The following is a 40,709-nucleotide window of genomic DNA, read 5'->3' as shown; positions in this document are numbered from 1 at the left end:
CAAGTACGTCCATGTAAGCTCGGTCGCCGCATCCATGCGGCTCACGCCCCTGCCACCGGCCCCACCCCGCCTTCGACATATCTCCGCTGCTGTTGGCAGGTGTCGACCTTGGTCGACACGTAGATCCACGCCACGCGTGGATGCTCTTCGATCCAATATCGAAATATTGATTTCCATCGAGATTCATCCACACGTGGCGTGGATCCATGACAGATCGCGGGAACCTGTCGAAGGCGGGGTGGGTCCGGTTGCGGGAGTGTCCGCGGCATGGATGCCGCGGCCAAGCCCCCATGGATGGGTTTACGGCGTCTCCCGCAACCGGGCCCACGCCGCCATCCCACGGAATGCCGCTCTTGCTCTTGCTGTTGCTGTTGCTCTCAAGGTTGCCGGCCAGCGGCCGGCACTACCGCGGGTGCAGGGCCCAGCCCTGCCGAACACCCTTCACCGCAGTTGGCTGTCCTTGCTGCCCCGGCGGTTGTAGCCACTCTGCGCCTGTTCCTCTTGGTCGTGCGCCTGCTGACAGTTCACGCACAGCCGTACGCCAGGCACTGCCTGACGCCGCGCCAAGGGAATCGGCGCGTCGCATTCCTCACAGTGTTCCAGACCCGGGCCCTGGCGCAGCTGGCGCCGCGCGCGGGCAATCGCATCGTCGACGGTGGCGTCGATCTGGTCCTGGACCGCGCCATCTCCGGCCCAACCGGTAGCCATGGTCATCCTCCGCAGGTGTGTCGCCTGATATGGGGACAATACACCCCGCCGCAATCGGTAGCGCCGGGCCATGCCCGGCGGACGCTGCGGCCGGTTCAGCGCCGCCTTACCAGACCAGGTCGTCGGGGACCTGGAACTGTGCGTAGTAGGCGTCGTCCTCGGCGTTGCCGGTGGAGATCTCGGCGCTGGAGCCGGGCGTGCCATGGTCGACGATGATGGCTTCCGGGGCGCGTTCACGCACCTTCTCCGCTGCCGCGCGTGGCAGCACCGCGTAGCCATCGCCATGGGCCACAATGACCAGCACGCCCACCGACAACGCCTTGCGCAGCTTGGTATCGATCAACAGGGTGCGGATCACTGCGCCATCGCTGAAGCGGTACTCGTCCTCGCCCTTGTGCGGCACGGCGTGGGCGCTGATGATCTGCTTGGCCTGCGCCTTGCGCTCAGCCTGCTTGGCCTGCGCGTTGCGCTCGGCAGCCAGCGCACGGTCACGCTCGATCTTCTCGGCGCGCGCGCGTTCAGCTTCACGCTGGACCTCCGCCGACGTCGACTCGGCCTTGCCCTGGCGGGCCTTGGCCTGTTCACGCGCGGCGGCACTGGCCTGCGACTTCTTGGCCAGGCCGGCCTTGAGCAATTGTTCCTGCAGCGCGTTGGGCTTTGCCATGGTCGATACGTACCGCGTGTAATCTGGATGCCCCATTCTACCGACGCGCCGACGCCCCTGCATGGCTGTCCTGAAGTACCTCACCGGCTACCCCGAACCCCTGGTCGCCCAGGTCAGCGATCTGCTGGCACAGGGCAAGCTCGGCCCCTGGCTGCAGCAGCGCTACCCCGACCCGCATGAGGTGCGCAGCGACCGCCAGTTGTACGACTACACCCAGGACATGAAGGACCGCTACCTGCGCAAGTCGGTGCCGCTCAACAAGGTCTGCTACGACAACACGCTGGAGGTCATCAAGCATGCCCTGGGCACCCACACCGCCATTTCCCGTGTACACGGCGGCCGGCTCAAGGCCAGCCGCGAGATCCGCATCGCCACCGTGTTCCGGCAGGCGCCAGCCGCCTTCCTGCGCATGATCGTGGTGCACGAGCTGGCCCATCTGAGGGAGGCCGACCACAACAAGGCCTTCTACCAGCTGTGCCAGCACATGGAGCCGGATTACCTGCAGCTGGAGTTCGATACCCGCCTGTACCTGACCGAGCTGGCCAACCGCGGCCAGCGCTGAGCCGGCGTAGCGGCTACACTGCGCGCCCCCTGCCCGACCTTTCGCCATGGAACCGACCCGACTCGACAAACGCCTGTCCGCCCTGCTCGGCATCCCGCGCGGTGAAGCGCGGCGCTACATCGAGGGCGGCTGGGTCAGCGTCGATGGCGAAGTGGTGGAACAGCCGCAGCGCCCGGTGGACGAGAGCGCCAGCATCGTGGTGGCCGAGCAGGCCAGCGACAGCAAGGCCGAGCGCGCCAGCATGCTGCTTCACAAACCGGCGGGCGTGCCAGCCGATACCCTGTGCGCGCTGATCCGCACCGAGACCCGCAGCGAACTGGATGCCAGTGACATCCGCCCGCTGCAGCGGCACTTCCACGGCCTGCAGCTGGCATCCTCGCTGCCGGCCGACGACAACGGGCTGGTGGTGGTCAGCCAGGATCCGGCGGTGCTCGCGCACCTGCAGCGCAACCTGGGCCGCACCGAACAGGAGTACCTGGTCGAAGTGGCTGAAGGCGGCCCGGAACGTGGCCCGTGGCTGATGGCCCGGCTGCAGCATGAAGCAGGCGGCCCGAAGGTCAGCTGGCAGAGCGAGCAGCGCCTGCGTTTTGCAGGCAAGGGACTGACCGCGAAGGGACTGAGGACGGCGGTGACGGCTGCCGGCCTGCAGGTCGTGGCCGTACGCCGCCTGCGCATCGGCCGGGTGGCGCTGGGCCCGCTGGCCGTGGGCCAGTGGCGCTATCTGGGCAGCGACGAGCGGTTCTGAGTCACGGCGCTTCATCCACGCATGGCGTGGATCTACCGGTGGCAGTTCTTCCACGCATGGCGTGGATCTACCTCCATGCGTAGCCAGGATCTACCATCGGCGTCATGAGTCTGCGCAAACCTTTATGGCGACGCCTGCTGCGCGTGGCCGCGATCATCATCGCCGCCCTGCTTCTGCTGGTGCTGTCCGGCCTGCTGCTGGCCGACCACCTGGCCCCGCAGGCGCGCGGCGAAGCGTCGCAGGTACTGCCGCTGCAACCTGCGCAGACGCCCATCGATCGGCAGATGATGCCCCTGCAGGCCGCCCATCCCGGGCAGTCGGGCGTGGCCTTCCTCAGCGATGGCATGGATGCGTTCGCTGCCCGCGCGATGATCACCGAGCACGCCGGCCGCAGCCTGGACCTGCAGTACTACATCTGGCACGACGACCTGATCGGCCACTTGATGGCCAAGGCGCTGTACGACGCTGCCGAACGTGGCGTGCGCGTGCGCATCCTGCTTGATGACATGAATGCCAAGGACAAGGATGCGCTGATGATGGCGCTCGATGCGCATCCCAACATCGAGCTTCGCCTGTACAACCCGTTCCGCAACCGCAGTGGCTTGGCCCGCACGCTGGAGCTGGTGCAACGCGCCTTCAGCGTGAACCACCGCATGCACAACAAGAGCTGGATCGCCGATGGCCGCATCGCGATCGTGGGTGGCCGCAACATCGGCGAGGAATATTTCAGCGCGCGCAGCGACGTGAATTTCCAGGACCTGGACCTGGTGGTAGCCGGCCCGGCCGTGCAGCAGGCCAACCAGATCTTCGACGACTACTGGAACAGCGACGCGGCGATTCCGATCTCGGCGCTGGCAACCTATACCGATGCACAGCTGCGCCAGCTGGTGCGCCAGTCCGATCTGGACGCGCTGCATGCGCAGGCCCAACCGTACCTGCAGCGCGTGGCCGAGTCGCGCCAGCGCCAGCGTGCCAGCCCGGAGCCGCTGCACTGGAGCAGGCAGGTACGGATCGTGTCCGATCCACCGATGAAGCACCACGACGATGCACACGACGACTGGCTGGTCACCGAGCTGGTCCAACAGCTGCAGTCGACGCGCTACAAGGCACTGTTGATCTCGCCGTACTTCGTCCCCGGCAGCGAAGGGCTGGACGGCCTTTCGGCGATGGCCGGCCGCGACGCCCAGGTCGGCGTGGTGACCAACTCACTGGCGGCCAACGATGTGGCTGCCGTGCACGGTGGCTACATGGGCTACCGGGTGCCGCTGCTGAAGGCCGGCGTGCAGCTGTACGAACTGAAGGCGAACGGCCAGGCCGGTGACGGCAGCCTGTTCGGCAGCAGCGGCGCCAGCCTGCACACCAAGGCATTGCTGGTCGACGACCGGCGCGGGTTCGTCGGATCGTTCAACCTCGATCCGCGTTCGGCCTATCTCAACACCGAGATGGGCGTGCTGTTCGACGACCCGGTGCTGGGCGCACAGCTGCGCGCGGAATACCTGCGCCTGGCCAGCCCGGAACACAGCTGGTGGCTTGCGCTCGGCGCTGATGATGAGCTGCGCTGGCTGCAGCGCGAGCCGCCGCCGCACTGGGTCGATGCCGAGCCCGGCAGCAGCCTCGGCAAACGCTGGACGGCACGGGTGATCAGCTGGCTGCCGCTGGAATCCCAGCTGTAACGATCAGGGGGCGTTCCCCTCACCATCGCCGTGCAGGCTTTCGTCCAGGGTTTCCACATTGCGCCCGTGCAGGCGCCGCCAGATCCAGCGCAGCGCATGTGGCGGCGCTGCCGGCAATTGTTCCAGCAAGGCCAGCATGCGGCCCTGGCTGGCATGCCCGTGCCGGCACAGCAGGCTGGCCGCCGCAGCGGCGCTGGCCAGGCGCAGGCTGTCGGCCAGCGGACCGTCTGCATCAGGCGCCAGGGCCTGATGCACCGGTTCGGGCAGTTCCCACGCTGCTGCCACCCGCTGCGCCAACGGCAGTGACCACTGCTGCAGCAACTGCAGGGCCAGCGCGGGCTCCACTTCTTCGCCACGCACCTGTGCTTCCTGCAGCAGTTGACGCATGACCAGCGCCGCGCCCAGGCCCTGCACCAGGCCCAGCCATTGCGCAGCGAAGGCATCGCCGAAGGTGACCGTGCGGGCGTGGTCGGCGGCCGCGCGCGACGCCAGCAGCGCGTGCTCCCATATGATCGAACTGAACTGCGGGAACACCTCGCACTGCACCTGCATCACCGGCTGCACCAGCACGGCGCTGATGATCTGCCGCACACCTTCGGTGCCGACCAGGGTCACCGCCCGCTGCAGGCTTTCCACGGGCCGCTCGTGCACCTTGTAGGCCGGGCTGTTGGCGATCCGCAGCAGGTTGCCGGTCAGCACCGGATCCTGGCCGATGATCGCCGCCATCACCCGCGCCGATGCAACGTCGTCATTGACCGTCTGGATCAGCTGCGGCAGCAGTTGCGGGCGCCGCGGCAGCTGCCGGGTAGCCCAGTCGCGGTCCTGCAGCGCGCGGTCCACCGCTTCGGCCAGACCCGATGCGCTGACCGCCGCCGGTTCGCCTGCCAAGCGCGGATACAGGGCCAGCGCGTGCAGTCCGCGCTGCAGGTGGGCGGCGACCTCGGCCGCCGGCAAGGCGTCGCCCTGCAGGCTGGCCGCCGCGGCCGCCACGGCCTGGCGGGGGGCTGCGGCCAGGCGTGCCGGGGCCTGCCCGGTCAGCTGCGACAGCCAACGGAGCACAGATCGCCACCACGCTGCGGTCATCGCCGCCCATCCTGTCGTTGTCCTGCTGCCACTGCCTGCCCCTGCGCCTTCATCACATCCGGCGACCTGCCGTCGTCGCAGCATCGGCCGCACTTTCATCTTCTTTAACCCGGGCGCGTCCGGCGTCGACGGCATATCCCGGGCGAATGGACTAGAATGGCGCCGCGCGACCCGTCCCCCTGTACCGACGACGTCGCTTTTTTTGTTTTCGGACCCTACCGTTCATTGGCAGTTCGCCGCAGTTCACCGCAGATCGCGCCATCGGAGACCCCATGCTATTCGAAACCCTCGCAACCACCGGCCACGAACAGGTGGTGTTCTGCCACAACCAGGATGCCGGCCTGCGGGCAATCATCGCCATCCACAACACCACCCTGGGCCCTGCCCTGGGCGGGGTGCGCATGCGCCCCTACGCCAGCACCGACGATGCGCTGGCCGATGTGCTGCGGCTGAGCCGCACGATGACCTACAAGAATGCGCTGGCCGGTCTCAATGTCGGTGGCGGCAAGGCGGTGATCATCGGCGACCCCAAGGTCGACAAGACCGAAGTGCTGTTCCGCGCGTTCGGCCGCTATGTCGATTCGCTGGGTGGTCGCTACATCACGGCCGAGGACGTCGGCACCGACGTCAACGACATGGAGAACATCTACCTGGAGAGCCAGTTCGTCACCGGCGTGCACCAGGTCCATGGCGGCTCGGGAGATCCGGCGCCGTTCACCGCCTATGGCGCGCTGCAGGCGTTGATGGCCTCGATGCGCTTCAAGTTCGGCCATGAGGAAGTGGGCAAGACCAGCATCGCGGTGCAGGGCCTGGGCCATATCGGCATGGAACTGGTGAAGCTGCTGCGCGACCGTGGCGCCAAGCTGTATGTCACCGACCTGGACAGCGCGCTGGTGGATCGTGCAGTCAACGATTTCGGCGCCGAGGCAGTCAAGCCGGACGAGATCCACGAAGTGAACGCCGATGTGTTCGCGCCGTGCGCGCTGGAAGGCGCGATCAACGCCGACACGCTGCCGCGGATCAAGGCGAAGATCATCTGTGGCACCGCCAACAACCAGCTGTCCAGCCTGGAGATCGGCGACGAGCTGCATGCGCGCGGCATCCTGTATGCCCCCGACTACGCGGTCAACGCTGGTGGCGTGATGAACGTGTCGCTGGAAATCGACGGTTACAACCGCGAGCGCGCGATGCGGCTGATCCGCAGCATCTACCACAACCTGACGCGCATCTTCGAACTGTCGCAGCGCGAGAACATTGCCCCGCAGCGCGCGGCTGACCGGATCGCAGAAGCGCGCATCCTGTCGATCGGCAAGCTGAAGATGCCGCTGGGCCGCAGCAGACCGCGCCTGGGCGACCTGCGCGGCGGCTGAGCGCCGCCCCCGGCAACCGGACGCGTGCCGACCGTGGGTCGGCACCGCCGGATGAACGCGCCGGGCAGCACGCCCGGCGCCATGATCAGAAACCGGTGCTGTAGCGCAGCGCCGCCTGACGTGCATCATCGCCACCCACGCGCTGGTCGATGCCCAGGCTCAGGCGGCCATTGCGGCCCCACCACGATTCCAGCGCCAGGCCGAACAAGGCACTGCCACGCGGTGCGTCAACACCGGCCAACGGCGCCCAGGCCTCAACGCCAACGAAACTTGCCTGCCAGGCCTGCTGACCGCCATCCAGCCGTTGCTGCCATTCGGCATGGCCGCGCAGGGTCCAACGACCCCACTGCCGCTCACCCCGCAGGCCCGCCAGCATCTGGCTGCGCTGTGCACGCGACGCCTCACCGCGCAGGCCGAAGCCGAAGCCGCCCTGCTCGCTGAAGCCATCGGTATCCAGGCGGGTGCTGCTGGCTCCCAGGTACGGTGTCAACGACGCACCGATGCGCCCGAAACGATAGCCGCCTTCAACGCTGGCACTGCTGAAACGTCCGCCGTAGCGCGCGGACACACCGTAGGCACCGGCACCCAGCAGCAACTGGCGATCCAGTTCCCGGGTGAACTGGCCGGTGCCGAACTGGGCCAGCGCATAGCCACGCCCCAGGTTCCAGCCGGCATACAACTGCGCCTGCGCCTGGCGGTCACGCCCACGGTCACCACTGAAGTTGCTGCCGCCGTTGCTGCGGGTTTCGCCAAAGGCCATGCCCAGCAGGCCGTTGCTGCCCAGTGCCACGTCCTGGCCGGCCATCCAGCCCTGGCTGTCGGCGGCGTTGCCGGCAAAGCTGCCCTGCCCGGCTTCACCCAGCGCGCTCTGCCAGGCGCCACGCAGCTTCGGCGCAGCCTGCACGCGGTCGAAGCGCTCGGCAACCGCGCGGCGCGACATGTCCACGCTGTCGAAGGTCGACGCTTCAGCGCGCGCATGTGCTTGTCCGGACAGGCTCTCCAGGCTCGCCGACAGGCCATCGGTTCCGCCAGACGTACGCTGCAGCGCGCCTGCGGCCATGCCGAACGCCGAGCCCTGCAGATCCGCATTGCGGTCCAGCGCGGTGAATGCCGACTGCACCCGCAGTGCCGATGCCTGTGCATTGGCGCCCAGGCCCGATGCGGCTGCCGAAACGTTGACCTGGGTCAGGTCCATCCACGCGTCGTTGCTGCCATAGCCGTACTGCGCCTGCAGCAGGGTCAGGCCGTTGGCGCCGGTGTTGGCCACCGGCGTGGTGAACGTGCCGTTGATACCGCCGTTGGCATGGACCAGACCCTGGCGGCTGCCGACCTGCGGCACGTAACCGGACACGATGCCATCGACCACCACGCCGCCGGCCAGGCGTGCGGTGCCGGTGACCTGCAGCGCGTTCACCCCCAGCGCGACGATCAGCTGCGCATCCGGCCGCTGACTGTAATTGCCTTCGATGGTCGCGGTGGTGTTGGCGTTGACCAGCACCACGCTGGCGCCGTTGTCGACGTTGCCGATCACCCGCGGCGTGCCGGGCATGAACTGCAGGCCGGCCATCGAGGCACCGCCGGCACCGGAAACGCTGATATTGGAACGGATCACGGCGCCACCGCGCAGGGCCAGGGTGCCGCGCTCGATGCGGGTCGCACCGCTGTAGCTGTTGTTACCGCTCAGCTCCAGCCGGCCATCGCCGCGCTTGATCAGGCCGCCAGCGCCGGTGATGTCGTTGCTCCAGATCGAGCCCGAAGAGGCCGCGTCGACATTGACCGTGACATCGCCCCAGTCGAAGCGGCCGGGACCGTTCACCGCCTTGCCGACGTTGAGCATGCCGTAGCCGTAGATGGGATCGACGCCCGGCGCACCGATGTCGGTGGCGGTGCCGAGCAGGGTCTGCCGTACCAGGTCGTTGTCGAAGTAGGGATAGCGCTGCCAGACCAGCGCCGCAGCACCGGAGATCAGCGGCGCGGCAAAGGACGTACCGTAGTTCCACAGGTACTTGCCGGTACCCGGCTCCGGAAACACCGCGCTGCCGGGAGCGGTCAGGCAATAGCGCGCGGCGTCGCCACAGGCATTGGCCCACGGCGCACGTTCACCGGGCTTGTTCGGATCAATCGCAGTAGCTACCAGCCAGCCTTTTTCCAGATCCGCTGCCGGCAGCGATCCGCCGAAGCCACGCTGGCTGGGCAGCGCGGCCACGCTGCTGGGCTGGTCGCGCCCTTCGTTGCCTGCGGCGAACACCACGAGGCCACCGTGATTGATGATGAAGGGGCGATATTCGCCCGCGACCTGCGCTGTGGTGCCGAGGTCAGTCCAGTACAGGCCGCCCCAGGAATTGTTCATCACCTTCACGCCGTAGTTGATCAGGTCCTGGTGGACGCCGGCCACGCCCAGCGTGCCGCTGAAGGAATTGCCCCGGCCACTGCCGTCATCCTTGGGCGTGGTGTCGGAAATGATGCGTGCCGAGACGATCTCCGCCCCCTGTGCGATGCCGCCGGGCCAGACCCCCACCGGTACACCGGCCGCCAGGCTGGCGACGGCCGTGCCATGGCCAAGCACGTCATCGACGTTGAGATTGTTGCGGCTCGGGTCGATGTAGTTGAGGTTGGCCACCACCCGTCCGTTCAGCGCCTCGGCACTGCGCAGCACGCCCGAATCGACGATGCCGATGCGCACGCCGCGACCGGTCGCGCCGGTGGCCTGTGCGGGACGCGCGTTGGTCTGTGCCAGATGCGCATCCACGGCCGGCTCCAGCGGTCTGGCAGCGGGAGGCGGGGTGACCGGGGGCGTGACCGGAGGCGTGGTCGGGGGCGGGTCGATGCGCACGTTGCTGCCGCCGCCTCCACCGCCACACGCCGTCAGCGCCACCGCCAGCGCCGATGCCAGGACCGACCTTCCCATCGTCTTACGTTCCATCGTTTCCTTCCCATGAACGTTGGCCTGCCGCCATCCGGGCAGGCATCCAGTACTGCCCAGCGGCAGTCTTCGCCGACCCTCTATACTGGGCCGACCCCCACGCAGTCTGCCGGGAAACGGCGCCGTATCCAACGCCCGTCGTCTCCTTTCCGAACATTGCTCACGCATCAACGAGATTGCCATGTCCAACATCGTCATCGCCGCCGCCAAGCGCACCGCCATCGGCTCCTTCCTCGGCCAGTTCAACGGCGTTCCGACCCCGACCCTCGGCGCTGCCGCCATCGCCGCCGCGCTGGAACAGTCGGGCGTGCCTGCCAGCGACGTCTCCGAAGTCCTGATGGGCTGCGTGCTGCCGGCCAATCTCGGCCAGGCCCCTGCCCGCCAGGCAGCGATCGCCGCCGGTATTCCGCTGTCGGTCGGCGCCACCACCCTCAACAAGGTCTGCGGTTCGGGCATGAAGGCCATCATGCTCGGGCATGACCTGATCAAGGCCGGTTCGGCCAAGGTCGTGGTCGCCGGCGGCATGGAGTCGATGTCCAACGCGCCGCACCTGCTGCCCAATTCGCGCACCGGCAACCGTTTCGGCAACTTCCAGGCGGTGGACCACATGGCCCACGACGGCCTGGTCAATGCCTATGACGGCAAGGCCATGGGCGAGTTCGCCGAATGCGCCGTGGACAAGTACCAGTTCACCCGCGAAGAGCAGGACGCCTACTCCATCGAATCGGTCAAGCGCGCACAGGCAGCCCAGGCCAACGGCGCCTTCGCCGACGAGATCGTTGCGGTGAAGGTCGCCACCCGCAAGGGTGAAGTCGAGGTCGCCAGCGACGAACAGCCTGGTCGTTCGGACATTGCCAAGATCCCGACCCTGCGCCCGGCCTTCAAGAAGGACGGCAGCGTGACCGCCGCCAGTTCCTCCAGCATCTCCGACGGCGCTGCCGCCGTGGTCCTGCTGACCGAAGAAGATGCTGCCGCACGCGGCCTGCAGCCGCTGGCGCGCATCGTCGGCCATGCCACCCATTCGCAGGAGCCGGAGTGGTTCACCACCGCCCCGATCGGTGCCATCCACACCCTGCTGGCGAAGACCGGCTGGTCGCTGGACCAGGTCGATCTGTTCGAAGTCAACGAGGCCTTCGCCGTGGTGGCGATGGCACCGATGCGCGAACTGGGCATCCCGCACGACAAGCTCAACGTGAATGGCGGTGCCTGCGCGCTGGGCCATCCGATCGGCGCCTCCGGCGCACGCCTGGTGGTCACCCTGGTCAACGCATTGCGCACGCGCGGCGGCAAGCGCGGCATTGCCACCCTGTGCATCGGCGGCGGCGAAGCGACGGCTATCGCCATCGAGTTGATCTGAAAGGGTTTAACGTCTATTTCGCAAAAATGAATGCGGGATCGCTTGACACCCAATCTTGGCTTGTCATCATGTTGTCGGCGCGCAGCATGCGCGTTGCCTAATTCTAACGACGAGGATTTACACAATGAGCATCAACAAGCTGCTGGTCGCGATGTCCCTGGCTCTGGCCCTGGCCGCCTGCTCGAAGCAGGAAGCTGCCCAGGACGCCGCTGCTTCGGCCAACCAGGCCGCCACCGAAGCCCAGGCTGCTGCCGACCAGGCCGCCGCTGCTGGCGCCCAGACCGCCGACGCTGCCCAGCAGGCCGCTGACACCGCCGCCACCGCTGCTGACGCTTCGGTCGACGCCGCTGCCCAGGCTGCTGGCGCTGCCACCGACGCCGCTGCTGGCGAAGCCAAGGACGCCGCCAAGGCTGCCGAAGCTACCGCTGAGCAGGCCAAGGACGCTGCTGAAGAAGCCAAGAAGTAATAACTTCTTTCTTCAAGCTGTTCTGAAGAAGCCGCTGGTTCGCCAGCGGCTTTTTCTTTGCGCGCAGTTCCGTGCGCAGGTCACCACCAGGTCTTCACAACGGTATGAATAGGCTGGCGTCCCCATCCATTGCAGTACCGGAGACCGCCATGAAGATCCGTCCGCTGACCACTACCCTGCTGGCCGCCTCCCTGCTGCTCGCACTGGCTGCCTGCAAGGGCCCGGAAGCCGAACAGGCCAAGCAGGATGCCGCGCAGGCCGCCGACAGCGCCGGTGTCGCCGCACGCGATGCCGTCGACAAGGCCGCTGCCGCCACCCGCGACGCTGCCGACAAGACCGCCGCCGCCTCTGAACAGGCTGCCGCCGATACCCAGCAGGCGCTGGACAGCGCCGCAGCCGCGACCGCCACCGCCGCCGACAAGGCCAAGGTCGCAGCCACCGATGCCGCCGCCCACGCCAGCGACGCCACGGCCGATGCCGCGCAGAAGGTTGCCGACAAGGCCCGCGATGTTGCTGACGACGCCAAGGCCACTGCCGCCAAGGAAGAAGCCAAGCACTAAGGCCTTCGCGTTCGTCGGGCATCGCCCGGCGCTACCGGAAAAGCCGCGGCATCGCCGCGGCTTTTCTGCTTTTCGCTTCTTCTGTTGATTCCGTGATGGGCGCGCACGGAAATCGTCCAAGGCCGCGCGGGTGGGCTGCGCAGGGGCGTAAGCGCCATGAATGGCGCGCCCGAGCCTAGATGGACGTATTTACGGCGCCCCCTGCGCAGCCCACCCGCGCGGCCCTACCCACGCTCCTGCACCGCCCACCATGAGGGGCTTCGCCGTTGGCCGTCACCTACGGCAGCGCACGCGCCAGCATCGCCGCCACATCCAACCCCGCCGGCAGCGTGCCGAATGCCAACCCATGCTCGCCGTGCAGCCGGCTGCGGATGAACGCTTCGGCCATCGGACTGCGGGCACGCAGCAACAGCGCCGCCTGCAGCAGCAAGGCAGTGCGTTCGCAGAACACCCGTGCCTGTGCCTCCTCCGGCGCCGCCGCATCGCGCCACTGCTGCAGTGCCGACGCATAACGCGCATCACGATCGGCCACCGCCTCCAGTTCACCGTGCAGCGCCGCCAGCACCTCCGGCTCGCGCGCCAGCGCGCGCAGCACATCCAGGCACTGGATGTTGCCGCTGCCTTCCCAGATCGAATTCAACGGTGCCTGCCGGTACAGCCGCGGCAACATCGATTCCTCCACGTAGCCGGCACCGCCCAGGCATTCCTGCGCTTCGTTGACGAACGCAGGTGCGCGCTTGCATATCCAGTACTTGCCCAAGGCCGTACCCAGCCGCGCGAGCGCGGCCTCGGCCGGATCGCTGCCAGCGCGATCGACCGCGCGTGCGATGCGCATCGCCAGCACCGTGGCCGCTTCCGATTCCAGCGCCAGATCGGCCAGCACGTTGCCCATCAGCGGATGGTCCAACAGTGGCTTGCCGAAGGTGCGCCGATGCCGCGCGTGATGCAGCGCCTGCGCCAGCGCCATGCGCATTTCCGCCGCAGCGCCCAGCATGCAGTCCAGCCGGGTCATCATCACCATGCCGATGATGGTGGCCACCCCGCGTCCCTCCTCGCCCACGCGCCAAGCCTGTGCGCCACAGAACTCCACTTCGCTGGATGCGTTGGCCCAGTCGCCCAGCTTGTCCTTCAAGCGCATCAGGCGGAATGCATTGCGATCGCCGTCGGCCAGGCGCCGTGGCATCAGCAGGCAGGTCAATCCGGCCGGCGCCTGCGCCAGTACCAGGAAGCCATCGCACATGGGTGCGGAGAAAAACCATTTGTGGCCGATCAGCCGATAGCGCTCGCCGTCGATGGGTTCGGCGCGGGTGGTGTTGGCGCGCACATCCGAACCGCCCTGCTTCTCGGTCATGCCCATGCCCAGGGTGATGCCGGCCTTGTCGGCCACTGGCACATCGCGCGGGTCGTATACCGGTGCGGCGGCCTTGCGCGACCACTCGGCCAGATGCGGCTGCCCGCGCAGCACGGCTACCGCGGCGTGGGTCATGGTCAACGGGCAGCTGGTGCCGGCCTCGGCCTGGTGGTGCAGGTAGCTCAGCGCAGCGCGCGCGACATGCGCGCCGGGCTGCGGCTCGTGCCAGGACAACCCTGCCACGCCATGTTCCTTCGCCGTCTGCATCAACTGGTGATACGCCGGATGGAATTCCACGGTATCGATGCGATGGCCCTGTGCATCATGGGTACGCAGGCGTGGGCGATCGCGGTTGGCGTCGAAGCCGATGCGGTACAGCGCGTCGCCGGCCAGCCCTCCGTACACCGCCAACCGCGGTGCGAACGCCGCCGCGCCCTCGCGCTGCACGGCCTCCATCAATGCGATGTCGTCGGTCCACAGCTGCCGGCCGGCGAACGGCGGCGGCTGGTTGAGCACCACATGGGTTTCGTAGGGGGCGCTGCTGTTGAAGCTCGGTCCACTCATCGGTTCCTTCCCCGCCGGCAAGAGGTATGCGGTCCGATTGTGCCGTATCGCCCGGCAACCCCGCGTTCAGGCCGATTCTCGCCACGTGCACGACCGGGCCGCCACAGTGACGGCATGGCAGGCAAAGACGATCTGGTAGTACTGCGGCCGGAAGGGCTGTACTGCGCGGCAGGCGATTTCCATATCGATCCCTGGCGGCCGGTACCGCGCGCGGTCATCACCCATGGCCATGGCGACCATGCGCGTCCGGGCATGGGCGAGTACCACTGCAGCACCGGCAGCGTGCCGATCCTGCGCTGGCGCCTGGGCGATGTGCCGCTGCACGCGCATGCCGAGGGCGTGCCGTTCGCGCTGGGCCGGGTGCAGGTATCGCTGCATCCCGCCGGCCACGTGCTCGGCTCGTCGCAGGTGCGCATCGATGATGGTGAGCAGGTCTGGGTGGCGTCGGGCGACTACAAGCGCCAGCCGGACCCCACCTGCACTGCATTCGAAGTGGTGCCCTGCGATACCTTCATCACCGAGGCGACCTTTGCGCTGCCGATCTACCGCTGGCCCGATACCCGTGCCGTGGCGGCCGAGATCGCCGCCTGGCGCCGCGAGTGCGCGCAGCGGGGCGAAGCGGCAGTGCTGCTCTGCTATGCGCTGGGCAAGGCGCAACGCGTGCTTGCCGAGCTGCGTGCGGTGGATGACCAGCCTGCCTGGCTGCATGGCGCCATCGCCAACGGCGTGGCCGTCTATCGCCAGGCCGGTGTGCCCATGCTCGACACGCTCACCGTTGCCGAACAGGGGCGTCAGCCCGATGCGGCCGGCCAGCTGATCCTGGCCCCGCCCTCGGCCGCCGGTACGCCGTGGCTGCGCCGGTTCGGCCGTCACCAGCTCGGTTTCGCCTCGGGCTGGATGCAGTTGCGCGGCAACCGCCGCCGGCGCAACGTCGACCGTGGCTTTGTGATCTCCGACCATGCCGATTGGCCAGCGCTGCTGCAGACCATCACCCAGACCGGCGCGCAGCGGGTCATTGCCACCCACGGCAACACCGATGCGTTGATTCCGTACCTGCGCGAACGCGGCGTTGCCGCCGAAGCGTTCCGCACCGATTTCGGAGGCGAGGAATGAAGGCCTTCGCCGCGCTGTACCAGCGGCTGGATCGCAGCACGGCGACGCTGGACAAGCGCGCGGCGTTGATCGATTACTTCCAGCACGCACGCCCGCATGACGCAGCGTGGGCGCTGTACCTGCTCAGCGGCGGCAAAGTGGGCGGCGCGCGGCGGAAAATTGCCGGCAGCGGCGAATTGCGGGCGTGGATCGCCGACGAATCCGGCCTGCCCCCCTGGCTGGTCGAAGACAGCTACGCGCAGGTCGGCGACCTTGCTGAAACGCTTACCCTGCTGCTGGATGATCCGGCCACCGAAGCCGAGGATCGGCCTCTGGCCGACTGGATCGAACACCACCTGCTTGCCGTTGCCAACCAGCCGGAGCCGGTGCGTCGTGCCGCCGTAGTCGACGGCTGGCGACAGCTGGCATCGGCCGAACGCCTGGTCTTCAACAAGCTGCTGACCGGCGCGCTGCGCGTTGGCGTGTCGCAGCGCGTGGTGCAGCAGGCATTGGCCGAGTGGTCCGGGCTGGATATCGCCCGCATCGCCCAGCGCATGCTCGGCGACTGGGCGCCCTCCCCCGGCCTGCTTACCACCTTGCTGTCTGCCGAAGAACTGCCGACCGATCGTCAGCAGCCCTACCCGTTCTTCCTCGCTTCGCCGCTGGAAGGGGAGCCCACCGAGCGGCTGGGCGACATCAGCCACTGGCTGCTGGAATGGAAGTGGGATGGCATCCGCCTGCAGCTGCTGCGGCGCCAGGGTGAGGTGGCGTTGTGGTCGCGCGGCGAAGAACGGCTGGACGGTCGCTTCCCGGAGATCGAGCAGGCGGCAGCGTCTCTGCCCGATGGCTGCGTGCTCGATGGCGAGCTGCTGGCATGGGACGACGCCGACAATCTGCCGCGTGCATTCACCGCCCTGCAGACCCGCATCCAGCGCCGCAAACCCGGCGCCGCCACCCTGCGCAACACGCCGGTACGCGTGCTGGCCTACGATCTGCTTGAGCGCGACGGTGAGGACCTGCGTGCGCTGCCGCTGCAGCAGCGACGCGTGCAGTTGGCCGAGGTGATCGGTGCGCTCGGCGATCCGCGAATTCAGCTCTCGCCCGAGGTAGACGCCGACGATTGGCAGCATGCCGCGCAGCTGCGCGAAGCATCGCGCGAGCGTGGCGTGGAAGGGCTGATGCTCAAGCGTCGTGATTCGGTCTACCAGTCCGGGCGTCGCCGTGGCGACTGGTGGAAGTGGAAGGTCGAACCGCTCACGATCGATGCAGTGTTGCTGTACGCGCAGGCAGGCCATGGTCGGCGCAGCACGCTGTATACCGACTACACCTTCGGCGTCTGGGACGGCGAGACACTGGTTCCAGTGGCCAAGGCCTATTCCGGTCTGGACGACAAGGAAATCCTCGCCCTCGATCGCTGGATCCGCGCGCACACCCGTGAGCGCTTCGGCCCGGTGCGCAGCGTAAGTGCCGAACAGGTGTTCGAACTTGGTTTCGAAGCAGTCAACCGCAGCGCGCGCCACAAGTCCGGCATCGCCGTACGCTTTCCACGCATCCTGCGCTGGCGCCACGACAAGCCGGCTGCCGAAGCCGACCACCTGGCCCAGTTGCAGGCGCTGGCGCGATGAAGCGCAGCGATGCGCTGCAACGCCTGCACGCATGGTTCGGCAGCCGCGGCTGGCGCCCCCTGCCCTTCCAGCGCGCCATGTGGCGTCATTACCTGGCGGGCGAATCGGGCCTGCTGCACACGCCCACCGGCAGCGGCAAGACCCTTGCCATGTTCGGCGGCCCCTTGTTGCAGGCGATGCTCGACCCGCCCCCCGCACCGCGTCGCGCCAGCGCGGTACGCCCGCTGCAGGTGCTGTGGGTAACGCCGCTGCGTGCACTGGCCAGCGATACCGCACGTGCGCTGCGGGCACCGATCGACGGCCTTGGCCTGGGCTGGCGCGTGGGGCTGCGCAGCGGCGATGCCAGCAACCGCGACCGGCGCCTGGCCCGCGAAGGTCGCATCGACGTGCTGGTCACCACGCCGGAGTCGCTGGCGCTGCTGCTCAGCTATTCCGACACCCTTGAGCGCATGCGCCAACTGCGCTGCGTGGTGGTGGACGAATGGCACGAAATGCTGGGCAACAAGCGCGGCGTGCTGCTGCAGTTGAATCTGGCGCTGCTGCGTGAGGCAGCCCCGACGATGCATCTGTGGGGGCTGTCGGCCACATTGGGCAACCTGCCACAGGCACGCGACGTACTGCTGCCACATCGTCCACAGGCAACGATCGTGGAAGGTGCACGGCAGCGGCCGGTGACGATCCGCAGCCTGCTGCCCGAACCCGGCGAACGCTTTCCATGGGCCGGGCATCTTGGCCTTTCCCAGCTTCCGCGCGTGCTCGACGCGCTGTTCCGTGCGCGCAGCAGCCTGCTCTTCACCAATACCCGTGCGCAGGCGGAACTGTGGCACCAGGCCCTCGCAGCCGTGTGGCCGGAAGATGCCGGCACGCTCGCCCTGCACCATGGATCATTGGATCCCACGCTGCGACAGCAGGTCGAGGACGGACTGCGTGCGGGCACGCTGCGCTGCGTGGTGGCCACCTCCAGCCTGGATCTGGGCGTGGACTTTCCGGAAGTGGACCAGGTGCTGCAGCTGGGCAGCCCGAAGGGCGTGGCGCGCCTGCGCCAGCGCGCCGGGCGTGCACGCCATCGGCCCGGTGCCAGCGGCCAGATACTGTGCATTCCCAGCCATGCGCTGGAACTGGCCGAGTACGCGGCCGCCCGGCACGCGTTGCATGACGGGGTGATCGAAGCGCGACGTCCTCCCACGTTGTCGCTGGACGTATTGGCCCAGCACGCCGTCAGCCGTGCGCTGGCGGGCGGCTTCAACGCCGATGCACTGCTGGAACAGGTCCGTGGCACGCATGCCTTCGCCGCGCTGGAGGACGCACAGTGGAATGCGGTGATCGATTTCATCGTGCAGGGCGGACGTGCATTGTCCCGGTACCCGGAGTTCCACAAGGTGGTACGCGATGCCGACGGCGTGTACCGCATGCCCGATCGCCGCCAGGCGCTGCGCCATCGGCTGTCGATCGGCACCATCAGCAGCGACGGCAGCGTGCGCGTACAGTTCCTGCGTGGCGGCAGCCTGGGCGCGGTGGAAGAGCAGTTCGCCAGCCGCCTGCGCCGCGGCGACCGTTTCCAGTTTGCGGGGCGGCTGCTGGAGCTGGTGCAGCTGCGCGACATGACCGCGTTCGTGCGCGTGGCGCGCGGTGGTGGTGATGGCGTGGTACCGCGCTGGCAGGGCGGTCAACTGCCACTGTCGATGCCCTTGGGCCGCGAACTGGAAAAGGTGCTGTCAGGCGCCGACCAGAGCGCGGAGTCGCGGTGGCTTGCGCCGCTGCTGGCATTGCAGTCGCAGCTGTCTGCGACGCCATCGCCCGACCACCTGCTGGTGGAAGACGTGCGCCGACGCGAAGGCCAGTTCCTGTTCGTCTATCCCTTTGCGGGCCGCCATGTGCACGAAGCGCTGGCCGCGCTGCTGGCCCTTCGCTGCACCCGTCGGCAACGCAACAGCATCGGCTATGCAGTGAATGACCATGGCCTGGTGCTCGCTCCGGCCACGCCGGTGGATCTGCAGGAACAGGACTGGCGGGCAATGCTGGATGCTGGCGATCTGCTGCAGGACCTGCGCGAAGCGGTGAACCTGGGCGAGCTGGCGCGCCGCCAGTTCCGCGGCATCGCGCGCGTGGCGGGCCTGCTGGTACCCAGCCTGCCGGGTGGCATGCCGCGCTCGCTGCGCCAGCTGCAGGCCTCCGCCGGACTGCTGCATGACGTGCTGCGCGAGCACGATCCGGAGCATCTGCTGCTGGCATTGGCCGAGCAGGAAGTACTGCACGACAGCCTCGACCTGCCCGGGTTGCAGCAGGTGCTGGCACGCATCGCCACACGTTCGTTGTCCCTGCAGCGGCCCTCATCACTGACCCCGCTGGCATTTCCCTTGTGGGCCGAACGCCTGCGTGGGCAGTTCAGCAATGAAGACTGGCGTACGCGCGTGCAGCGTGCCGCGCAGCAGCTGGAGCGCCGCCATGGCCGCTGATCTTCCGCTGCAGCTGGGAGGTGAGTCGATGCTGCTGCTCGGCGGCCGGGCGCTGCTGTGGCCGGCGCAGCGCGCGCTGTTGATCGCCGACCTGCACCTGGGCAAGGCGGACGTGTTCCGGCGTGCGGGAATCGCCCTGCCGTCGGGCGGCACCGGCAATGACCTGCAGCGCCTGCAGGACCTGGTGACCATGCACCAGTGCCAGCAACTATGGATCCTCGGCGACGTCCTGCACGGCCCGGCGCATCGCGCGGCCTGGTATCAGCAATGGCTTGGCTGGCGCGAACATCACGCCGCGCTGGAGATCCACGTGGTGCGCGGCAATCACGACCGTGATCTGCCGAAGGCGGCGCTGCAGGTGCAGATGCATGACGACGCGCGATGGGGGCCGTTCCTGCTGCGGCACGAGCCGCTGGCCGATGCCTCCGCGCACGTGCTGGCGGGCCATGTGCATCCGCAGGTTGCGTTGCCGGCACTGCGTCGGCGCTTCCCCGCGTTCTGGCTGCGCCACGGCGTGACCATCCTGCCGGCATTCTCGGCATTCACCGCCGGTGTGGTGCCTGTACTGGCACCGGGCGAACAGCTGCTCGCCTGTGTGGAAGACAGCGTAGTGCCGCTACCGGTTCGCTGACGCGTCGAGACCTGCGCGGGATTACGACGGGCGGGTGGCGATTCCGTGCATCAGGCTGAAATCCTGCGTCGCCTCGTCGGCGTGGCGCGGCAGTGCCTGTATCGCCATCAGCATTTCCTGCGCGCAGGCGCGGATATGGCCGTGGCTTTCCGGTGATGCGTGGCTGATCAGACTGCCGACATGAAACTCGAACACATCTTCCAGTACGTCGGGCTGGTCCTCGTGCAGCATCCGCAGCAGACCGCGCAGCTTGCAGATTTCCGATTCCAGCTTCTCGACCGCGAACAACATGGCATCCTCCTCGTGCATCGTGCGGCGCATCCGGGCCGCAGCAGGCAACGACGGCGGCGCCACCCGGGCCACGCGATGATCGATCACGAAAAGGAAAGCGGGCGACGCGGCTGCCGCGTGCTCATCTCTTGTCGCACATACGGGGTGAGGCAATCGTTAAATGCCGTAACGAAGGGCTTCACGCGGTGGCCGGCATTTCCACGCCCTGTAGCGGCAGGGGCGCAGCGGCAAGCGCCTGGATGAATGCCGGATCGAGCGGCAACGCGCCCAGCCATCCGTGCTGGGTGCCGCTGAGCACGCGCAGCATGTGCCCACGCCCGCCAGGCAGTCGTCCCATCGGCCCCAGCAGCACATCGCGCGCCTTTGCCCACGCATCGCGATCGGACTGGAACAGCGGCGTCAGCCAGCGGCTCCAGCGCTGATAGACCGCCACATGCGCACGTCGTTGCGCCTGGTAGGCCTGCAATGCCGGTTCGCCACCACCGTGGGTGCGTAACGCGTCGCGCAGTGCCAGTGCATCCAGCAGCGCCATGTTCACGCCCTGCCCCAGCTGCGGGCTCATCGCATGTGCTGCATCGCCTGCCAGCACCAGCCGCCCCTGATGCCAACGCTTCATCACGGCATCGCGGTACACCGCACGCGCCAGCTGACCGGCGTCGCGCAGATGGGCGAAGCGCGCGCCCGCCTGTGGCCACAGCGCATGCAGTTCTTCCAGCCACGGCGCCATGCCGTCGCCCTGCCAGCGGTCGAAATCCGCACGCGGCAGGCTCCAGAAGAAGCTCAGGCGAGGCGTGTCGTCACCGGGTCGGGTGCCCACCGGCAGCAGGCCGATCATCTTGCGCGCGGCGACGTAGCGTTGCCGCAGCTGCTGCATGTGCGGCCAGTCTTCAGCCGGCAACAGGCACCATAGCGCGCCCCACGGGTACACCCGGTCCAGCGCCGCACCACCGTCGACGGCGTTGCGCAGCGTGGAGGCGGCGCCGTCGGCGGCAACCACCAGATCGAACGGTCCGTGCGTGCGACCGTCGCTGTCGCGCAGCCGTCCCTGCTGGTGATCGACCTCGACGATGGTCGTGCCCACGTGCAGCTCGCCGGCGCCTTCACGCGCCTGGTCCAGCACCGAAAACAACGCCCCGCGCTGCATGCCCATGCCGTGCAGGCGCGCATCCAGGCCGTCATAGCCCATGTCCATCACCGCGCGCTCGCACGGCGTATCGCCATACAGCCTTCTCACCGGCATGGCGTAGCCACGCACGGCCTCAAGCAGGCCCATCTGCCACAGCACCTGCAGTCCGCTGGGCTGCAGCAGGAATCCCGCACCCACCGGCCCGGGGGTCGGCACGCGTTCGAAGATCTCCACCTCGTGGCCATCACGGGTGAGCAGGATGGCCAATGCCTGGCCAGCGGTGCCGTATCCAATCACGGCGATGCGCAGTCGTTCCGTCATGCCCGCATTGTGCCACCGGCGCAGGGGCGGTACATCAGCTACCCCTCTTCCGAGCAGATGTGCCGGGCTCCGCCACCACTGCCGGCTCTCCTGCGAATGTCCCCCGGCAGCCTCTGCGCGGCTGCCTCCTCCTTTACTTCGCAGGAGAGCCGGCAATGGTGGCAGCGCTCAGCTTTCATGGCCTCTGTTGGCGCGCCCGATTCCGCAACGGGAGCGGCTGTCCTTGCGTGCGAAGTAAAGGAGGAGGCGATGGCCGCAGGCCGGCGCCGGGGGACATTCGCACGCAAGGACAGGCGCTCCCGCCGCAAGAGCATCTTCACGGCCAGCAAAAAAAACCCCGCCGAAGCGGGGTTTTCAACGCACTATCGAGTGGATCACTCGGCCGGAACGATGTTCGAGGCCTGGGCGCCCTTCGGGCCCTGGGTCACGTCGTAGGTGACCTTCTGGCCTTCCTGCAGACTGCGGAAGCCCTTGGAGTTGATCGCGGAGAAGTGCGCGAAGACGTCGGCGCTGCCGTCCTCCGGCGAGATGAAGCCAAATCCCTTGGCGTCGTTGAACCACTTGACGGTACCGTTCGGCATGGTGATGCGTGACCTTATGCAATGAATGGGTGGTGTACGCTGAACCCGCGCACAAGCTGAGTATGCAAAGCTTGTTACGCGAAGACAATCACCCCCGCGCCAATTCGCCGACCAGTTCCGGAAGTCCGTTGCTGGCGGCCTGCACATTGGCGAGCACTTCGGCCATGGTGATCTCCTCACCATCACCGCACCCGGCGGCCCAGTTGGCAACGATCGCCAGGCAGGCGTAATCCAGCCCCAGCTCACGCGCCAGCGCCGCTTCGGGCATGCCGGTCATGCCGACCAGATCGCAGCCATCGCGGCGCATGCGCGCGATCTCGGCGATGGTTTCCAGCCGCGGGCCCTGGGTCGCGCCATAGCAGCCGCCATCGTGGACCTTCACACCGGTCACCTTCGCCGCCGCCAGGATCTTGCTGCGCAGCATCGGCGTATACGGATGGCCGAAGTCGACGTGCACCACATCGGTGCCCTCTTCTTCGCAGATCGTGCTGATGCGGCCCCAGGTGTAATCGATTACCTGATCCGGGCAGGCCAGCACGCGCGGCCCGAAATCGTCACCGATGCCACCGACCGTGTTCAGCGCCAGCACCCGCTGCGCGCCGATCTGCTGCAGCGCGGCCAGGTTGGCCCGGTAGTTGATCTTGTGCGGCGGCAACGAATGGCCTTCACCATGGCGTGCAAGGAAGGCCACGCGATGACCGAGCAATGTCCCGACCCGCACCGGGCCGGACGGCTTGCCGAAGCGGGTGTCGACTTCGTGGGTCTGCACGTCGTCAAGCTTGGCCAGGTTGTAGACACCGGTACCGCCAATCACGGCCAGGGCGATCTGTTGCATGGAAAGCACTCCAGAGAAAAAAGAACGCCGGCACCCGAGGATGCCGGCGGCAGGAAACGCAGGCCGCAGGCGGCCGCGTTGTTATTCCTTCATCGCGTAGATGGCCGGCACGCAGCGCAGGGTTTCGTTGACGTCCATGCCGAAACCGAACACGTAGCGATCCGGCAGCTCGATGCCGGCATAGTCGGCGGTGACATCCGGCAGCGCGCGATCGTGCTTCTTCACGGTCATCGCGGCAATACGCACGTCGGTCGCGCCCTGCTCCAGGCACCAGGTACGCACGCCCTGCAGGGTGTAACCCTCGTCGAGGATGTCATCGACCAGCAGCACGCGGCGGCCGAACAGCGCCGTGGCCGGCTTGTGCTTCCACACCAGGTCGCCGCCGGTGGTCTCACCGCGGTAACGGGTGGCGTGCAGGTAATCGAACTGCACGTCCTGGCCACGCGCGCCCAGCTCCAGTGCCAGCTGGCCGGCGAACGGCAGCGCACCGTGCATGATCGACAGGAACAGCGGCACCTCGCCCTGGTAGTCGCGCGCAATGGCGTCGGCGATGCCGGCAATGGCCTTGTCGATGGTGGGGCGGTCGACCAGCAGGTCGGCTTGGGCCAGGGCCTGGGAAATGGTGAGGTTCGGCATCAGACGGTTCTTCCAAGGGTTTGCAGCAGACGGGATTGGGTGTCGCCATGGCGGGCATCGGCCAGCAGGCCATCCCAGCCAAGCGCGCCGCGGCCGAGCAGGCCCAGCAGCGCAGCGGTATTGAGGGAGCGTCCCTGCACCGCGTGCAGGGCTTCATCGACCAGCTCCGGGTGGCAGACCAGCACCACATCGCAGCCGGCATCCAGGTGTGCGTGCACGCGTGCCGGCACGCCACCGGCGCTGTGCGAGGCGGCCATGCCGATGTCATCGGAGAACACCACGCCGCGGAAGCCGAGCTCGCCACGCAGGATCTGCTGGATCCAGCGCGGCGAGTAACCAGCGGGTTCCGGTGCGACCTGCGGGTAGATCACGTGCGCCATCATCACCGCATCGGCGCCGGCGGCGATACCGGCCGTGAACGGGACCAGATCCTGTGCGCGCAGTTCATCCAGCGCACGCGGATCGATCGCGGTATCCACGTGGGTGTCTTCCAGCACGGTGCCATGGCCGGGGAAATGCTTGAGGGTGGCGGCCATGCCGACCGCATGCATGCCGCGCACATAGGCAGCGGTGAACGCGGCCACCACCTGCGGGTCTTCACTGAAGGCACGATTGCCGATGGCGCGATTGCCACGGCCGAGGTCGACCACCGGGGCGAAGCTCAGGTCCACGCCGCTGGCACGGACCTCACTGGCCATCAGCCAGGCGTGCTGCTCGGCCAATGCCAGCGCAGCGTCGGGATCCCTGGCGTACTGGACACCGATGTCCTGCAGCGGCGGCAGTTCGCTGAAGCCCTCACGGAAGCGCTGCACGCGACCGCCTTCCTGGTCCACGCAGATCAACTGCGGGCGCGGTGCGGCAGCGCGGATCGCCGCGGACAGTTCGGTCACCTGCTGCCGCGAAGCGAAGTTGCGCTTGAACAGCACCACCCCGGCCACAGCATCGTGCTGCAGCCACTCACGTTCCTGGGCGGTCAGTTCAGTACCGGCAACGCCGATCAGCAGCATGGTCGATCTCCACAACGGGCGCCCGCATGGCGCAGTGCCGCATTGTCGCAGAACCGGCCAACAGGCGCAGTGGTCAAAAAGGGGGACGGAGGGGATCAAGGCGCAATCGACCCACTGGTGCCGGATGAGACTCAATCCCCTCCGTCCCCTTCTGCGGCTCGGTCAGACCTTGCAGCCGTCCGCGCCGCAGGCGTCGCCGCCGCCGTCCGGGGCACCCTCCGCGCCCTGCCCTGCCGCCTGCTCGGCGGCGATCTGGCGCAGCGCGTTGGCGAAGGCTTCCGGGGGCTGGGCTCCGGAAACCGCCCAGCGGCCATCGATGACGAAGGTGGGCACCGAGGAGATACCCAGTGCGTGGGCCTGCGCCAGGCTCGCTTCCACTTCGGCCAGGCCACGATCGCCGGCCAGCATCTGCTGGATCTCGTCTGCGGCAAGGCCACCGGCGGCGCCGGCCTCGACCAGCACCGCCGGGTCGGCCAGATTCTGTCCATGCTCGAAATGGGCGCGGAACAGCGCCTCACCGACGGCCTCCTGCACGCCGTGCTGGCCAGCCAGCCACAACAGGCGATGCGCCGGCAGCGTGGTTACCCGCACCTGGCCCTGGCTGAAGTCCATCGGCAAGCCCTCGGCCCGCGCAGCGGTCTGGGTCTGGCCCAGAATCTGCTCGGTGCGCTCGGCACCGCCGAACTTGCGCACATAGGCCTCGCGCAGTGGCACCGGGGTGGCGTCCGCATCGGGGTCAAGCTGGAACGGCTGCCAGTGGATCTCGAGTTCGGGCGCATCGGCGCCCAGCAACTGCACACCCTGCTGGAAGCGATGCTTGCCGATCCAGCACCAGGGGCAGACCACGTCGGAGTAGATGTCGATTCTCATCCCCCCGACATGGGGGCCGACACCCTCGAAAAAAGGGGACGGAGGGTTTCACCACTGTGAATAGGGGCGGCTGGCCAGAGCGACGTTGTAATAGCGGGCGTCGTCGGTCACTTCGGCGCCGATCCAGTCCGGCAGGTCGATGACCTGGTCGGCGCTGTCCAGCTCGACTTCGGCAACCACCAGGCCGGCGTTGTCGCCGAGGAACTCGTCCACTTCCCAGGTCAGGCCGGCGTACTCGACCAGATGCCGGCGCTTGTCGATCAGGCCGCCGACGCACAGCGCCAGCAGGTCGCGCGCATCCTGCACCGGAATCGGGTAGTCGAACTCCTGCCGGGTATGGCCCAGGGTGCGCGACTTCAGGTTCAGCGCGGCCTTGTCACCTTCAATGCGGACCCGCACCGAGGCGTTCTGGGTGCCGCGGTCGAGTGCGCCCAGATCATTGATGTAGCCCTGCGCCATCGGGATGACCCGGTGCGCGGCAGTGCGCCACCCATCATGGGTGACGAGGAATTTGCGTTCGATTTCGATGCCCATGGGCACAGTATGCGGCTCACGCCAGACGCTGCCTATCGGCGCGGCGACGGGCAGGACTACACTGCGCGGCCCCCCAACCATGGAATGGTCGCTCATGACGCTTTCCCATCGCCTTCGTCGCTGTCTTGCCCTGTCGGCGCTGCTGCCGTGCGCCGTTGCCAGCGCCGGATCGGCGACCGTACCTTCGCTGCAGCAGGCACAGGCTGCGATGGACCGGATGTTCGACCAGGCCGTTGCCGATCGCCCCGCCAGCGACAGCAGTCGCCTGGTTGCCGAGACGTTCCGGCCCCGTCTGCAGACCCTGGACAGCTGTGCCCCCGCCGAGGCCGGCGACGCCGTCGATTGCATCGCCACCGCCAGCGCAGGCATCAACTCGCGACCACAGCTGCTGCGGCTGGCGCTGGTGGATGGCGCGTGGACACTGCCTGACCAGCGCAATGTGCCCGTACCGGCACCGCCCCGCGAAAGAGTGCAGGTGCTGCTGCGGGAACGGATCGCCGGGCAGGCGCAGCAGCAGGCCGACCCAGCCCTGCGCGCACGCTTCGAACAGGCTGCCGGCACCCTGCAGGTGCAGGAAGTGAGGAACTGCGAGGTCGCCAGCGACAGGGCCGCCATCGAATGCACCGTGCGCGCAGGCGACGGCAGCGAGCACGGCGAGCAGTCCATGGCCTTCGTGCGCGTGGACGGCCAGTGGCAGAACGCACCGGCCGACTGACCGCATTGCCTGCCTGCAAGCCGCAAGGCAGGCGCCGGGCAGCCCCCGGCGCTGCAGGCATCAGCGCTTTTCGAACACCGCGATGCTTTCCACGTGCGCGGTATGCGGGAACATGTCCATCGCACCGGCGCTGACCAGGGTGAAGCCCTGTTCGTTGACCAGGTAGCCTGCATCGCGGGCCAGCGAGCCCGGATGGCAGCTGACATAGACGATGCGCTTGAACTGCTTCAACGGCAGCTGCTGCAGCACTTCGATGGCGCCCGAACGCGGCGGATCCAGCAGCAGCTTGTCAAAGCCCTGGCGCATCCACGCCGTGCTGCGCTGGTCCTGGGTGAGGTCGGCGCTGTAGAACTGCGCGTTGGCCAGCCCGTTGCGCTCGGCGTTCTCACGCGCACGCGCCACCAGCCCGGCATCGCCTTCCACGCCCACCACTTCGCGCACCTTGCGCGCCAGCGGCAGGGTGAAGTTGCCCAGGCCACAGAACAGGTCCAGCACCCGCTCATCGGCACCCGGTTCAAGCAGGTCCAGCGCGTGGGCGATCATCTTCTCGTTGAGCTTGGCATTGACCTGGATGAAATCCAGCGGACGGAACGCCAGTTCGACATCCCACGGCGCCAGCCGGAACGAAAGCGCCACGCCCTGCCCGTCCAGCGGCTGCACGGTATCCACGCCGCCCGACTGCAGGTAGATGACAAAGCCGTGCTGTTGGCCGAAGGCCGCCCAGGCGGCGCGATCGGCATCACTCAGCGGCTGCAGGTGGCGCACGGTCAGCACCACGGCCTGGTCACCGGCGATGAACTCGATCTGCGGGATGTCGCGCTTGCCATCCAGGGATTCGATGAAGGTCGACAGCACCTCCACCTTGGTGCCGATTTCCGGGATCACGGTCAGGCACTGCTGCAGGTCCGCGACGAAGCGCGGGTCCTGCTCGCGGAAGCCGACCAGGGTCTTGTCCTTCTTCTCGACCCGGCGCACCGAGAACCGGCCCTTGCGGCGGTAGCCCCAGCTGTCACCTACCAGCGGCGGCAGCACGGTGCCCGGCTTCACATGGCCGATGCGCTCCAGGTTGTCCATCAGCACGCGCTGCTTGGCGACGATCTGCTGGTCTTCGTCCAGGTGCTGCAGCACGCAGCCGGCGCAGGTGCCGAAATGCGGGCACTTGGGGGTCACCCGCTGCGGCGAGGCCTGCAGCACTTCCACCGTGCGCGCCTCATCGAAGTGGCGGCTGCGGGCGGTCTGTTCGGCCATCACCACTTCGCCCGGCAGGGCGCCGCTGATGAAGGTGACCTTGCCGCCCTCGCCTTCACGGCGGGCAACACCGCGACCATCATGGCTGAGGTCGAGGATCTCGGTCTGGAAGGGAGTACGGTCGATGCGGGAGCGGGATCGGGCCACGTGGCAACAGGCTGCGGGCAAAAGTGGGGGCGTATTGTCGCAGATCCTGACCGGCGGGGCCGCTGGCCGCTTGCGCCCGCCGCCGCCGTGCTTGATGATTGACCCCAGCTGACATGGAGGCAGCCCTGATGCAGATGACCCCGCGGGCCAGTCGACCCCGCTTCCTGCTTGTCGAGGACGACATCATCAGCCGCGGTTTTTTCAAAGCGGCGTTGGAAACGTTACCAGCGGATGTGGACACCGCCGACTCACTGGCCAGCGCCCTCGCGCGCGCCGAGCCCGGTGCCCACGATCTGTGGCTGATCGACGTCAACCTGCCTGATGGCAATGGTGCCCAGCTGTTGCACCAGCTGCGCCGCTCGCACCCGGACACCCCGGCGCTGGCGCATACCGCCGACGGCGACGCTGCCATTCACGCCCGCCTGCGCGAGGCCGGTTTCAGCGACACCCTGGTCAAACCGCTGGGCCGTGACCAACTGCTGAAGGCGGTCCGTCGTGCGCTGGTCAACAGCCCCGCCGGTTCCACGGTGCCGCCAGCGGCGGTCGAGCTGGCCCTGGAGGACTGGGACGAAACCGCCGCCCTGGCCGCGCTCAATGGCCAACGCAACCACCTGATCGCCCTGCGCGAGCTGTTCCTGGCCGAACTGCCGGGCGTGCGCGATGCGGTCGAACAGGCGGTGGACCAGCATGACGAGCGCCAGCTGCGCAGCCAGCTGCACCGGTTGCAGGCCAGCTGCGGGTTCGTGGGTGCAGCGCGACTGGCACGTGCGGTACGGCAGCTGCATCACACGCCCGAATCGGGGCAGGCACAGGCGGGGTTCCGCGCGGCGGTGGCTGCCCTGCTGCACTGAGGGTTGCTCGACAGGGCTGCGCCCTGCACCTGCAGAGGCTTTCAAGCCAGAGCAACACCAAAGGCCACACCCAGAGCGGCTCTGGCCTTCTGCTTGTTGGGCGGGGCGGTGTGGGTTGGCAGGACACGCCGTAAACCCATCCCTGGGGGCTCGATGGCGCCATCCATGGCGCCAACGGTCCTGCCAACCCACACCGCCCCACCTCCCGACAGATTCCGTATGACGGCTGGTAGATCCACGCCATGCGTGGATGAATCTCCATCGAAATCGAATATTTCGACACTTGAACGAAGAGCATCCACGCATGGCGTGGATCTACGTGTCGACCAAGGTCGACACCTACCAGAGCCGGAAGCCATTCCGACAGCTCGCGGACAATTGTCGAAGGCGGGGTGGGTCCGGTTGCGGGGGTGTCCGCGGCATGGATGCCGCAGCCAAGCCCCCATGGACGGGTTTACGGCGTCCCCCGCAATCGGACCCACCCCGCCTACCCACGGAATGCACGCTGTTGTTGTTGCTGTTGCTCTGGCTCGTGCCTTGGCCTCGGCAGGTGCAGGGCTGCAAGCCCTGCCGAACACCCCTCAACGCCGGGGTGTCAGCTGCTCCAGCATCTCCCACGACTTCAACCCGCGCGCGCCCAGGTGATGGGCCAGCACCCGCCGCATCGGCAGGCGCAGGCTGGCCAGATCGGCGGCTTCCGGTTCGTCGTCGGTTGCCAGGGCCAATAGTGCCGAGCCGGTAGCCGCTGCGCGACGCTCGCCGCCACGCTCGCTGAGCAGGCGCTGCGGTCCTTCCTGCGGGTCCAGTTCATAGCGCGCCGCCGGGTCAATCGGCTGGCCATCGCTGGCGGTCTCAAGATCGAAACCCACGCCCAGCGCCGCCAGCAGCTCGCGTTCGAAACGGCGCAGGGTCCAAGCCAGTCCGGCCCCCACGGCCAGGCGCGCACGCGCCTCACCAAAGGCCAGGTACAACTCCGGCAGCGGGTCCTGTCGCGGTGCCAGGCGCAGGGTCAACTCGCTGAGATAGAACCCGGCCAGCATGGCCTGGCCGAGCAGACGCGGCGCCACATCCAGCGCCTCAGCACCGCGCAGCTGGGCCAGTTCGCCACGCTGCAGCGCGCTGAAGCGGATCCACTGCAGTGGCTGCAGGGCCGCTCGCAGCACCTGGCCCTTGGCCGTGGAAACACCGCGCGCGAGCAGGCCGATCCGGCCGTGCTCGGCGCTCAGTACCTCGACCAGCAGGCTGGTCTCGCGATAGGCCCGCGCATGCAGCACGAAGCCGGTGTCGTCCTCGATCAGCATCGAAGCGACCGTCGCGGCTTATTCGTAGCCGAAGGCCTTCAGCGCGGCCTCGTCATCGGACCAGCCCTCACGCACGCGCACCCAGGTTTCCAGGAACACCTTGGCCCCGAACAAACGCTCCATCTGCAGGCGGGACTTGGCCCCGATCTCCTTCAGGCGGGTGCCGCCCTTGCCGATCACGATCGCCTTCTGGCCTTCGCGCTCGACCCAGATCACCGCACCGATGCGCAGCAGGTTGCCGTCCTCGGTGAAGCGCTCGATCTCCACCGTGGTGGCGTACGGCAGCTCTTCGCCCAACTGGCGCATCAGCTGTTCACGCACCAGTTCGCCGGCCAGGAAGCGCTGGCTGCGGTCGGTGATCTCGTCTTCGCCGAACATCGGCGGAGCTTCCGGCAACAGCGCCAGCACGTCACGGACCAGAGCTTCCAGGCCGTTGCGCTTCTGCGCCGAAATCGGATGCACCGACGAGAAATCACGGCCGGCGGTCACTTCCTGCAGGAACGGCAGCAGTGCGCCCTTGTCCTTCATACGGTCGATCTTGTTGACCACCAGCACCACCGGGATACCGGCGTCGCGCAGCACGTTGAAGGCCAGGCTGTCCTCTTCGTCCCAGCGACCGGCTTCGATCACCAGCAGGCCGGCGTCGACGCCTTCCAGCGAGCCGCGGGCAGCGCGGTTCATGACCCGGTTCATCGCCCGCTTCTGCACCTTGTGCAGGCCGGGCGTGTCGACCAACACCAGCTGCCCTTCCGGGTAGGTGGCGATGCCCAGCAGGCGGTGACGGGTGGTCTGCGGCCGGTTGGACACGATGCTGACCTTGGCCCCGACCAAGGCATTGGTCAGGGTCGATTTGCCCACGTTGGGGCGGCCGATGACGGCCACACTGCCGCAATGATGGGGAGTTTGTTCGCTCACTTGGAATCCAGTTGTTCAAGGACGGCCGCAGCCGCTTGTTGTTCGGCAATGCGCCGCGAGGAGCCTTCGCCCTCGGTGCTGGCGGCGGGGTCGGCTACGTTGCAGCGTACCCGGAAGTGTTTGGCGTGGTCGTCACCGGATTCTGACACCAGTTCGTACTGTGGCAACGCCTTCTGTCGGCCCTGCAGCCATTCCTGCAGGCGGGTCTTGGGGTCCTTCTCCGGTCGCCCGGTGGCCGGCAGCGCCTCCATCGAGGCGGCAAACCAGGGCAGGACCATCGCCCGGCAGGCTTCAAAACCCGCGTCCAGGTAGATCGCAGCAACCACGGCCTCGAATGCATCGGCCAGGGTCGAGTCGCGGCGATGGCCGCCGGACTTCATTTCGCCGGGGCCCATCGTCAGCCGGTCACCCAGCTGCAGGGTCCGCGCGATCACCGCCAGCGCACCCTCGCGCACCAGCTCGGCGCGGGCGCGGGTCATCGCGCCTTCGTCCGCCTTGGGCCAGCGCAGGTACAACGCCTCGGCAACCATCATGTTGACGATGCTGTCGCCAAGGAACTCCAGCCGCTCGTTATGCGGCGCGCCGGCACTGCGATGGGTCAGCGCCTGCTTGAGCAGGTCTGGGTCGCGGAAGGCATGACCGATCAGGTCTTCACGTTGGAAAGATTTATTCGGCACCGCTACGGGTCAGGTCCTGGGAAGAATCGAATTTGCCAACCACATCCAGGTTGCCGACCAGTTGGCGGCGCACTTCGTAGTTGACCTTGAGGGTCCAGCCATTGTCGCGACGGTCGAACTTGACGTTGGCCGGCTTCACGTTGTCCGAGTAGTTGATGTACAGCCGCTTGAAGAACAGTTCCTGGATGTTGGCCGGCGCCATGCTGCCGATGCCCGGTTCCTTGGCCAGGCTCTTCATCGCCGAGCGCACCGCGTAATACTCCTGGTACATCGGGAACAGCTTCATGCCGATGTAGAGGAAGAAGCCAACCACGATCAGGACCGTCAGGAACGAGGTCAGGGTCATGCCGCGCTGCGTGTTCATCGTCTTCATTGCGTTCTCCCCAGATACGCGAGTGGATGTGAAGTCAGTTGATGCTCGAGCCGATCCGCGACGGTTCGAAGCCGTCCTTGCAGAACCAGCCCTGGCAGTTCAGCCAGATCAGGAATGCCTTGCCGCGCAGGTTCTCTTCCGGCAGCAGGCCCCAGAAACGGCCGTCGTCGCTGTTGTCGCGATTGTCGCCCATCACCAGGTACTTGCCAGCCGGCACGGTCCACTGGCCCTGGCCACGCGGATAGTCGGTCTCCAGCACGGTGTGGGTGCGGCCCGGCAGGTGCTCGACCAGCAGGTTGGCGCCCTCACCCTGGCCCTTGTGGCCGGCATAGATCCCCTTGTTGTCGTACTTCAGCGGTTCGCCGTTGAGGATCACCCCGTCGCCTTCGAACACGACGGTGTCGCCCGGCACGCCGATCACGCGCTTGATGAAGTTCTCGCCCTTGGCCGGGTCGTTGTCGCCATGGCCGGGGAAGTGGAAGACCACCACGTCACCACGGGCCGGATCGCCGACCGGCACGAAGCGGGTGTTGGTGATCGGCAGGCGCAGGCCATAGGAGAACTTGTTGACCAGGATGAAATCGCCGATCAGCAGGTTCGGCATCATCGAGCTGGACGGGATCTTGTACGGCTCGGCGATGAAGCTGCGCACGATGAGCACGATCGCCAGCACCGGGAAGAACGCACGCGAGTAGTCCACCAGCACCGGCTCGGTGTCGAGCAGGCCGGCGCGCTGGGCGCGACGCTTGGCCAGGTACAGCTTGTCGGCCAGCAGGATCAGGCCGGAGGCCAGGGTCAGCACGACCAGGAGGATCTCAAACAGTTTCATTCAGGGTCCTTTGCAACGTCACCGGACGATCGGCCCGAAGGCCGGTTTCGGGGCTTATTTGTTGTCCATCTGCAGCACGGCCAGGAAGGCTTCCTGCGGAATTTCCACGCGGCCGACCTGCTTCATGCGCTTCTTGCCTTCCTTCTGCTTTTCCAGAAGCTTCTTCTTGCGCGAAACGTCGCCACCATAGCACTTGGCCAGAACGTTCTTGCGCATGGCCTTGACCGTGGTGCGCGAGATGATCTGCGAGCCGACGGCGGCCTGGATGGCCACGTCGAACTGCTGGCGCGGGATCAGGTCCTTCATCTTCTCGCACAGCTCGCGGCCACGACGATCGGCATGGCTGCGGTGCACGATCAGCGACAGCGCATCGACCTTGTCGCCGTTGATCAGCACGTCCACGCGCACGAACGGACCGGCATCGAAGCGCACGAAGTGGTAGTCCAGCGAAGCATAGCCACGGCTGACCGACTTCAGCTTGTCGAAGAAGTCCAGCACCACTTCGGCCATCGGCAGCTCGTAGCTGATCTGCACCTGGCTGCCCAGGTAGTTGATGCCGAGCTGGCTGCCACGCTTTTCTTCGCACAGCTTGATGATGTTGCCGATGTACTCCTCGGGGGTGAGCACGTTGGCGCGGATGATCGGCTCGCGGATCTCCTGCACATGGTTCACCGGCGGCAGCTTGGCCGGGTTGTCCATGTTGATGATCGTGCCATCGGTCTTCAGGACTTCATACACCACCGTCGGCGCGGTGCTGATCAGGTCCAGGTTGTATTCGCGCTCCAGGCGCTCCTGCACGATTTCCATGTGCAGCATGCCGAGGAAGCCGCAACGGAAACCGAAGCCCATCGCTTCGGAGCTTTCCGGCTCGAAGCGCAGCGCGGCATCGTTCAGGCGCAGCTTGTCCAGCGCTTCGCGCAGGTCCGGGTAGTCCTCGGCATCGACCGGGAACAGGCCGGCGAACACGCGCGGCTGCATTTCCTGGAAGCCGGGCAGCGGTTTCGGTGCCGGATCGCCGGCCAGGGTCAGGGTGTCGCCGACGGGAGCGCCGTGCACGTCCTTGATGCTGGCGGTGACCCAGCCCACTTCGCCCGCGCGCAGTGCCGGCAGCACCTTGCGCTTGGGGGTGAACACACCGACGTTGTCGACCTGGTGGTTGCGGCCGGTGGACATCACCTGCAGCTTGTCACCGGCCTTGATCTCGCCCTGCATCACGCGCACCAGCGAGACCACGCCCAGGTAGTTGTCGAACCACGAGTCGATGATCAGCGCCTGCAGCTTGTCGGTATCGCGCGGCACCGGCGGCGGAATGCGATGCACGATCGCTTCCAGCACGTCGACCACGTTAAGGCCGGTCTTGGCGCTGACCGGCACGGCGTCGCTGGCATCGATGCCGATCACGGCCTCGATCTCGGCCTTGGCGCGCTCGATATCGGCGGTGGGCAGGTCGATCTTGTTGATCACCGGCACCACTTCCAGCCCCTGCTCCACCGCGGTGTAGCAGTTGGCCACCGACTGCGCTTCCACGCCCTGGGCCGCATCGACCACCAGCAGCGCGCCCTCGCAGGCGGCCAGCGAGCGGCTGACTTCATAGGAGAAGTCGACGTGGCCGGGGGTGTCGATGAAGTTCAGGTGGTAGGTCTGGCCGTCCTTCGCCACGTACGGCAGCGACACCGACTGCGCCTTGATGGTGATGCCACGTTCGCGCTCGATCGGGTTGGAGTCGAGCACCTGCGCTTCCATCTCGCGGGCCTGGAGGCCGCCACAGAGCTGGATGATGCGGTCGGCCAGCGTGGACTTGCCGTGGTCGACGTGGGCGATGATGGAGAAGTTGCGGATGTTCCGCATCGAATCAGAGGACATAGAGAGGTGGCGGCGGCGCGCGGCGTCGTCAGGGTAACGGTCGATTATCGCATGCCCGGAGGGCCACCGCGTGGTTGGCCTGCCGGCACGGCCCCGGAATGGCCGAAGCCCCGCCAGGGCGGGGCTTCGGGGACACCACGAGGGCCGCCGTGAAGGCGGCCATCGGTTGTTACGGGCCGGCCTTGACCGCGACGAAGGCGCTGTTGCCGCTGCCGGTACGGACCAGCAGCATGACCACATCGCCCTTCTTGTAGCCGGACAGCGCGCGGTTCAGGGCTTCAACGCTGCCGACCGGGGTACTGGCCACCTGCAGGATCACCATGCCCCCGGACAGGCCGGCATCACGGGCGCCCTCGCCCTTCACGGCGGTGATGCGGACACCTTCGCCCGCCTCCAGGCCCAGCTGCTTGCGCTGCGGCGCAGTCAAGTCGGCAACGTCCAACCCCAGCAGGGCATTGGCGCCGGCCTGCGGAGCCGCCGTGTCATTGCCTGCGGACGGGCTGCGGGCATTGCCCTGCGCGTCCTCGGCCAGAGCGGTCAGGGTCGCGCTCAGGTCACGCGGCTTGCCATCGCGGATCACGCCCAGGGTGACGCGGCTGCCCGGTGCCATCGCACCGATCAGCGGCGGCAGATCGGACCAGCTGTTGACCGGCGCACCGTTCACCGTGCGGATCACGTCACCGATCTTGACCCCGGCCTTGGCCGCAGCGCTGTCCGGCACGATCTGGTTGACCAGCGCACCGCGGCTGTCGGGCAGGCCCATCGCCTGCGCCTTCAGGCCGTCGATTTCCTGCACCACCGCGCCGAGCTGGCCACGGGTGACCTTGCCGGTCTTCTTGATCTGCTCGACCGCGCTCATCGCCAGATCGATCGGGATCGCGAAGCTGATGCCCATGTAGCCACCCGAGGCCGAGAAGATCTGCGAATTGATGCCGACCACTTCACCACGGGTGTTCAGCAGCGGGCCGCCGGAATTACCCTGGTTGATCGCCACGTCGGTCTGGATGAACGGCACATAGCGCTGGTCCGGCCCACCGGTGTTGCGGCCGAGGGCACTGACCACGCCAGCGGTAACCGAGTGGTCGAGGCCGAACGGTGAGCCGATCGCGACAACCCACTGACCGGGCTTCAGGCTGTTGGAGTCCCCCACGCGCACGGTCGGCAGGTTCTTGCCGTCGATCTTCAGCAGGGCGACGTCGTACTGCTGGTCACTGCCGATCACCTTGGCGGTGAACTCGCGACGATCGCCGAGCTTGACCTTCACTTCGCTGGCGTCGGCGACCACGTGGTAATTGGTCAGCACGTAGCCGTCAGGCGAAATGATGAAGCCCGAGCCCATGCCGCGGCCCTTGATGCTGGGGCCGCCGTCCTGCCCGCCAGGGCCCTGCCCGGGCATCGGGAAATCCGGGCCAAAGAAGCGGCGGAAGAACTCGGGCATCTCGTCATCACCCGGGCCCATGCCGCCCCGCGCCTGGCGGTTGCTGCGGACGATGGTGGTGTCGACGTTGACCACACCGGGGCCGACCTGCTCAACCAGGTTGGTGAAGTCAGGCAGACCGCTGACCAACGGCTGCGCCGGTGCGCGTGGGGCCGCAGCGGCGGCGGCGGCCTGCGGCTGGGCGGCAGGCGCCGCCGGTTGGGCACAGGCCACCAGCGGCAGGGTCAGGGCGAACAGGCCAATGGCATGCGTGCGGAGTCGGGGAGTCATCGGACGGCAACCTCCGGGTCGGATGGAAAGGGAAAGAAGCGCCCCGCCGACGGCGGGGCGTGGAACGGTACCCGGCTCAGTCGCGCGGGCGTTGCGACGCCGGCAGGTCGTCCTGCAGGCGTGGCTCGAACGGATAGAACGCGGTGCCACCGGTATGGGCCGGGAAACTGGCATTGAGGGCGCCACCGGCGGCGGGCGCCAGGCTGGAACGCGGCCACGGCCGTGCCTGCAGATTGCCGACCTCGCCAAAGGGCAGATTGCGCGCGCTACCGGCGGGCATGGTCGGGGTCAGCGGCGCCTGGCTGGCAACCGCGCGCAGCGGTGCGTCATCGCGCTGGGCCACGCGTGCGGCCTGCTGGCTGCGGGTGGCGCTGGCGCGGCGCACATCCTGGCGACGGCTGGCGGCGGCCATGGCCACCGCCGGCACGCTGGCCACGGCCATCGCAGCAGTGTCCACCGACGCCTCGGTGACGGCAGCCGGTTGCTCCGATGCCGGCGGCAACTGCGCCTGGCTGGCGATCACCTGCGGTGCGGAGACATCCACCGGCGGCGCCTCCTGCAGTTTTTCGCGGCCGACGAACAGCGCTACGGCGGCAACCGAAGCGGCCAGCGCACCGCCGCCCCATGCACGCCAACCACTACGGCGGGCCTGACGCTTCGGCTCGGCCAGCGGTGCGGGCTCGGCGGCGATGGCGGCAGCCACGGCGGCGCTGAAACCGGCCGGTGCCAGCAGCGACGCCTGGCCGCGCATGACATCACCCAGCAGCTGCCAGCGTTCCTGGCAGCCAGCCAGTTCCGGATCGTGTTCCATGCGGCGCACCAGGAAGCGCGCCTCGTCTGCCCCCAGCTCGCCGTCGACCAGCGCCGACAACTGCTGGCGATGGCGTTCGTCCAGGCGTTGCCCGGCGGGAGACTGGTGGTTGTGCGATTCGTTGTTCGGAATGCGGGTCATATACGGCTCTTCTCGCGGGTGGCACTGCCGATGTCCAGCAGCGGCCGGAGTTCGGTGTCGATCGCCTCGCGCGCCCGGAAGATCCGTGAACGCACGGTGCCGATCGGGCACCCCATCTTCTGCGCGATTTCCTCGTAGCTCAGGCCTTCCACCTCGCGCAGGGTGATCGCCGACCGGAGTTCTTCCGGCAGCGCGTTGACGGCCTTCATCACCGTCTGTTCCAGTTCCTGGCGCATCAACTCGCGCTCGGGCGTATCGGTGTCGCGCAGGCGCGTGCCGCTGTCGAACTGCTCGGCGTCGCCGATGTCGATGTCATCGGTCGGCGGGCGGCGATTGTGCGAAGCCAGGTGGTTTTTGGCGGTGTTCACGGCGATCCGATGCAACCAGGTTGAGAACTGGGCGTCGCCGCGGAAGCTTCCAATCGCACGGTAGGCACGGATGAAAGTGTCCTGGGCCACGTCCTGACATTCACTCCAGTCGGCGATGTAGCGACCGACCAGGGCCACGACCCGATGCTGGTACTTGCGCACCAGGACATCGAAGGCGGCACTCTCGCCGTGCTGCACGCGCCGGACCAGTTCCAGATCCAGCTCCTGAGGTGTATCAACATCGGCCATGAGGGGCCGCACTCCTGTCAGCCCAACCGACGTCGGGCAATGAGACTGCCAATCCCGGGAAAAGTTCAGTCGCCGATCACCTGGCGCCGCACCAGCTTTTAACCACCGTTCCGTTAACGTTCCGGTCCAACGCCTGCGATCCGGGGCGCCACACCCCTGCTATTGGGATTTGACGCGGGGGAAACAACCTCTGGATCATAGCCCCCTTCTCCATACACAACCGGATGGAACGTCCATGCTCTCAAGCTTCGATGGTCTCCGCTTCAGCCACTGGCACCCCGAGATCCGCGACGATGGCGTGGTGGTCCTCTCCCTGGATCGTCAGGACAGCAGTGTCAACGCAATGTCGCAGGATGTGCTGCTGGAGCTGGGCGACCTGCTGGAGCGCATCGCCATGGACCCACCGAAGGGCGTGGTGATCCAGTCCCTCAAGAAGGCAGGCTTCATCGCCGGTGCCGACCTGAAGGAGTTCCAGGAGTTCGATCGCCGCGGCACCGTCAACGACGCCATCCGCCGCGGCCAGTCGACCTACCAGAAGCTGGCAGAACTGCCCTGCCCGACCGTGGCCGCCATCCATGGCCATTGCCTGGGCGGCGGTACCGAGCTGGCCCTGGCCTGCCGTTATCGCGTTGCATCCAATGACAGTTCCACCCGCATCGGCCTGCCGGAAACCCAACTGGGCATCTTCCCGGGCTGGGGTGGCAGCGCGCGCCTGCCGCAGCTGGTCGGCGCACCGGCGGCGATGGACATGATGCTGACCGGACGCACGCTGTCGGCCTCGGCCGCACGCGGCATCGGGCTGGTCGACAAGGTGGTGGCACCGGCCGTCGTGCTCGATACCGCCGTGGCGCTGGCACTGTCCGGCACCACCCGCCCGTTCAAGCAGCGTGCGCTGGCCTGGGCGACCAATACCTGGCCGGCACGCCAGCTGCTGGCCCCGCAGATGGTCAAGCAGGTCGCACGCAAGGCGAAGAAGGACCAGTACCCGGCGCCGTATGCGTTGATCAGCACCTGGCAGCGCAGCGGCGGCAAGCCGGTGCAGGCACGCCTGGATGCCGAACGACGCGCCGTAGTGAAGCTGGCCAGCACGCCGACCGCGCGCAACCTGATCCGCATCTTCTTCCTCACCGAACGCCTGAAGGGCCTGGGCGGTGGCGATTCCGGCATCCGCCACGTGCACGTGGTCGGTGCTGGCGTGATGGGCGGTGACATTGCTGCGTGGGCCGCCTACAAGGGTTTTGAAGTGACCCTGCAGGACCGCGAGCAGCGCTTCATCGACCCGGCCATGGAACGTGCACAGGCACTGTTCGCCAAGAAGGTGCGTGACGAGAGCAAGCGTCCGGCCGTCGCCGCGCGCCTGCGTGCGGACCTGGAAGGCAATGGCGTGGCGCAGGCCGATCTGGTCATCGAAGCGATCATCGAGAACCCGGAAGCCAAGCGTGCGCTGTACCAGACGCTGGAGCCGAAGATGAAGCTCGACGCGTTGCTGACCACCAACACCTCGTCGATTCCGCTGGTGGAGCTGCGCGATCACATCCAGCGCCCGGCGCAGTTCGCCGGCCTGCATTACTTCAACCCGGTGGCCCAGATGCCGTTGGTGGAGATCATCCATCACGACGGCATGGCGGCCGAAACCGAGCGTCGCCTGGCAGCCTTCTGCAAGGCGCTGGGCAAGTTCCCGGTGCCGGTGGCCGGCACGCCCGGCTTCCTCGTCAACCGCGTGCTGTTCCCGTACATGCTGGAAGCGGCCACCGCATACGCTGAAGGCATTCCGGGCCCGGTGATCGACAAGGCGGCGGTGAAGTTCGGCATGCCGATGGGCCCGATCGAACTGATCGACACCGTAGGCCTGGACGTGGCCGCTGGCGTGGGCAAGGAACTGGCGCCGTTCCTGGGCCTGCAGATTCCGGCGGCGCTGCAGACGGTGGAACCGGACAAGCGCGGCAAGAAGGATGGCCAGGGCATCTACACCTGGGAGAACGGCCGGGCCAAGAAGCCGGACGTGGCGCGCGACTATCAGGCGCCTGCCGATCTGGAAGATCGCCTGATCCTGCCGTTGTTGAACGAGGCGGTGGCGTGCCTGCACGAAGGCGTGGTGGCCGACGCGGACCTGCTGGACGCGGGCGTGATCTTCGGTACCGGTTTCGCACCGTTCCGCGGCGGTCCGATCCAGCACATCCGTGCGGTGGGTGCCGATGCCATCGTGGAGCGCCTGAAGGCGCTGCAGCAGCGCCACGGTGATCGCTTCGCACCGCGCCCGGGCTGGGACAACCCCGTCCTGCGCGAACCAGTGGTGTGAGTTGATCAGCCGGGCCTGCGGCCCGGCACCCGCGTTTCAATCCACAGCAAAAGCCAGAGCCGGAGCAACAGCCGGCTCTGGCTTTTCTGTTTGTTGGGCGGGGCGGTGTGGGTTGGCAGGACACGCCGTAAACCCATCCATGGGGGCTCGATGGCGCCATCCATGGCGCCAACGGTCCTGCCA

Annotated in this window: 37 protein-coding genes; 14 read left to right on the top strand and 23 right to left on the bottom strand. The window is 67.4% G+C overall.

Annotated elements, in window-relative coordinates; translation table 11 throughout:
* Window positions 1-441: 441 nt before the first annotated feature.
* Both AC3WTC_RS17740 and AC3WTC_RS17735 read right to left on the bottom strand, forming a co-directional pair.
* Window positions 442-708, bottom strand: coding sequence for a DksA/TraR family C4-type zinc finger protein (locus AC3WTC_RS17740; RefSeq protein ID WP_223486230.1), 267 nt, complete (start codon window positions 706-708; stop codon window positions 442-444).
* A gap of 106 nt (window positions 709-814) precedes the next feature.
* Window positions 815-1,372, bottom strand: a complete 558-nt coding sequence (locus AC3WTC_RS17735; RefSeq protein WP_025879162.1) for a DUF2058 domain-containing protein — start codon at window positions 1,370-1,372, stop codon at window positions 815-817.
* A 61-nt stretch (window positions 1,373-1,433) separates the two neighbouring features.
* Between AC3WTC_RS17735 and AC3WTC_RS17730 the strand changes: the two genes are divergently transcribed.
* The 3 genes from AC3WTC_RS17730 to AC3WTC_RS17720 all read left to right on the top strand — a co-directional run bounded on the left by AC3WTC_RS17730 (window position 1,434) and on the right by AC3WTC_RS17720 (window position 4,352).
* Window positions 1,434-1,934, top strand: a complete 501-nt coding sequence (locus AC3WTC_RS17730; protein ID WP_025879163.1) for a M48 family metallopeptidase — start codon at window positions 1,434-1,436, stop codon at window positions 1,932-1,934.
* A 46-nt stretch (window positions 1,935-1,980) separates the two neighbouring features.
* Window positions 1,981-2,679, top strand: coding sequence for an RNA pseudouridine synthase (locus AC3WTC_RS17725; RefSeq protein ID WP_492712106.1), 699 nt, complete (start codon window positions 1,981-1,983; stop codon window positions 2,677-2,679).
* Window positions 2,680-2,783: 104 nt separating this feature from the next.
* The gene (locus tag AC3WTC_RS17720) at window positions 2,784-4,352 is read left to right on the top strand and encodes a phospholipase D family protein (protein ID WP_492712104.1); all 1,569 of its coding nucleotides are present in this window, start codon (window positions 2,784-2,786) and stop codon (window positions 4,350-4,352) included.
* Window positions 4,353-4,355: 3 nt separating this feature from the next.
* Here AC3WTC_RS17720 and AC3WTC_RS17715 read toward each other — a convergent pair whose 3' ends face one another.
* Window positions 4,356-5,435 carry an HDOD domain-containing protein gene (locus AC3WTC_RS17715; RefSeq protein ID WP_059064774.1) on the bottom strand — a complete coding sequence of 360 codons (1,080 nt, stop codon included), beginning with the start codon at window positions 5,433-5,435 and terminating at the stop codon, window positions 4,356-4,358.
* Between the two features lie 272 nt (window positions 5,436-5,707).
* Between AC3WTC_RS17715 and AC3WTC_RS17710 the strand changes: the two genes are divergently transcribed.
* Window positions 5,708-6,805: a Glu/Leu/Phe/Val dehydrogenase dimerization domain-containing protein gene (locus AC3WTC_RS17710; RefSeq protein WP_492712102.1), complete on the top strand. Its 1,098-nt coding sequence runs from the start codon at window positions 5,708-5,710 to the stop codon at window positions 6,803-6,805.
* 85 nt (window positions 6,806-6,890) lie between these two features.
* On the opposite strand, the gene AC3WTC_RS17705 is transcribed toward AC3WTC_RS17710, so the two are convergent.
* Window positions 6,891-9,728 carry a S8 family serine peptidase gene (locus AC3WTC_RS17705; RefSeq protein ID WP_492712101.1) on the bottom strand — a complete coding sequence of 946 codons (2,838 nt, stop codon included), beginning with the start codon at window positions 9,726-9,728 and terminating at the stop codon, window positions 6,891-6,893.
* Window positions 9,729-9,909: 181 nt separating this feature from the next.
* Here AC3WTC_RS17705 and AC3WTC_RS17700 point away from each other — a divergent pair, with 181 nt between their 5' ends.
* From AC3WTC_RS17700 to AC3WTC_RS17690, 3 genes are all read left to right on the top strand, one after another.
* Window positions 9,910-11,085: a thiolase family protein gene (locus tag AC3WTC_RS17700; protein ID WP_025879169.1), complete on the top strand. Its 1,176-nt coding sequence runs from the start codon at window positions 9,910-9,912 to the stop codon at window positions 11,083-11,085.
* A 124-nt stretch (window positions 11,086-11,209) separates the two neighbouring features.
* Entirely contained in the window at window positions 11,210-11,551 is a 342-nt protein-coding gene (locus AC3WTC_RS17695; RefSeq protein WP_025879170.1) for a hypothetical protein, read from the top strand.
* Between the two features lie 149 nt (window positions 11,552-11,700).
* Window positions 11,701-12,111: a hypothetical protein gene (locus tag AC3WTC_RS17690; protein WP_025879171.1), complete on the top strand. Its 411-nt coding sequence runs from the start codon at window positions 11,701-11,703 to the stop codon at window positions 12,109-12,111.
* A gap of 277 nt (window positions 12,112-12,388) precedes the next feature.
* On the opposite strand, the gene AC3WTC_RS17685 is transcribed toward AC3WTC_RS17690, so the two are convergent.
* Complete coding sequence (locus tag AC3WTC_RS17685; protein ID WP_223486239.1) at window positions 12,389-14,026, bottom strand: acyl-CoA dehydrogenase family protein; 1,638 nt, start codon at window positions 14,024-14,026, stop codon at window positions 12,389-12,391.
* A 114-nt stretch (window positions 14,027-14,140) separates the two neighbouring features.
* Between AC3WTC_RS17685 and AC3WTC_RS17680 the strand changes: the two genes are divergently transcribed.
* Genes AC3WTC_RS17680 through pdeM form a run of 4 tightly spaced genes read left to right on the top strand, consistent with a single transcriptional unit; the run spans window position 14,141 to window position 19,830 of the window.
* Complete coding sequence (locus tag AC3WTC_RS17680) at window positions 14,141-15,139, top strand: ligase-associated DNA damage response exonuclease (protein WP_032977105.1); 999 nt, start codon at window positions 14,141-14,143, stop codon at window positions 15,137-15,139.
* Window positions 15,136-16,743: an ATP-dependent DNA ligase gene (locus AC3WTC_RS17675; RefSeq protein WP_492712099.1), complete on the top strand. Its 1,608-nt coding sequence runs from the start codon at window positions 15,136-15,138 to the stop codon at window positions 16,741-16,743. The genes AC3WTC_RS17680 and AC3WTC_RS17675 overlap by 4 nt, the downstream gene beginning before the upstream one ends.
* Complete coding sequence (locus AC3WTC_RS17670; protein WP_492712098.1) at window positions 16,740-19,199, top strand: ligase-associated DNA damage response DEXH box helicase; 2,460 nt, start codon at window positions 16,740-16,742, stop codon at window positions 19,197-19,199. Before AC3WTC_RS17675 ends, AC3WTC_RS17670 begins: the two co-directional genes overlap by 4 nt.
* A complete protein-coding gene (pdeM, locus tag AC3WTC_RS17665; protein WP_134832923.1) occupies window positions 19,189-19,830 on the top strand; it encodes a ligase-associated DNA damage response endonuclease PdeM in 642 nt (213 codons plus the stop codon). Before AC3WTC_RS17670 ends, pdeM begins: the two co-directional genes overlap by 11 nt.
* A 21-nt stretch (window positions 19,831-19,851) precedes the next feature.
* On the opposite strand, the gene AC3WTC_RS17660 is transcribed toward pdeM, so the two are convergent.
* The 8 genes from AC3WTC_RS17660 to AC3WTC_RS17625 form a co-directional block, all read right to left on the bottom strand.
* A complete protein-coding gene (locus AC3WTC_RS17660; protein ID WP_317850554.1) occupies window positions 19,852-20,121 on the bottom strand; it encodes a hypothetical protein in 270 nt (89 codons plus the stop codon).
* A gap of 178 nt (window positions 20,122-20,299) precedes the next feature.
* Window positions 20,300-21,568 (bottom strand): FAD-dependent oxidoreductase, encoded by a 1,269-nt coding sequence (locus tag AC3WTC_RS17655; protein WP_033831732.1) that lies wholly within the window; start codon window positions 21,566-21,568, stop codon window positions 20,300-20,302.
* A 374-nt stretch (window positions 21,569-21,942) separates the two neighbouring features.
* Complete coding sequence (gene cspE, locus AC3WTC_RS17650; RefSeq protein ID WP_019183439.1) at window positions 21,943-22,149, bottom strand: transcription antiterminator/RNA stability regulator CspE; 207 nt, start codon at window positions 22,147-22,149, stop codon at window positions 21,943-21,945.
* A gap of 88 nt (window positions 22,150-22,237) precedes the next feature.
* A complete protein-coding gene (locus AC3WTC_RS17645; protein ID WP_025879179.1) occupies window positions 22,238-22,984 on the bottom strand; it encodes an S-methyl-5'-thioinosine phosphorylase in 747 nt (248 codons plus the stop codon).
* An 81-nt stretch (window positions 22,985-23,065) separates the two neighbouring features.
* Window positions 23,066-23,620: a hypoxanthine-guanine phosphoribosyltransferase gene (locus AC3WTC_RS17640; protein ID WP_025879180.1), complete on the bottom strand. Its 555-nt coding sequence runs from the start codon at window positions 23,618-23,620 to the stop codon at window positions 23,066-23,068.
* The gene (gene nagZ, locus AC3WTC_RS17635) at window positions 23,620-24,627 is read right to left on the bottom strand and encodes a beta-N-acetylhexosaminidase (protein WP_025879181.1); all 1,008 of its coding nucleotides are present in this window, start codon (window positions 24,625-24,627) and stop codon (window positions 23,620-23,622) included. Before nagZ ends, AC3WTC_RS17640 begins: the two co-directional genes overlap by 1 nt.
* A 162-nt stretch (window positions 24,628-24,789) precedes the next feature.
* Window positions 24,790-25,497: a DsbA family oxidoreductase gene (locus AC3WTC_RS17630; protein ID WP_492712094.1), complete on the bottom strand. Its 708-nt coding sequence runs from the start codon at window positions 25,495-25,497 to the stop codon at window positions 24,790-24,792.
* Window positions 25,498-25,545: 48 nt separating this feature from the next.
* Window positions 25,546-26,031, bottom strand: a complete 486-nt coding sequence (locus AC3WTC_RS17625) for a CYTH domain-containing protein (protein ID WP_025879183.1) — start codon at window positions 26,029-26,031, stop codon at window positions 25,546-25,548.
* Between the two features lie 94 nt (window positions 26,032-26,125).
* On the opposite strand from AC3WTC_RS17625, the gene AC3WTC_RS17620 reads away from it, so the two are divergent.
* On the top strand, window positions 26,126-26,746 hold the full coding sequence (locus AC3WTC_RS17620) for a hypothetical protein (RefSeq protein WP_080148296.1): 621 nt from the start codon (window positions 26,126-26,128) through the stop codon (window positions 26,744-26,746).
* Window positions 26,747-26,806: 60 nt separating this feature from the next.
* Here the strand turns inward: AC3WTC_RS17620 and rlmD are convergent, their stop codons facing one another.
* Window positions 26,807-28,141, bottom strand: coding sequence for a 23S rRNA (uracil(1939)-C(5))-methyltransferase RlmD (rlmD, locus tag AC3WTC_RS17615; protein ID WP_025879185.1), 1,335 nt, complete (start codon window positions 28,139-28,141; stop codon window positions 26,807-26,809).
* A 128-nt stretch (window positions 28,142-28,269) separates the two neighbouring features.
* Between rlmD and AC3WTC_RS17610 the strand changes: the two genes are divergently transcribed.
* Complete coding sequence (locus AC3WTC_RS17610) at window positions 28,270-28,992, top strand: Hpt domain-containing response regulator (protein WP_025879186.1); 723 nt, start codon at window positions 28,270-28,272, stop codon at window positions 28,990-28,992.
* 581 nt (window positions 28,993-29,573) lie between these two features.
* Here AC3WTC_RS17610 and recO read toward each other — a convergent pair.
* The 9 genes from recO to rpoE form a co-directional block, all read right to left on the bottom strand.
* Window positions 29,574-30,293, bottom strand: coding sequence for a DNA repair protein RecO (gene recO / locus AC3WTC_RS17605; protein ID WP_059064780.1), 720 nt, complete (start codon window positions 30,291-30,293; stop codon window positions 29,574-29,576).
* Between the two features lie 18 nt (window positions 30,294-30,311).
* On the bottom strand, window positions 30,312-31,208 hold the full coding sequence (era, locus tag AC3WTC_RS17600) for a GTPase Era (RefSeq protein ID WP_025877117.1): 897 nt from the start codon (window positions 31,206-31,208) through the stop codon (window positions 30,312-30,314).
* Window positions 31,205-31,885: a ribonuclease III gene (gene rnc / locus AC3WTC_RS17595; RefSeq protein WP_025877115.1), complete on the bottom strand. Its 681-nt coding sequence runs from the start codon at window positions 31,883-31,885 to the stop codon at window positions 31,205-31,207. The genes era and rnc overlap by 4 nt, the downstream gene beginning before the upstream one ends.
* Entirely contained in the window at window positions 31,875-32,258 is a 384-nt protein-coding gene (locus tag AC3WTC_RS17590) for a DUF4845 domain-containing protein (RefSeq protein WP_025877113.1), read from the bottom strand. Before AC3WTC_RS17590 ends, rnc begins: the two co-directional genes overlap by 11 nt.
* Before the next feature lie 34 nt (window positions 32,259-32,292).
* Entirely contained in the window at window positions 32,293-33,087 is a 795-nt protein-coding gene (lepB, locus tag AC3WTC_RS17585) for a signal peptidase I (protein WP_025877111.1), read from the bottom strand.
* A 54-nt stretch (window positions 33,088-33,141) separates the two neighbouring features.
* On the bottom strand, window positions 33,142-34,935 hold the full coding sequence (gene lepA / locus AC3WTC_RS17580) for a translation elongation factor 4 (protein WP_080148860.1): 1,794 nt from the start codon (window positions 34,933-34,935) through the stop codon (window positions 33,142-33,144).
* Window positions 34,936-35,119: 184 nt separating this feature from the next.
* Window positions 35,120-36,658 carry a DegQ family serine endoprotease gene (locus AC3WTC_RS17575; RefSeq protein ID WP_025877107.1) on the bottom strand — a complete coding sequence of 513 codons (1,539 nt, stop codon included), beginning with the start codon at window positions 36,656-36,658 and terminating at the stop codon, window positions 35,120-35,122.
* A 76-nt stretch (window positions 36,659-36,734) separates the two neighbouring features.
* On the bottom strand, window positions 36,735-37,610 hold the full coding sequence (locus AC3WTC_RS17570) for a sigma-E factor negative regulatory protein (protein ID WP_492712090.1): 876 nt from the start codon (window positions 37,608-37,610) through the stop codon (window positions 36,735-36,737).
* Window positions 37,607-38,227, bottom strand: coding sequence for an RNA polymerase sigma factor RpoE (gene rpoE / locus AC3WTC_RS17565; protein WP_025877103.1), 621 nt, complete (start codon window positions 38,225-38,227; stop codon window positions 37,607-37,609). The genes AC3WTC_RS17570 and rpoE overlap by 4 nt, the downstream gene beginning before the upstream one ends.
* A gap of 235 nt (window positions 38,228-38,462) precedes the next feature.
* Here rpoE and AC3WTC_RS17560 point away from each other — a divergent pair, with 235 nt between their 5' ends.
* Complete coding sequence (locus AC3WTC_RS17560; protein WP_025877101.1) at window positions 38,463-40,526, top strand: 3-hydroxyacyl-CoA dehydrogenase NAD-binding domain-containing protein; 2,064 nt, start codon at window positions 38,463-38,465, stop codon at window positions 40,524-40,526.
* Window positions 40,527-40,709: the final 183 nt, after the last annotated feature.

The sequence above is a fragment of the Stenotrophomonas sp. FW305-C-20-S1 genome, assembly GCF_058783335.1.
Note: the sequence above shows the minus strand (reverse complement) of the source record. Positions and strands in the feature narration are given on the sequence as shown.

Bases quoted from the DNA above. Each gene is read 5' to 3' on its own strand.
- AC3WTC_RS17625 (WP_025879183.1), bottom strand. From the start codon at position 26,031: ATGGGCATCGAAATCGAACGCAAATTCCTCGTCACCCATGATGGGTGG.
- AC3WTC_RS17570 (WP_492712090.1), bottom strand. From the start codon at position 37,610: ATGACCCGCATTCCGAACAACGAATCGCACAACCACCAGTCTCCCGCC.
- AC3WTC_RS17560 (WP_025877101.1), top strand. From the start codon at position 38,463: ATGCTCTCAAGCTTCGATGGTCTCCGCTTCAGCCACTGGCACCCCGAG.
- lepB (WP_025877111.1), bottom strand. From the start codon at position 33,087: ATGAAACTGTTTGAGATCCTCCTGGTCGTGCTGACCCTGGCCTCCGGC.
- AC3WTC_RS17690 (WP_025879171.1), top strand. From the start codon at position 11,701: ATGAAGATCCGTCCGCTGACCACTACCCTGCTGGCCGCCTCCCTGCTG.
- AC3WTC_RS17655 (WP_033831732.1), bottom strand. From the start codon at position 21,568: ATGACGGAACGACTGCGCATCGCCGTGATTGGATACGGCACCGCTGGC.
- rpoE (WP_025877103.1), bottom strand. From the start codon at position 38,227: ATGGCCGATGTTGATACACCTCAGGAGCTGGATCTGGAACTGGTCCGG.
- AC3WTC_RS17735 (WP_025879162.1), bottom strand. From the start codon at position 1,372: ATGGCAAAGCCCAACGCGCTGCAGGAACAATTGCTCAAGGCCGGCCTG.
- lepA (WP_080148860.1), bottom strand. From the start codon at position 34,935: ATGCGGAACATCCGCAACTTCTCCATCATCGCCCACGTCGACCACGGC.
- AC3WTC_RS17740 (WP_223486230.1), bottom strand. From the start codon at position 708: ATGGCTACCGGTTGGGCCGGAGATGGCGCGGTCCAGGACCAGATCGAC.
- AC3WTC_RS17610 (WP_025879186.1), top strand. From the start codon at position 28,270: ATGCAGATGACCCCGCGGGCCAGTCGACCCCGCTTCCTGCTTGTCGAG.
- AC3WTC_RS17710 (WP_492712102.1), top strand. From the start codon at position 5,708: ATGCTATTCGAAACCCTCGCAACCACCGGCCACGAACAGGTGGTGTTC.
- AC3WTC_RS17705 (WP_492712101.1), bottom strand. From the start codon at position 9,728: ATGGAACGTAAGACGATGGGAAGGTCGGTCCTGGCATCGGCGCTGGCG.
- cspE (WP_019183439.1), bottom strand. From the start codon at position 22,149: ATGCCGAACGGTACCGTCAAGTGGTTCAACGACGCCAAGGGATTTGGC.
- AC3WTC_RS17695 (WP_025879170.1), top strand. From the start codon at position 11,210: ATGAGCATCAACAAGCTGCTGGTCGCGATGTCCCTGGCTCTGGCCCTG.
- AC3WTC_RS17730 (WP_025879163.1), top strand. From the start codon at position 1,434: ATGGCTGTCCTGAAGTACCTCACCGGCTACCCCGAACCCCTGGTCGCC.
- AC3WTC_RS17630 (WP_492712094.1), bottom strand. From the start codon at position 25,497: ATGAGAATCGACATCTACTCCGACGTGGTCTGCCCCTGGTGCTGGATC.
- AC3WTC_RS17640 (WP_025879180.1), bottom strand. From the start codon at position 23,620: ATGCCGAACCTCACCATTTCCCAGGCCCTGGCCCAAGCCGACCTGCTG.
- AC3WTC_RS17675 (WP_492712099.1), top strand. From the start codon at position 15,136: ATGAAGGCCTTCGCCGCGCTGTACCAGCGGCTGGATCGCAGCACGGCG.
- AC3WTC_RS17620 (WP_080148296.1), top strand. From the start codon at position 26,126: ATGACGCTTTCCCATCGCCTTCGTCGCTGTCTTGCCCTGTCGGCGCTG.
- AC3WTC_RS17715 (WP_059064774.1), bottom strand. From the start codon at position 5,435: ATGACCGCAGCGTGGTGGCGATCTGTGCTCCGTTGGCTGTCGCAGCTG.
- AC3WTC_RS17645 (WP_025879179.1), bottom strand. From the start codon at position 22,984: ATGCAACAGATCGCCCTGGCCGTGATTGGCGGTACCGGTGTCTACAAC.
- AC3WTC_RS17685 (WP_223486239.1), bottom strand. From the start codon at position 14,026: ATGAGTGGACCGAGCTTCAACAGCAGCGCCCCCTACGAAACCCATGTG.
- AC3WTC_RS17660 (WP_317850554.1), bottom strand. From the start codon at position 20,121: ATGTTGTTCGCGGTCGAGAAGCTGGAATCGGAAATCTGCAAGCTGCGC.
- recO (WP_059064780.1), bottom strand. From the start codon at position 30,293: ATGCTGATCGAGGACGACACCGGCTTCGTGCTGCATGCGCGGGCCTAT.
- AC3WTC_RS17725 (WP_492712106.1), top strand. From the start codon at position 1,981: ATGGAACCGACCCGACTCGACAAACGCCTGTCCGCCCTGCTCGGCATC.
- AC3WTC_RS17700 (WP_025879169.1), top strand. From the start codon at position 9,910: ATGTCCAACATCGTCATCGCCGCCGCCAAGCGCACCGCCATCGGCTCC.
- pdeM (WP_134832923.1), top strand. From the start codon at position 19,189: ATGGCCGCTGATCTTCCGCTGCAGCTGGGAGGTGAGTCGATGCTGCTG.
- AC3WTC_RS17670 (WP_492712098.1), top strand. From the start codon at position 16,740: ATGAAGCGCAGCGATGCGCTGCAACGCCTGCACGCATGGTTCGGCAGC.
- AC3WTC_RS17720 (WP_492712104.1), top strand. From the start codon at position 2,784: ATGAGTCTGCGCAAACCTTTATGGCGACGCCTGCTGCGCGTGGCCGCG.
- AC3WTC_RS17575 (WP_025877107.1), bottom strand. From the start codon at position 36,658: ATGACTCCCCGACTCCGCACGCATGCCATTGGCCTGTTCGCCCTGACC.
- AC3WTC_RS17590 (WP_025877113.1), bottom strand. From the start codon at position 32,258: ATGAAGACGATGAACACGCAGCGCGGCATGACCCTGACCTCGTTCCTG.
- AC3WTC_RS17680 (WP_032977105.1), top strand. From the start codon at position 14,141: ATGGCAGGCAAAGACGATCTGGTAGTACTGCGGCCGGAAGGGCTGTAC.
- nagZ (WP_025879181.1), bottom strand. From the start codon at position 24,627: ATGCTGCTGATCGGCGTTGCCGGTACTGAACTGACCGCCCAGGAACGT.